This window comes from Yoonia tamlensis (assembly GCF_900115105.1).
Taxonomy (GTDB): domain Bacteria; phylum Pseudomonadota; class Alphaproteobacteria; order Rhodobacterales; family Rhodobacteraceae; genus Yoonia; species Yoonia tamlensis.
The window spans coordinates 806825-863327 of sequence record NZ_FOYP01000001.1; the positions used below are offsets into that span (position 1 = coordinate 806825).

The 56503-nt window shown below is 57.3% G+C and carries 57 protein-coding genes, 2 tRNA genes, 1 pseudogene and 1 riboswitch (2 of these 61 cut by a window edge); of the genes and pseudogenes, 34 read left to right on the top strand and 26 right to left on the bottom strand.

The annotated features are described in order from the left end of the window. Window positions 1-285: the 5' portion of an imidazole glycerol phosphate synthase subunit HisH gene (hisH, locus tag BM320_RS04260; protein WP_090200346.1), read on the bottom strand. The gene continues 354 nt to the left of window position 1, outside the view; the window shows 285 of its 639 coding nt (coding positions 1-285); the start codon lies at window positions 283-285; its stop codon lies off the left edge, out of view. Window positions 286-349: 64 nt separating this feature from the next. After that, on the bottom strand, window positions 350-946 hold the full coding sequence (locus tag BM320_RS04265) for a TetR/AcrR family transcriptional regulator (RefSeq protein WP_090196854.1): 597 nt from the start codon (window positions 944-946) through the stop codon (window positions 350-352). Window positions 947-1025: 79 nt separating this feature from the next. On the opposite strand from BM320_RS04265, the gene BM320_RS04270 reads away from it, so the two are divergent. Next, a complete protein-coding gene (locus BM320_RS04270) occupies window positions 1026-1655 on the top strand; it encodes a DUF2306 domain-containing protein (RefSeq protein ID WP_090196858.1) in 630 nt (209 codons plus the stop codon). On the opposite strand, the gene hisB is transcribed toward BM320_RS04270, so the two are convergent. Beyond that, window positions 1650-2237, bottom strand: coding sequence for an imidazoleglycerol-phosphate dehydratase HisB (gene hisB / locus BM320_RS04275; protein ID WP_090196861.1), 588 nt, complete (start codon window positions 2235-2237; stop codon window positions 1650-1652). The two genes, BM320_RS04270 and hisB, sit on opposite strands and share 6 nt — an antisense overlap. 148 nt (window positions 2238-2385) lie before the next feature. Between hisB and BM320_RS04280 the strand changes: the two genes are divergently transcribed. Then, a complete protein-coding gene (locus BM320_RS04280; RefSeq protein WP_090196862.1) occupies window positions 2386-3042 on the top strand; it encodes a hypothetical protein in 657 nt (218 codons plus the stop codon). Window positions 3043-3093: 51 nt separating this feature from the next. On the opposite strand, the gene BM320_RS04285 is transcribed toward BM320_RS04280, so the two are convergent. The 3 genes from BM320_RS04285 to BM320_RS04295 all read right to left on the bottom strand — a co-directional run bounded on the left by BM320_RS04285 (window position 3094) and on the right by BM320_RS04295 (window position 3940). After that, window positions 3094-3168: transfer RNA gene (locus BM320_RS04285), tRNA-Gly, on the bottom strand. A gap of 138 nt (window positions 3169-3306) precedes the next feature. After that, window positions 3307-3381, bottom strand: a tRNA-Gly gene (locus BM320_RS04290). Window positions 3382-3481: 100 nt separating this feature from the next. Next, complete coding sequence (locus BM320_RS04295) at window positions 3482-3940, bottom strand: Lrp/AsnC family transcriptional regulator (RefSeq protein ID WP_090196865.1); 459 nt, start codon at window positions 3938-3940, stop codon at window positions 3482-3484. Between the two features lie 115 nt (window positions 3941-4055). Between BM320_RS04295 and doeA the strand changes: the two genes are divergently transcribed. The 3 genes from doeA to BM320_RS04310 are packed head-to-tail and all read left to right on the top strand — an operon-like array spanning window position 4056 to window position 7617. Next, window positions 4056-5231: an ectoine hydrolase DoeA gene (doeA, locus tag BM320_RS04300; protein ID WP_090196869.1), complete on the top strand. Its 1176-nt coding sequence runs from the start codon at window positions 4056-4058 to the stop codon at window positions 5229-5231. A gap of 2 nt (window positions 5232-5233) precedes the next feature. Next, entirely contained in the window at window positions 5234-6253 is a 1020-nt protein-coding gene (gene doeB, locus BM320_RS04305) for a N(2)-acetyl-L-2,4-diaminobutanoate deacetylase DoeB (RefSeq protein WP_090196872.1), read from the top strand. After that, a complete protein-coding gene (locus BM320_RS04310; RefSeq protein ID WP_090196874.1) occupies window positions 6247-7617 on the top strand; it encodes an aspartate aminotransferase family protein in 1371 nt (456 codons plus the stop codon). The genes doeB and BM320_RS04310 overlap by 7 nt, the downstream gene beginning before the upstream one ends. Here BM320_RS04310 and BM320_RS04315 read toward each other — a convergent pair. The 6 genes from BM320_RS04315 to BM320_RS04340 all read right to left on the bottom strand — a co-directional run bounded on the left by BM320_RS04315 (window position 7598) and on the right by BM320_RS04340 (window position 14164). Further along, a complete protein-coding gene (locus BM320_RS04315; protein ID WP_090196877.1) occupies window positions 7598-7996 on the bottom strand; it encodes a VOC family protein in 399 nt (132 codons plus the stop codon). The genes BM320_RS04310 and BM320_RS04315 overlap by 20 nt on opposite strands. A gap of 12 nt (window positions 7997-8008) precedes the next feature. Next, window positions 8009-8491 carry a hypothetical protein gene (locus BM320_RS04320; protein ID WP_090196880.1) on the bottom strand — a complete coding sequence of 161 codons (483 nt, stop codon included), beginning with the start codon at window positions 8489-8491 and terminating at the stop codon, window positions 8009-8011. Between the two features lie 10 nt (window positions 8492-8501). Beyond that, a complete protein-coding gene (locus tag BM320_RS04325) occupies window positions 8502-11945 on the bottom strand; it encodes a pyruvate carboxylase (protein ID WP_090196883.1) in 3444 nt (1147 codons plus the stop codon). A 77-nt stretch (window positions 11946-12022) separates the two neighbouring features. Continuing rightward, window positions 12023-13153, bottom strand: coding sequence for an alpha-hydroxy acid oxidase (locus BM320_RS04330; protein ID WP_090196885.1), 1131 nt, complete (start codon window positions 13151-13153; stop codon window positions 12023-12025). A 24-nt stretch (window positions 13154-13177) separates the two neighbouring features. Beyond that, complete coding sequence (locus tag BM320_RS04335) at window positions 13178-13588, bottom strand: ribbon-helix-helix domain-containing protein (protein ID WP_090196888.1); 411 nt, start codon at window positions 13586-13588, stop codon at window positions 13178-13180. A gap of 18 nt (window positions 13589-13606) precedes the next feature. Further along, window positions 13607-14164: a DJ-1/PfpI family protein gene (locus tag BM320_RS04340; protein WP_242650950.1), complete on the bottom strand. Its 558-nt coding sequence runs from the start codon at window positions 14162-14164 to the stop codon at window positions 13607-13609. A gap of 141 nt (window positions 14165-14305) precedes the next feature. Between BM320_RS04340 and BM320_RS04345 the strand changes: the two genes are divergently transcribed. After that, entirely contained in the window at window positions 14306-16708 is a 2403-nt protein-coding gene (locus BM320_RS04345) for an ATP-dependent helicase (protein ID WP_090196891.1), read from the top strand. A 59-nt stretch (window positions 16709-16767) separates the two neighbouring features. On the opposite strand, the gene BM320_RS04350 is transcribed toward BM320_RS04345, so the two are convergent. Next, the gene (locus BM320_RS04350; RefSeq protein WP_090196894.1) at window positions 16768-17367 is read right to left on the bottom strand and encodes a LysE family translocator; all 600 of its coding nucleotides are present in this window, start codon (window positions 17365-17367) and stop codon (window positions 16768-16770) included. A 72-nt stretch (window positions 17368-17439) separates the two neighbouring features. Here BM320_RS04350 and BM320_RS04355 point away from each other — a divergent pair, with 72 nt between their 5' ends. Continuing rightward, window positions 17440-17892 carry an Lrp/AsnC family transcriptional regulator gene (locus tag BM320_RS04355; RefSeq protein ID WP_090196896.1) on the top strand — a complete coding sequence of 151 codons (453 nt, stop codon included), beginning with the start codon at window positions 17440-17442 and terminating at the stop codon, window positions 17890-17892. Here BM320_RS04355 and BM320_RS04360 read toward each other — a convergent pair. Next, window positions 17889-18281 carry a group III truncated hemoglobin gene (locus BM320_RS04360; RefSeq protein WP_090196898.1) on the bottom strand — a complete coding sequence of 131 codons (393 nt, stop codon included), beginning with the start codon at window positions 18279-18281 and terminating at the stop codon, window positions 17889-17891. The genes BM320_RS04355 and BM320_RS04360 overlap by 4 nt on opposite strands. Before the next feature lie 362 nt (window positions 18282-18643). Then, window positions 18644-18859 (bottom strand): DUF1127 domain-containing protein, encoded by a 216-nt coding sequence (locus BM320_RS04370; protein ID WP_090196904.1) that lies wholly within the window; start codon window positions 18857-18859, stop codon window positions 18644-18646. Window positions 18860-19113: 254 nt separating this feature from the next. Between BM320_RS04370 and BM320_RS04375 the strand changes: the two genes are divergently transcribed. The 10 genes from BM320_RS04375 (at window position 19114) to BM320_RS04420 (ending at window position 29877) form a co-directional block, all read left to right on the top strand. After that, complete coding sequence (locus BM320_RS04375) at window positions 19114-20187, top strand: Mrp/NBP35 family ATP-binding protein (RefSeq protein ID WP_090196907.1); 1074 nt, start codon at window positions 19114-19116, stop codon at window positions 20185-20187. Beyond that, the gene (locus BM320_RS04380; protein WP_090196909.1) at window positions 20184-20669 is read left to right on the top strand and encodes a GNAT family N-acetyltransferase; all 486 of its coding nucleotides are present in this window, start codon (window positions 20184-20186) and stop codon (window positions 20667-20669) included. The genes BM320_RS04375 and BM320_RS04380 overlap by 4 nt, the downstream gene beginning before the upstream one ends. A 625-nt stretch (window positions 20670-21294) precedes the next feature. Next, a complete protein-coding gene (locus BM320_RS04385) occupies window positions 21295-21789 on the top strand; it encodes a division/cell wall cluster transcriptional repressor MraZ (protein ID WP_090196911.1) in 495 nt (164 codons plus the stop codon). Window positions 21790-21798: 9 nt separating this feature from the next. After that, window positions 21799-22779, top strand: coding sequence for a 16S rRNA (cytosine(1402)-N(4))-methyltransferase RsmH (rsmH, locus tag BM320_RS04390; protein WP_090200350.1), 981 nt, complete (start codon window positions 21799-21801; stop codon window positions 22777-22779). After that, complete coding sequence (gene ftsL, locus BM320_RS04395) at window positions 22780-23139, top strand: cell division protein FtsL (RefSeq protein WP_090196914.1); 360 nt, start codon at window positions 22780-22782, stop codon at window positions 23137-23139. It begins immediately after the preceding gene. Then, entirely contained in the window at window positions 23136-24920 is a 1785-nt protein-coding gene (locus tag BM320_RS04400; protein ID WP_090196916.1) for a peptidoglycan D,D-transpeptidase FtsI family protein, read from the top strand. The genes ftsL and BM320_RS04400 overlap by 4 nt, the downstream gene beginning before the upstream one ends. 11 nt (window positions 24921-24931) lie before the next feature. Then, window positions 24932-26416, top strand: coding sequence for a UDP-N-acetylmuramoyl-L-alanyl-D-glutamate--2,6-diaminopimelate ligase (locus BM320_RS04405; protein WP_090196919.1), 1485 nt, complete (start codon window positions 24932-24934; stop codon window positions 26414-26416). Then, window positions 26413-27816: a UDP-N-acetylmuramoyl-tripeptide--D-alanyl-D-alanine ligase gene (locus tag BM320_RS04410; protein WP_090196922.1), complete on the top strand. Its 1404-nt coding sequence runs from the start codon at window positions 26413-26415 to the stop codon at window positions 27814-27816. The genes BM320_RS04405 and BM320_RS04410 overlap by 4 nt, the downstream gene beginning before the upstream one ends. Before the next feature lie 9 nt (window positions 27817-27825). Continuing rightward, entirely contained in the window at window positions 27826-28908 is a 1083-nt protein-coding gene (gene mraY / locus BM320_RS04415; protein ID WP_090196925.1) for a phospho-N-acetylmuramoyl-pentapeptide-transferase, read from the top strand. A gap of 279 nt (window positions 28909-29187) precedes the next feature. Continuing rightward, window positions 29188-29877, top strand: a complete 690-nt coding sequence (locus BM320_RS04420; protein ID WP_131802277.1) for a hypothetical protein — start codon at window positions 29188-29190, stop codon at window positions 29875-29877. Window positions 29878-30005: 128 nt separating this feature from the next. Here the strand turns inward: BM320_RS04420 and BM320_RS04425 are convergent, their stop codons facing one another. Next, a complete protein-coding gene (locus tag BM320_RS04425; protein ID WP_375342073.1) occupies window positions 30006-30206 on the bottom strand; it encodes a hypothetical protein in 201 nt (66 codons plus the stop codon). A gap of 20 nt (window positions 30207-30226) precedes the next feature. Next, window positions 30227-31174 (bottom strand): SDR family oxidoreductase, encoded by a 948-nt coding sequence (locus BM320_RS04430; RefSeq protein WP_090200352.1) that lies wholly within the window; start codon window positions 31172-31174, stop codon window positions 30227-30229. A 170-nt stretch (window positions 31175-31344) separates the two neighbouring features. On the opposite strand from BM320_RS04430, the gene BM320_RS04435 reads away from it, so the two are divergent. Next, window positions 31345-32238 (top strand): AraC family transcriptional regulator, encoded by an 894-nt coding sequence (locus BM320_RS04435; protein WP_090196930.1) that lies wholly within the window; start codon window positions 31345-31347, stop codon window positions 32236-32238. Window positions 32239-32301: 63 nt separating this feature from the next. Here the strand turns inward: BM320_RS04435 and BM320_RS04440 are convergent, their stop codons facing one another. The 3 genes from BM320_RS04440 to BM320_RS04450 all read right to left on the bottom strand — a co-directional run bounded on the left by BM320_RS04440 (window position 32302) and on the right by BM320_RS04450 (window position 35438). After that, entirely contained in the window at window positions 32302-34119 is a 1818-nt protein-coding gene (locus BM320_RS04440) for a M3 family oligoendopeptidase (protein WP_090196932.1), read from the bottom strand. Window positions 34120-34191: 72 nt separating this feature from the next. Further along, window positions 34192-35145 carry an alpha/beta hydrolase gene (locus BM320_RS04445; protein WP_090196935.1) on the bottom strand — a complete coding sequence of 318 codons (954 nt, stop codon included), beginning with the start codon at window positions 35143-35145 and terminating at the stop codon, window positions 34192-34194. Window positions 35146-35147: 2 nt separating this feature from the next. Continuing rightward, window positions 35148-35438, bottom strand: coding sequence for an SCP2 sterol-binding domain-containing protein (locus BM320_RS04450; RefSeq protein ID WP_090196938.1), 291 nt, complete (start codon window positions 35436-35438; stop codon window positions 35148-35150). A 159-nt stretch (window positions 35439-35597) separates the two neighbouring features. Here BM320_RS04450 and BM320_RS04455 point away from each other — a divergent pair, with 159 nt between their 5' ends. From BM320_RS04455 to BM320_RS04475, 5 genes are all read left to right on the top strand, one after another. Then, window positions 35598-36071 carry a tetratricopeptide repeat protein gene (locus tag BM320_RS04455; protein WP_242650952.1) on the top strand — a complete coding sequence of 158 codons (474 nt, stop codon included), beginning with the start codon at window positions 35598-35600 and terminating at the stop codon, window positions 36069-36071. Between the two features lie 28 nt (window positions 36072-36099). Beyond that, entirely contained in the window at window positions 36100-38820 is a 2721-nt protein-coding gene (locus BM320_RS04460) for a helicase-related protein (protein ID WP_090196940.1), read from the top strand. Then, entirely contained in the window at window positions 38817-39206 is a 390-nt protein-coding gene (locus BM320_RS04465; protein WP_090196943.1) for an Hsp15 family ribosome-associated heat shock protein, read from the top strand. The genes BM320_RS04460 and BM320_RS04465 overlap by 4 nt, the downstream gene beginning before the upstream one ends. Before the next feature lie 48 nt (window positions 39207-39254). Continuing rightward, window positions 39255-39590 carry a ferredoxin FdxA gene (fdxA, locus tag BM320_RS04470; RefSeq protein WP_090196946.1) on the top strand — a complete coding sequence of 112 codons (336 nt, stop codon included), beginning with the start codon at window positions 39255-39257 and terminating at the stop codon, window positions 39588-39590. Between the two features lie 218 nt (window positions 39591-39808). Beyond that, a complete protein-coding gene (locus tag BM320_RS04475) occupies window positions 39809-40315 on the top strand; it encodes a CarD family transcriptional regulator (protein WP_090196949.1) in 507 nt (168 codons plus the stop codon). A gap of 59 nt (window positions 40316-40374) precedes the next feature. On the opposite strand, the gene BM320_RS04480 is transcribed toward BM320_RS04475, so the two are convergent. Further along, a complete protein-coding gene (locus tag BM320_RS04480) occupies window positions 40375-41220 on the bottom strand; it encodes an EamA family transporter (protein WP_090196952.1) in 846 nt (281 codons plus the stop codon). 80 nt (window positions 41221-41300) lie between these two features. Further along, a complete protein-coding gene (purD, locus tag BM320_RS04485; RefSeq protein WP_090196955.1) occupies window positions 41301-42563 on the bottom strand; it encodes a phosphoribosylamine--glycine ligase in 1263 nt (420 codons plus the stop codon). 133 nt (window positions 42564-42696) lie between these two features. Here purD and BM320_RS04490 point away from each other — a divergent pair, with 133 nt between their 5' ends. Next, a complete protein-coding gene (locus tag BM320_RS04490) occupies window positions 42697-43287 on the top strand; it encodes a hypothetical protein (protein WP_090196959.1) in 591 nt (196 codons plus the stop codon). Next, on the top strand, window positions 43284-44696 hold the full coding sequence (gene xseA, locus BM320_RS04495) for an exodeoxyribonuclease VII large subunit (protein ID WP_090196960.1): 1413 nt from the start codon (window positions 43284-43286) through the stop codon (window positions 44694-44696). The genes BM320_RS04490 and xseA overlap by 4 nt, the downstream gene beginning before the upstream one ends. On the opposite strand, the pseudogene BM320_RS16590 reads toward xseA, so the two are convergent. The 3 genes and pseudogenes from BM320_RS16590 to BM320_RS04515 all read right to left on the bottom strand — a co-directional run bounded on the left by BM320_RS16590 (window position 44649) and on the right by BM320_RS04515 (window position 46939). Further along, window positions 44649-45496: pseudogene (locus BM320_RS16590) on the bottom strand (aminoglycoside phosphotransferase family protein). The gene xseA and the pseudogene BM320_RS16590 overlap by 48 nt on opposite strands. Beyond that, window positions 45493-45879: a hypothetical protein gene (locus tag BM320_RS04510; protein ID WP_090196968.1), complete on the bottom strand. Its 387-nt coding sequence runs from the start codon at window positions 45877-45879 to the stop codon at window positions 45493-45495. The pseudogene BM320_RS16590 and the gene BM320_RS04510 overlap by 4 nt, the downstream one beginning before the upstream one ends. After that, complete coding sequence (locus tag BM320_RS04515; protein WP_311135490.1) at window positions 45872-46939, bottom strand: alkane 1-monooxygenase; 1068 nt, start codon at window positions 46937-46939, stop codon at window positions 45872-45874. Before BM320_RS04515 ends, BM320_RS04510 begins: the two co-directional genes overlap by 8 nt. Before the next feature lie 71 nt (window positions 46940-47010). Between BM320_RS04515 and BM320_RS04520 the strand changes: the two genes are divergently transcribed. From BM320_RS04520 to BM320_RS04540, 5 genes are all read left to right on the top strand, one after another. Then, the gene (locus BM320_RS04520; RefSeq protein WP_090200358.1) at window positions 47011-48696 is read left to right on the top strand and encodes an NAD(P)H-dependent oxidoreductase subunit E; all 1686 of its coding nucleotides are present in this window, start codon (window positions 47011-47013) and stop codon (window positions 48694-48696) included. A 67-nt stretch (window positions 48697-48763) separates the two neighbouring features. Beyond that, a complete protein-coding gene (gene ftsY, locus BM320_RS04525; protein ID WP_090196971.1) occupies window positions 48764-49798 on the top strand; it encodes a signal recognition particle-docking protein FtsY in 1035 nt (344 codons plus the stop codon). Next, the gene (locus BM320_RS04530; RefSeq protein ID WP_090196973.1) at window positions 49795-50628 is read left to right on the top strand and encodes a hypothetical protein; all 834 of its coding nucleotides are present in this window, start codon (window positions 49795-49797) and stop codon (window positions 50626-50628) included. The genes ftsY and BM320_RS04530 overlap by 4 nt, the downstream gene beginning before the upstream one ends. Continuing rightward, complete coding sequence (locus tag BM320_RS04535; RefSeq protein WP_090196974.1) at window positions 50625-51536, top strand: EamA family transporter; 912 nt, start codon at window positions 50625-50627, stop codon at window positions 51534-51536. The genes BM320_RS04530 and BM320_RS04535 overlap by 4 nt, the downstream gene beginning before the upstream one ends. 11 nt (window positions 51537-51547) lie before the next feature. Continuing rightward, window positions 51548-52159, top strand: a complete 612-nt coding sequence (locus BM320_RS04540) for an inner membrane-spanning protein YciB (protein ID WP_090196977.1) — start codon at window positions 51548-51550, stop codon at window positions 52157-52159. On the opposite strand, the gene BM320_RS04545 is transcribed toward BM320_RS04540, so the two are convergent. Further along, window positions 52156-52479, bottom strand: coding sequence for a PilZ domain-containing protein (locus BM320_RS04545; RefSeq protein WP_090196979.1), 324 nt, complete (start codon window positions 52477-52479; stop codon window positions 52156-52158). The two genes, BM320_RS04540 and BM320_RS04545, sit on opposite strands and share 4 nt — an antisense overlap. 104 nt (window positions 52480-52583) lie before the next feature. Beyond that, a riboswitch (SAM riboswitch) is annotated at window positions 52584-52661 on the top strand. Window positions 52662-52720: 59 nt separating this feature from the next. On the opposite strand from BM320_RS04545, the gene BM320_RS04550 reads away from it, so the two are divergent. The 4 genes from BM320_RS04550 to BM320_RS16540 form a co-directional block, all read left to right on the top strand. Beyond that, window positions 52721-53899, top strand: coding sequence for an aminotransferase class V-fold PLP-dependent enzyme (locus tag BM320_RS04550; protein ID WP_090200360.1), 1179 nt, complete (start codon window positions 52721-52723; stop codon window positions 53897-53899). 93 nt (window positions 53900-53992) lie between these two features. Next, the gene (gene folE2 / locus BM320_RS04555) at window positions 53993-55141 is read left to right on the top strand and encodes a GTP cyclohydrolase FolE2 (protein ID WP_207496852.1); all 1149 of its coding nucleotides are present in this window, start codon (window positions 53993-53995) and stop codon (window positions 55139-55141) included. A 285-nt stretch (window positions 55142-55426) separates the two neighbouring features. Then, on the top strand, window positions 55427-55960 hold the full coding sequence (locus BM320_RS04560; RefSeq protein ID WP_131802279.1) for a hypothetical protein: 534 nt from the start codon (window positions 55427-55429) through the stop codon (window positions 55958-55960). Between the two features lie 436 nt (window positions 55961-56396). After that, window positions 56397-56503, top strand: partial view of a Hint domain-containing protein gene (locus BM320_RS16540; RefSeq protein WP_090196984.1) — the 5' end (the start) only. The gene runs 1723 nt beyond the window's last position; 107 of the gene's 1830 nt are visible here — the first part of the coding sequence; the start codon lies at window positions 56397-56399; the stop codon falls past the right edge of the window.

Here is a 56503-nt window from a genome sequence, read left to right on the forward strand (position 1 = left end):
GGTGGCCAGCATTTGCATGCCCACACAAATCCCCATAAACGGGCGCGCCTTGATTGTGACGGCCTCGATCAGGGCTTCGGCAAGGGCGGTGCGCGCGAATAGTTCGGCGCGGCAATGCGGGAATGCGCCGTCGCCGGGCAGCACGATGCGGTCGGCCTTTGCAACGATATCAGGGTCGGATGTGACCACGATTTCACCGCCGCCGACCTCGTTTGCCATGCGTTCAAACGCCTTTTGCGCGGAATGCAGGTTGCCGCTATCGTAGTCTATCAGTGCGGTCAGCATGGGCTGTCCTTTTGTGTCCAAAGCTGCGCTTGTGATTAGGGGGTTTGCGGCGCCTTGCCAAGCCTTAGAGGGATACCATGCGGTCCAACGCTGCCATCACCTGATCAAAGGCCTCTTGTTCGGGCAGCGCATGTACGTCGCGCAGGAAATTGCCGGTCAGATAAAGCGTTGCGTAGCCGTGGATCAGTGACCAGACCTGCGCTTCAAGGATGGGGGCGGGCAGGTCCTTGCGCACAAACGGGGCGCAGGCCGCGCGCAATACATCATAGGCAACGGCATCGTCGATTTCGCGGGCGGCTTTTTCGATTTCATGTGATTCGAAGCCGAACATCAGCCGGAATAGGGCCGGACGCGCGGCCACAAAGTTAAGATAGCCGCGGCAAATGCCTTTGAGCCGCGCCAGATCATCGGTTTCGTCTTTTGATGCGGCAACCATTGCTTCGCGAAACAAGGTAAGCCCGTGATGCGCAATCGCCCCCTTGAGCCCCGCGAGCCCGTCAAAGTGGTGTGCGGGCGCTGCGTGTGACACGCCCGCGCGCGCGGCACATTTGCGCAGGCTTAGCCCGTGAAACCCGTCGGTTTGCAAAATGTCGATCCCGGCCCGGATCAAGGCGGCGCGCAGGTCGCCATGGTGGTGCGGTTTAGGGGGTGTTTGAGACATAATTCTTTTTGCTCTTGTATTTTGACGCTGTCAAGTTATGTCAATATTGACAGTGTCAAGTTTGCGGATAGGAAAACCAATGCCCCCAATTATTCTTAAGGCCAGAACTGGTATATTCTGGTTTCTTTGTCTGATCATCGCGTTGGCCTCGGCCTTGCTGTTGTGGCCGGGCGTGGCAGGCAGCTTGCCGCATATTGCCTACCACTATGAAGCGCGCGCCGTCGCGTTGCTGGGGCATATTGCATTTGCTGCGACCGCGTTGGCGATTATGCCGTTCCAGTTCAACGCGACCCTGCGCGGATCGCGCCCGCGCCTGCACCGCACATTGGGCCGGATCTATGTGATTGCTTGCGTGATTGCCGGGATATGTGGATTTTGGCTGGCGATCTGGACGCAGGCAGGGCTTGTGGCGATGTTCGGATTTGGGCTGCTGGCAGTGATTTGGATCTATGCGACCGTGCAGGCCTATGTGACCGCACGTGTGCGCAATATCGCGCAGCATAAACGCTGGATGATCCGCTCGGGCGCGCTGACATTCGCGGCTGTGACCTTGCGGCTCTATCTTGGGGTCGGGGTGGTGACAGGCAGCGATTTCGAAGCAATCTATCCGCTTGTCGCCTGGGCCTGTTGGGTGCCGAACCTGATTGTCGCCGAATGGTGGCTTCTGGATGATACCGCACGAAACCGCGCGGTATCACCGGCCTTATAATGCGCCTTTGGTTGACGGGATTGCATCCGTCTTGCGCGGGTCGGTTTCAACCGCTTCGCGCAAGGCGCGTGCCACTGCTTTAAATGCGGCTTCGGCGATGTGGTGCGCGTTGAACCCGTGCAGTTTGTCGATGTGCAACGTGATCCCGCCATGTGTAGACAGGGCCTGAAAAAATTCGCGGACCAATTCGGTGTCAAACGTGCCGATCTTGCCAAAGGGCAGGTCCAGATTGCAGATCAGATAGGGGCGCGCCGATAGGTCAAGCGCACAGCGCACCTGCGCGTCATCCATCGCCAAATGGCAGCTGCCATAGCGGTTGATCCCGCGCTTGTCGCCCAAAGCAACCGACAAGGCCTGCCCAAGCGCGATACCCACGTCCTCGACGGTGTGGTGATCATCAATATGCAGATCGCCCGTCGCGCGAATGGTCATATCAATCAACGCGTGACGCGACAATTGATCCAGCATGTGGTCAAAAAAGCCAACGCCGGTCTGGTTGTCATAAACCCCAGAGCCATCAAGGTTCACCGTCACCGAAATATCGGTTTCGGCGGTTTTGCGTGTGATCGTCGCTGTCCGCATGTTGCGCGTCCTTTTGTGGTGGTTCCTGATCTATAGGGGCATCCGCGGCTGTGGCCAAGCCTGTGTCAAAAAACTTGGGGGATTTCAGCAAAATTTAAGAGTTCGATTCGTAGGATGGATGAAAATGTTCATTTGTCAGGAGAATCCGATGAAAGCACTTATCTTGCGTAGCGACCCAGATGCGGCAATTGCGATTGCCCAAACGATGATCGACAACGATTTCCAGATTTCATGCGTCGAAAACTTCCAAATTGCCTGCGCCTTGGTGCGCGCGGACAGTTTTGATGTCCTTATCTCGGACGAGGCGGTTGACGGGCATCTAACCCATGCACTGCTGGCAGCGGCTGCGCGCAAAAATCCGGCACTATCCGCAATTATGGTAACCGACCGGACCGGCGCGCAAGAAGATCCGCGATTGGAGAGCATCGCATGTTTGCATGCGGTCGTCGGCACACAGGTTGCGGCCAAGCTGATCGGCGCTTTGGCGATGACCGCGATCAATTGCAATTCCTTGTCTGCGCCTGCCCGTCAGGCAGCTACGCAAAGCCTGCGCACGTCTGCGTCCAATTGGGACGGGCGCGATACGCCATCGCAATCCGGTGAAACAGTGGATCAGGCCGCGATTGACGCGGATATCACGGCATTGGCGGCTGCATTGGACGCAGTACAGCCTGCGGACGCGCAGACAACAACACGCCCCGTTGCCCCGCTTGAACGGTTCGACCAGCCTGCGGTGCACGCACCGCATATTGCGCAGGTGTCCATTATTGGCGAGGGGCGACACATTCCTGCAGGGCTGCAGTAACCCAAAACGACGAAGGGCCACCCGTCGGGCGACCCTTTGCGTCAATCTAACTGGAGCGGGCGAAGAGATTCGAACTCTCGACCCTAACCTTGGCAAGGTTATGCTCTACCCCTGAGCTACGCCCGCATCCGTTAGTGAGCTGTGATTTACAAACAGATTGCGCGCGGCGCAAGGGTTGAATGCATAAAAAATGTCAGAGAATTTGCCGCGTGAGGGGTGCCAAAAACAAACAAGGCCCCTCGTTGCCGAGAGGCCTTGTTTTGTTGGAGCGGGCGAAGAGATTCGAACTCTCGACCCTAACCTTGGCAAGGTTATGCTCTACCCCTGAGCTACGCCCGCACTCCGTTCGTGGGCGTGATCTATAAAGCAATGGCGCAAGGCGCAAGTGAAAAAGACATCGCAGCGCGAATTTTTGACAAATCACCACGGGGGCACGCGGTCAGGTCAGGGGCAGCTCGAACGACGCCTTGATCCTGTCCATCACCACGGTCGTCTTGAAACCCTTGATATCCATATTGTTGTAAAAGAAATCGCGGGTGAAGTTTTCGTAATCTTCCATATCCTTGGCCGTGACGATCAGCACAAAATCGGTTTCACCGGTGACATAATAGGCGCTTTGCACCGCCGCGCAGTCGCGTATGGATTTTTTGAAACGATCAATAATATCAGAACGTTCTCGCGCAAGTTCGACCGAAACAAGCATGGTCAGCGGGCGGCCGACAGCGGCGGTCGACACAACAGCAATGTCTTTTTCAATAATCTTCTGATCGCGCAGCCGGTGCAATCGGCGCTGCACAGAGGTCGGCGAAAGCCCGACACGTTCCGACAATTCGGCGCTGGTCAGCAAATTATTGCGCTGCACTGCTTGCAGTATTTTCTTGTCGATATCGTCAATCATGGGCCATTTCGCTAATTCTGGCACAATGCCGCGGTTAATCCCTATATATTTCAGAACTTTGCAGAAAAACTGCGCGAATTAAAGCTATTATCGCCGCAGACTACCGGAGAGTTTCATGAAAAACCTGCCTTTTGGCGCGGACGAATATGCCGCGCGTTTGCACAAGGTGCGCGCCGAAATGTCCGTGCGCGGGCTTGATGCGCTTTTTGTCACCGACCCGTCGAATATGGCTTGGCTAACGGGATATGACGGTTGGTCGTTTTACGTGCATCAGGGCGTGCTGTTGACGCAAAGCGGCGACCCGATCTGGTGGGGGCGCGCGATGGATGCGGCGGGTGCGGTGCGCACGACATACCTGCAGGCAGATCATATCATCGGCTATGACGATACCTATGTGCAAAATCCGGCGAAACATCCGATGGCGACTTTGGCTGCATTGTTCCATGATCAAGGGCTGGCAACGGCGCGGATCGGTGTGGAAATGGACAATTACTATTTCAGCGCTGCGGCGTTTCTGGCGTTGCAAGCAGGTCTGGGGCAAGCGACCCTGATCGACGCCACGGCATTGGCGAACTGGCAGCGCGCGGTGAAATCCGCCACTGAAATCAGCTATATGCGCGCGGCTGCACTGATCGTTGAAAAGATGCATGCCACAATCCGCGAAAAGGCCGAACCGGGGATGCGCAAGAACGATTTGATTGCCGATATTTATCATGCCTCTGTTACCGGTGTGGATGATTATTGGGGCGACTACCCCGCGATTGTGCCGATGGCCCCGTCCGGTGCTGATGCAACCGCGCCGCATCTGACTTGGGATAATAGCCCGCTTAAATCAGGTGAAAGCACGTTTTTCGAGATTTCCGGAACCTACCGCCGCTACCATTGCCCGCAGTCGCGCACCTTGTTTTTGGGGAAGGTCCCGCAAAAATATCTGGATGCCCAATCCGCCGTGCAAGAAGCCACCGCAGTAGGGCTCGCGGCCGCGCGACCGGGTGCTTTGTGTGAAGATGTAGCCCATGCGTTCAACAGCCGCCTGCAAAAACTGGGCTATGCCAAAGACAGCCGCTGCGGCTATCCGATCGGCCTGTCCTATCCGCCCGATTGGGGCGAACGCACGATGTCGTTTCGCGCGGGCGACAAGACCGTGCTTGAACCCGGTATGACGTTTCATTTTATGCCAGCGCTTTGGCTGGATGACGGCGGGCTGGAGACGACAGAATCCATTCTGATCACGGAAAATGGTGCGCAATGCCTGTGCAACACGCCCCGCGAACTTGTGGTGAAAGGTTAATAATGCGCGACAATCCAATTTCCCCGACCGTCGATTTTGACGCCGACGGCGTGCAGCACGGGTTCTTGCGGCTGCCCTATAGCCGCAACGAAAGCGCATGGGGTTCGATCCAAATTCCGGTGACCGTGGTTAAGAACGGCACCGGCCCCTGCGCGCTTTTGACTGGTGGAAACCACGGCGACGAATACGAGGGGCCGCTGGCCCTGTTGGGGCTGGCGCAGACCCTGCGCGCTAAGGACGTGACCGGCACCGTGATTATTATCCCCTTCATGAACCACCCTGCGTTTTTGGCTGGCACGCGCCTTTCGCCTGTCGACAATATCAACTTGAACCGCGCCTTTCCGGGTGCGCCGGACGGAACACCCACCGCCAAGATTGCCGATTTTTTCCAACGCACACTGCTGCCAATGGCCGATATTGTGTTGGATTTTCATTCTGGCGGTAAGACGTTGGATTTCTTGCCATTTGCGGCCTCGCATATTTTAGATGATGCCGCACAAATGGCCCGCTGCCGCGCTGCGCGCGATGCGTTTAACGCCCCCTTCAGCGTTGAAATGCGCGAGATTGACGGCTTGGGCATGTATGACGATGCCGCTGAAAGCATGGGCAAAACATTTGTCACTACCGAATTGGGCGGCGGCGGATCGGCCACGCCGCAGACTGTCGCGATTGCCCGCAAGGGTGTGCATAATCTGTTGATTCACGCAGGTATTTTGCAAGGCGAGATGCAGATCGCACCCTCGCGCGTGCTGACGCAGCCTTCTGACGACTGTTTTCACTTTGCCGACACCGGCGGGCTGATCGAATTTAGCGTCACACTTGGCGACACCGTGCAGCAAAACGACGATATCGCGCATATCTGGCCCGCGCATTATTCCGGCCAGCCCCCACGCACGATCAAGGCGCAGATGGACGGTATCGTGACCGCGCGCCATCACCCCGGATTGGTGCTGCCCGGCGATTGTGTCGCGGTGCTGGCCATTGAAATCACGACAGATCTTACAAAGGAAATCCAATGCTAAAGAACGACCCGCTCGAACAATGGGACCGCGAGAATTTCTTTCACCCCTCGACCCATCTGGCCATGCATGCGCGCGGCGAAAGCCCGACGCGCATCATCAGCGGTGCAAAAGGCGTGCATATTACGGACCGCGACGGCAACCGGTTTCTGGATGCGTTTGCAGGGCTTTACTGCGTCAATGTCGGCTATGGCCGCACAGAAATCGCCGATGCGATTGCGGCGCAAGCACAGGAATTGGCCTATTATCATTCCTATGTCGGGCATGGAACCGAAGCGTCGATTACCCTGTCCAAGATGATTTTGGACCGCGCGCCAAATCATATGTCAAAGGTCTATTTTGGTCTGTCCGGGTCGGACGCGAACGAGACAAACATAAAATTAATATGGTATTACAACAACATCCTCGGGCGGCCTGAAAAGAAAAAGATTATCTCGCGCTGGCGGGGCTACCACGGGTCGGGTCTGATGACCGGTTCGCTCACGGGGTTAGAACTGTTTCACAAGAAATTCGATCTGCCGCTTGCACAGGTGATCCACACCGACGCGCCCTATTATTTCCGTCGCGAAGACCAGAGCATGACCGAAGAACAGTTTTCGGCCCATTGTGCGGAACGCCTAGAGGCGCAGATCCTGCGCGAAGGCGCCGATACAATTGCCGCGTTTATCGGCGAACCTGTTTTGGGCACGGGCGGCATCGTGCCGCCACCTGCGGGATACTGGGCCGCGATTCAGGCGGTTCTGGACAAATATGACATTCTGCTGGTCGCGGATGAGGTTGTTACCGGCTTTGGCCGCTTGGGGACGATGTTCGGGTCCGAACATTACGGCATGAAGCCCGATCTGATCACCATCGCCAAGGGGCTGACTTCGGCCTATGCGCCACTGTCCGGATCAATCGTGTCAGACAAAATGTGGAAAGTGCTGGAACAGGGAACCGATGAAAACGGCCCCATCGGCCATGGTTGGACCTATTCGGCGCACCCGATTTGTGCGGCTGCGGGCGTTGCGAACCTGAAACTGATTGATGATCTGGATTTGGTGACAAATGCGGGGCGGATGGGTGCCTATCTGAATGGCGCGATGCAAGACGCGCTGTCAGGACATGCCCATCTAGGCGAGGTGCGCGGCGAAGGTCTGCTTTGTGCGGTCGAACTGGTCAAAGACCAAGACAGCAAGCAAGGCTTTGATGCGGCTGACAAAATCTGTCCGCAGATCGCTGCCGCGATGCTGGATCAAGGCGTGATTGCCCGCGCCATGCCGCAAGGCGATATCATCGGCTTTGCCCCGCCATTTTGCATCACCGAGGCCGAGGTTGATCAAGTGGTCGCGGTCATGAAAAACGCGATTAGCCAAGTTTTGGGCTAAACTGGATTAAATCCCAGCGATTGCCGAACGGGTCACAAAACACAGCCACGCGGCCATAGGGTTCGTCGCGTGGTTGTTCTTCGAATTGCACGCCATTGGCTAACATCACGGCATGGTCGCGATTGAAATCGTCAGTTTGCAAGAATAACCAAACGCGTCCGCCACCTTGGTTACCGATTGCCGCGATCTGTTCTTCACCAACCGCACGGGCAAGAAGAAACGCGGTTTGCGCCCCCTTTGGCGCGACCCGAACCCAACGCTTGGCATCGCCCATATCGGTGTTTTCGAGCAGGTCAAACCCCATCTTGCCGACATAAAACGCAATGCCCGCGTCATAATCGGGCACAAGCAAAGACAATAGCGCAAGGTGTTGGGACATATGAAATTACCTTTACTGCCAGTCGGTTGGCAGTGTTTGATCGCTAAGAATGCCATCCAAAAAGAACAGGGAACTGCCGGATAATCGCGCGCCTAAATTGCCAAAATGTGCCCCGCCATCCGATTTGATAAGATCCCAATCGATGATCATGGAAGGGGCAATAGTCACGCGGCGATTAAAGAACACGGGATAATCACGGTTGGTAGGGACGATTTGCGCGGTTACATTTCCGTCCTCGGATTTTGCAAAGCTGTTAACCAGATAGGGCGCAAGACATGGCTCGGCACCGTCGCGTTTCACAGCGACAAGCAGGAATGCGCTCAGGTTTTGGTGCGCGTTGCCATCGGTGTCAAAGGCATTGCGCAAGACGACCTGCCAGCTTTCGGCCACCGCTTCGGTCTGTTCCGTGATGCCTGGCCTGCCTTCACACAGCAGCGGTTGTGCATTGGCGCTTGGGGCGGCAACGAGTGCCGCGCCAAGCAATGTCATGCGCATGATCGTACGCCTATTCAAACTCGACCAGCAAATCCTTGGCGTCGATCTGGCTGCCGGGTTGGACGTTGACCGCTTTGATCACCGCGTCACGTTCGGCGTGGATCCCTGTTTCCATCTTCATGGCTTCGATGGTCAACAAAAGGTCGCCTTCTTTGACGGCCTTGCCGGCAATCGCTGCCACGGTCGCCACAACGCCGGGCATTGGTGCTCCGATGTGGTTGGGATTGCCCAGTTCCGCCTTGGGGCGCGATACCTTGTCAGCCGCAGCGAGACGGTTCAGCACACGGATCGCGCGGGGTTGGCCGTTGAGTTCAAAGAACACTTTGACTTCGCCGTCTTCGTTCATCTCGGATACAGCCTGCATCCGGATTTCAAGCGTCTTGCCGGGGTCGATTTCGGCTGCGATTTCTTCGCCCGGTTCCATGCCGTAAAAGAAAGTCCGTGTCGGCAATGTGCGCACGGGGCCATAAAGCTGATGACGTGTGGTGTAATCGGTGAACACCTTTGGATACATCAGGTAACCGTTCAGGTCTTCGTCGTCGATGATAACATCTTCGAATTGCTCTTGCAGCGCGGCTTTGGTCGCGGCCAGATCAACGGCTGGCAGCGATTTTCCAGGACGTTCCGTGATCGGCTTTTCACCTTTCAGCACTTTCTTCTGGATCGCTTTCGGCCAGCCGCCGGGCGGTTGCCCAAGGCTACCGCGCATCATGTCCACAACACTGTCGGGGAAAACCACATCGGTTTTGGGGTCTTCAACTTGTGCGCGGGTCAGGTTTTGGGAAACCATCATCAGGGCCATGTCGCCCACAACTTTGGACGATGGCGTCACTTTGACGATATCGCCAAACATCTGGTTCACATCCGCATAGGTCTGCGCAACCTCGTGCCAGCGCTCTTCTAGCCCCAATGAACGTGCCTGTGCCTTGAGGTTGGTGAACTGGCCACCGGGCATTTCGTGCAGGTAAACTTCGGAGGCAGGGGCCTGAAGACCGGATTCAAACGCCGCGTAATGTTCGCGCACCTGTTCGAAGTAATTGCTGATTTCGCGGATTGCCTTGATATCAAGGCCTGTGTCGCGCGCGTCACCGCGCAGGGCTTCGACGATTGACCCCAAGGTCGGTTGCGATGTGTTCCCAGAGAACGAATCCATCGCAGCATCGACACAGTCCACACCCGCCGCAGAGGCCGCCAGAACGGTCGCGATTGATGCGCCGGAGGTGTCATGCGTGTGGAAATGAATCGGCAGGCCGACTTCTTCCTTGAGTGCGGTAATCAGGGTCTTGGCGGCGGCGGGTTTCATCAGCCCTGCCATGTCTTTAAGACCCAGCACATGTGCACCGGCAGCTTCCAGCTCGCGCGCCATGCCGATGTAATATTTCAGGTCGTATTTCGCACGTTCAGGGTCAAGCACATCACCTGTGTAACAGATCGTGCCTTCGATGACTTTGCCCGCCTTGCCAACGGCATCCATCGCAACGCGCATGTTTTCAACCCAGTTCAGGCTGTCAAACACGCGGAATACATCAACGCCGGATGTTGCGGCCTGCGCAACAAAGCTTTGCACCACATTGTCAGGATAGTTGGTGTAACCCACGCCGTTGGACGCGCGTAAAAGCATCTGCGTCATGATGTTTGGCATGGCCGCACGGATATCACGCAGGCGCTGCCAAGGGCATTCTTGCAAGAACCGGTAGGCCACATCAAACGTCGCGCCACCCCAGCATTCCACACTGAACAGCTGGTTCATTTTGGTGGCATAGGCAGGGGCTGCGTTGATCATGTCAATCGACCGCATCCGTGTGGCCAGCAATGACTGGTGACCGTCGCGCATGGTTGTGTCGGTGATCAGCAGTTGTTTCTGGTCGCGCATCCAGTCGGCAACGGCTTCGGGGCCGTAATCGTCAAGAATGTTGCGCGTGCCGGGGGTGACATCTGATGTGGGCTTGACCGGTGGTTTTGGCGGTTTCACATCCGCGGCAGGGCGCGCACGTCCGACGGTTTCTGGGTGCCCGTTCACGGTGATATCGGCGATATAGGTCAACAGCTTTGTCGCGCGGTCGCGGCGTTTGCTGAAGTTGAACAGATCCGGCGTCTGGTCAATGAATTTCGTGTGATATTCATTGTTCAGGAATGTCGGGTGTTTCAGCAGGTTTTCGACAAAGGCGATATTGGTCGATACTCCGCGAATGCGGAATTCGCGCAACGCACGGTCCATCCGCGCAATCGCCATTTCTGGCGTGGGGGCGCGGGCAGTGACCTTGGTCAGCAGACTGTCGTAATAGCGGGTGATTACAGCGCCCGAATAGGCGGTGCCACCATCAAGCCGGATACCCGGACCCGTGGCCGAACGGTACATCTGGATGCGGCCGTAATCAGGGATAAAGTTGTTTTGCGGATCTTCGGTTGTGACGCGGCATTGCAGCGCGTGCCCATCCAGTTTGACGTCATATTGTGACGCGCAGCCTGTGGCCTCGACCAAAGATTTGCCTTCGGCGATCAGGATTTGCGCACGTACGATGTCGATCCCTGTGACTTCTTCTGTCACGGTGTGTTCGACCTGAACACGCGGGTTGACTTCGATGAAGTAGAATTCACCGTTGTCCATATCCATCAGGAATTCGACGGTGCCTGCGCATTCGTAATCCACATGTTGGCAGATTTTCTTGCCCAGATTGCACAGCTGTTCGCGTTGCGTACCCGAAAGATAGGGGGCAGGGGCGCGTTCAACGACCTTTTGGTTGCGGCGCTGCACCGAACAGTCGCGTTCCCAAAGGTGGTAAATCTGGCCGTGGCTATCGCCCAAGATTTGCACTTCAACGTGGCGGGCCTTGATGATCATCTTTTCAAGATAACCTTCGCCGTTGCCAAAGGCGGCTTCGGCTTCTCGGCGGCCTTCGCGGACTTTTTCTTCCAGTTCGGATTCGTTCATGATCGGGCGCATACCGCGGCCACCGCCACCCCAAGACGCCTTGAGCATCAAAGGATAGCCCACTTCGGCGGCTTGTTTCTTGACCTTTTCCATATCATCGCCCAGCACTTCGGTGGCGGGGATAACCGGAACACCGGCCGCAATTGCAACGTCACGCGCGCTGGCCTTATCGCCAAGCTGGCGCATCGTCGCGGCTTTGGGACCGATAAATGTGATGCCGTTTTTGGTGCAAGCATCCACAAAATCAGGGTTTTCCGACAAAAGCCCGTAACCGGGGTGGATCGCGTCAGCGCCTGACATTTTGGCAACGCGGATGATCTCGTCGATGGAAAGATAAGCGGCGACAGGGCCCATGCCCTCGCCGATGCGGTAGGCTTCGTCGGCTTTAAAGCGGTGTAGGCCAAGTTTGTCTTCTTCGGCATAGACGGCGACCGTCTTTTTGCCCATTTCATTTGCAGCCCGCATGATCCGGATCGCGATTTCACCGCGGTTTGCGATTAGAATTTTTTTAAACTCAGCCATTGCTCATCCCTTTGCAGTTGCAGCATTGTTGAATGCTGACGCAGAATTGTCCAGCCCACCCGACACGGACGCACGGGCTATAGCGCGGCTTGCCGTAGATCGGCAAGGTGGTGTGCGCCCAATTGTCCCATGTTGCTGATCATGTCTTGACGCAAGATGTCCACGACATGCGCAGCGCCCGCTTCGCCAAGTGCGGCCAACCCATAGTGAAATGCGCGCCCCAGCATCACAAAGTCAGCGCCCAAAGAAATCGCGCGCAAGATATCAAGCCCGCCCTCAACGCCGCTATCAAAGATCAGCGGCAGCGTGGTCGCCGCACGAATAGCGGGCAACACGTCAATCGACGCGGCACAGCCGTCAAACTGGCGGCCCGCGTGATTGCTGACCCAGATCGCATCAACACCTTCGTCGCCAAGACGGGCGGCATCATCGGGGTTGGTCACGCCTTTGACAATCAGCGGCCCGTCCCAATGGTCGCGCAGCCACGTCAGATAATCCCAATCGGGCGAGGTCCGCAAAAGATAGCCGATATGCTGGGTCGAGGGCAGGGCGGTTTTGATGTTCGAATAGCTTTCCATCAGGCGCAGCCGTGGCATACCCGTTTTGCGAATACCGTTCAGCCATGCGGGACATTGCGCCGCCTGCAGTGCAAGCCGCGGCGTCAGTTTGGGTGGATTGGTCATGCCGCCGCGTGTCTGGCGTTCGCGCCGCGAAGCAACAGGCACATCAACGGTCAGCACAAGTGTATGAAATCCGGACGCTTTTGCGCGTTTCAGGATGTCTTTGCGAATGTCGGGGTCACGCGGCGGGTATAGCTGGAACCAGCCTTGGTCCCCCGCATGGGGGCCGACATCTTCGGGCAATTGGCTGGCAACGGTGGACAACGTATAGGGGATTTGCGCCGCCGCCGCTGTGCGCGCCAGCATCTGTTCCGCCCCTGGCCAGATCAGCCCCGACATGCCTACGGGGGCAATGCCGATGGGCAGCGGATAGGATTTTCCCAAAAATTCCGTACCCAGATCAGGGTCAAATTCCCCGTGTAAAATCGACGGTTTCAACAACACCTGATCCAGCGATGTGCGGTTGCGCCTTTGCGTCGCCTCATTCCCTGTCGCACTATCCAGATATTCCCAGACAAAATGCGGAATGCGGGCGCGCGCACGGGCCTTAAGGTCGGAAATCGCGGGGTATTTGCTATGTAAATTCATCCGCGCAAAATAGCGCAGGATTATCTAACTTGAAAGCCGCGAAGTCCGAAGCTGATCGACGGGTTGAATGTGCTGCTGCGCACGTGCGTGATCGCGCGCGGTCTCGCGGCTCAGGATATCGCCCGCCGCCAGATCCCCCAGCGCCGTGTCACTGCCCCGCGCAAATTCCGCATCCGCAATCAGCGACAGATACCGCCCGCAACAGACCCGCAAGAATGACGTGAAATTGCCGATATCATGGCCCGCGTCCAGCGATTCAAAATAGAGGCGGGTTATTAATTGGTTGACGGTCATGGCGTCCCGATGCGCGATTTCATCCAAAATCGACCAGAAAAATTCCTCGATCCGGATGGAGGTCGCAACCCCGTCAATCCGTAGCGATTTCGTCCGGCTGATCCATTTTGCGCTATCCGCGCCGATAAAAAGTTCACACATCGGGGGCCTCGTCGGTTTTTACAGCAGCGCCATAAACTGTTGCAGCCATGCAGGGTGCGCGGGCCATGCGGGCGCTGTCACCAGATTGCCATCGGTATGGGCTTCTGTCACCTCGATATCGGCAAATGTGCCGCCGGCTTGGCGTACTTCGGGGGCGCAGGCGGGGTAGGCCGAACAGGTGCGCCCGTTCAAAACGCCCGCCGCCGTCAGGATTTGCGCGCCGTGGCAAACCGCTGCCACAGGTTTATCCGCGTCAAAGAAATGGCGCACATGGGCCAGCACATCATCATTCAGCCGCAGATATTCCGGCGCGCGCCCGCCCGGGATGATCAACGCGTCATAGCTCGTCACATCAATATCAGCGAATGTCGCATTCAGCGCAAAATTATGTCCGCGTTTTTCGGTATAGGTCTGGTCGCCCTCAAAATCATGGATCGAGGTCGGCACCGTATCGCCCGCAACCTTATCAGGGCAGACCGCATCAACGCTATGGCCGCAGGCCAGCAGGGTTTGAAACGGGACCATTGTTTCATAGTCTTCGGTGAAATCACCGGTGATCATCAGAACTTTTGCCATCATATCCTCCATTAGTTGGCTGGTGGTGACGATAGCGCGCAGGACCTATGCGCGGGTGGTAAGCGGATACTACAAATAATTGACGGGAACATAATAAGAACAAGGCTTTTCCTGCGCGGCAATTACCGCTATGAAATTCCCATGAATGATTTTTCCGAAGAAGACGCCTTTGAAGCCGCCGTCCCGCTTAGCCAACGGGCAATGGCACGGCCCGCGATGCCTGATTTTGATCTATCAGGATTGAACGCAGCACAGCGCGAGGCGGTTGAGACAGTGAATGGTCCGGTTTTGATGCTGGCGGGCGCAGGCACCGGAAAAACCAAGGCGCTGACAACGCGGATTGCTTACCTATTGGCAAAGGGACACGCGCAGCCACATGAAATTCTTGCGGTGACCTTTACGAACAAAGCCGCGCGCGAGATGAAAAACCGGATCGGCGGTTTGATTGGTGATGCCCAAGAGGGCATGCGCTGGCTTGGCACATTTCATTCAGTTTGTGTCAAACAACTGCGCCGCCATGCGGAACTGGTTGGGTTAAAATCCGGCTTTACGATTCTGGATACCGACGACCAAATCCGCCTGATGAAACAACTGATCGACGCCGCAGGGATTGACGCAAAACGCTGGCCGCCGCGCATGTTGTCGGGGATCATTGATGCGTGGAAAAACAAGGCATGGACACCTGACAAGGTGCCTGCAAGCGATAGTGCGGCCTTTGATAGCCAAGCCGTGCCGCTCTACATTGCCTATCAGCGCCGTTTGCTGGAACTGAATGCCGTCGATTTTGGCGATATTTTGTTGCATATGGTCACGATTTTTCAGACCCATCCGGATATTTTGCAGCAGTATCAACGCTGGTTCCGCTATATTCTGGTGGACGAATACCAAGATACCAACGTCGCGCAGTACCTCTGGCTGCGCTTGCTCGCGCAGGGGCATAAAAACATCTGCTGCGTGGGCGATGATGACCAGTCGATCTATGGCTGGCGCGGCGCTGAGGTCGGCAATATCTTGCGGTTTGAATCTGATTTTCCGGGCGCGCATGTCGTGCGGCTCGAGGAAAACTACCGCTCGACCCCGCATATTCTGGCGGCGGCATCGGGTGTGATCGCGGGGAATAGGGACCGTCTGGGTAAGACGCTGTTTACCGCGCGCGAGGATGGCGAAAAGGTCCGCCTGACCGGCTATTGGGACGGCGACGAAGAGGCGCGATCCATTGGCGATGATATCGAATCCATGCAGCGCGGCACGCGTGGGATGGACCCGATTGGTCTTGATAGCATGGCGATTCTCGTCCGCGCGTCCCACCAAATGCGCGCGTTCGAGGATCGGTTTTTATCAATCGGCCTGCCTTACCGTGTGATCGGCGGCCCGCGATTTTATGAGCGGATGGAGATCCGCGACGCGATGGCCTATTTCCGCCTTGCGGTCAGCCATGATGATGATCTGGCGTTTGAACGGGTGGTCAATACGCCCAAACGCGGGCTTGGTGAAAAGGCCGTGCAGATGATCCAGCGCACCGCGCGCGACAATAATCTGTCCTTGGTCGAAGGCGCGCGGATTGTCTGCCAGAACCGGCTTCTGGGCGGTAAGGGGCTGAAAGAGCTGACGAAATTTGTCGCCGACCTAGATCGTTGGCATGACGCAGTCTACCCTGACTCTACGCCGATGATCGACGATGATGCCGTTCTGGACGATGGGTTCGCGACCCCAGTCACGACATATGACCACATCGCGCTGGCCGAGATGATTTTGGATGAAAGCGGCTATACCGGCTATTGGCAAAACGACAAAACGCCCGAAGCCCCCGGTCGGCTGGAGAACCTCAAAGAACTGGTGAAGGCGCTAGAGAATTTTGAAAACCTGCAAGGGTTTTTGGAACACGTCAGCCTGATCATGGAAAATGAGACCGAGGAGCAGGGCGAGAAGGTCAGCATCATGACGCTGCACGCCGCCAAAGGGCTGGAATTTCCTGTGGTTTTCTTGCCCGGTTGGGAAGAAGGGTTGTTTCCGTCGCAGCGCTCGATGGATGAAAGCGGGCTTAAGGGGCTCGAGGAAGAACGCCGCCTTGCCTATGTGGGCATCACGCGCGCGGAAGAAATCTGCGCTATTTCTTTTGCGTCGAACCGGCGGGTTTACGGCCAATGGCAGTCGCAATTGCCTTCGCGCTTTGTTGATGAATTGCCGCCCGCGCATGTGGATGTGCTGACGCCGTCGGGGCTAAGCAGCGGCGCGGGCATGGTGGCATCTGAATTGCACGACAGGGCGCATTCGGCAGATGTCTATAATTCGCCCGGCTGGAAACGGCTGCAATCGCGGGGCCAGACGCCCAATGCGCCGCGCGCACAAAGCATCACGATCAATGCGACAGCAGAATGCGCGTTTGTTGCAGGCGACCGCGTGTTTCACCAAAAATTCGGCTATGGCAATGTTGACGGGATTGAGGGCGATAAGCTGTTGATTAGTTTTGACAAAGCAGGGATCAAACATGTTGTCGCGCGGTTTGTTGTCAGCGCGGATGCCGCTGATGATGTGCCGTTCTAGGTGCAGGGTTTTTCGCGAAAAACTGCCGCCAGATCCGTTTTCGCGAAAACGGATCGCTGTCAATGTCGCAAAATCGGGTAGAGCGATGCGATCAACAGCAATGCCATTGTCACGTTGAACACCCGCAAGCGGCGCGCGCTGCCTAGCCAGCGCCTGACCTGTACGCCGGACCATGCCCAAATCGAAACGGACGGCAGGTTTACCGCCGCAAACACAATTGCCACAATCAGCGCGCCGACAAACACCCCCCGGTCTTGCGGGGCGTAGGCGCTGATCGCGGTCACCGCCATCGACCAGGCTTTGGGGTTGACCCATTGAAATGCTGCCGCCTGCAAAAAGGTAAACGGCGACCCGCTCGCCTTGCTTTGGCCGGGCGGTGCTGCATTGGCGATTTTCCAAGCCAGCCAGAGCATATATCCAAGGCTTAACACCTTCAGGACAGTGTTGAGCACGGGAAACTGTTCAAATAGCTGCAACAGCACCAAGCCCATCACAACCACCATAAACGCATGCCCCAGCGATATCCCCAGCATATGGGGCAGCGTGCGCCGAAAACCATAGTTTGCGCCCGATGCCATGAGCATCAGGTTGTTGGGCCCCGGTGTGACCGAGGTCACAAAGGCAAAGGCGACCAGCGCCGTGAGTATTTCATATTCCATAGTGCAATAATGCGTGTAAAATGGCGCAATGAAACGCCTTAATTGGCGTCTATTCTGGGATTGTTGCAACATATGTCGGAAATTGACGAAATTGACCGCAAGATATTGCGTGTCATATCGCAAGACGGGCGGATCAGTAATTTACATCTGGCGGATCAGGTTGGGCTGTCGCCTTCGGCCTGTTTGCGCCGTGTGCAAGAGTTGGAGCGAAGCAAGGTGATCCGCGGCTATCGCGCGCGGCTTGATCCGGCGCAAACGGGGCGGGCCTATGTGGTTTACGTGGCCGTTGGGCTTTCGGAACATACAAAATCCGCGCAAGAAGGGTTTGAACGTGCAATGGCCCGTGCCCCGCAGGTCGCCGAATGCCACAATGTTGCGGGCGCGTTCGAATATATGCTGCGAGTCGAGGTCGCGGATCTGCCCGCCTACAAGGCATTTCACACTGATATTTTGGGAACTGTGCCGCATGTACGCGCGATTACAAGCTATATGGTGATGGGCACGTCAAAGGATTTGCGCGCCTAGGAAAGGTTTGGCGGCCCTTCAATCGGGGCCAAGCCATAGCTTAACCCGCGCCCGATTCGGTGGGCCAAAGCCGACCAAGATTGCGCTGTTACGGGTGACAGTTTTTGCGCCAGCACCCGATCAAAATGCCCAAGCCAAATGTCAAAATGCGCGGGTGCGACGTTGCCCGCCTGCATATGCGCGGCCATCGGATTGCCGTCATAGCTGCGTTCAAACAGGATAGCATTGCGCCAGAATCGCGCAATTTTTTCTTCGTGGGCAGGCCAGTCTGCCACATGTTTTGCGAAAACGGGGCCAAGCACGGGGTCAGCGCGCACCACCGCATAAAACGCGGCAACAACCTGCGCGATTTCATCGGCGGAAACGGGAAAACGGGGAGGTATGCTCATGGGGTATATCTATCGCCGCGCCTGATTGTTCTGCAATTGAGAAAAATGTCGCGCCCACAAAAAAACGGTCATGCCCGGGAGGAGGTGGGCATGACCGTCTCTATGATCAGCGTCTGCTTACTCTGGGAGGAGAAGAGCCAGACGCTTCCTCGCTGGCGTTGCTCGGGAGGAGGTGAGCGCGGCCTGCGGTATGATCGGTTCCGCCGGGAGGAGGTGGCGGTTCCGAAGCTGGTGTAAAGCGGCGACATTCGGGAGGAGGTGAATGTCGCCACCTTAAGTGTGACCCAAACTCAGGGAGGAGGCGAGATTGGGTCTTTCAGATCTGCCTTTTCAGGGAGGAAGCGGCAGATCCGATCCGTAAATTACTTACCGTATGCAGCTTCCAGAGCGATACGTTTGATGTCTGAACGACCCAAGCCAAGATCAGCAAGGTCGCGGTTTGTCAGCGATTGCAGCTCGTTGTAGGTTGTTGAGTAAACCTTGTTTGCTGCGATTTTGTTTGCGACTTCAGCGCGGAATGCTGCGAAACGTGCGGCGAATGAAACGCCTGCGAATTGTGTTTGTGCTTGGTAGGCCATTGTGTTTTCTCGTTCATCTTTAGTGCGTCGTTGCGACCCATGTCGCTTTGTTGTCCTCTTTATGAACGACAATGCTGCAGTTGCACAACGGACGATTGGGCAATGCTGCTATGCAGAAAATGCATAAGCAGTGCTGACCTAGCGTCATGTTTCTGTCACAATTTCAATAGTCTGGCAGCTTGGACTTGCGGTTTGCACAAGATGTGCCAGAACTTGACTGTAAATTAGACTGTTTGGAAAAATCGGAGCCGCAGATGTCAGTAACGCATGATGAAATTTTAGGCGAACTCGCGCGATTGGTTTTGCCGGACGGCGAGTCAATCGTATCACGTGACATGGTGCGTGCACTGAATATTGATTCAGGAGCGGTGCGATTCGTGATCGAGGCGAAAGACCCGCAAGAGGCCGCCAAGATGGAGCCGATCCGCAAAGCCGCCGAAGATCTTGTGGGAAAAATGGCTGGCGTCAGTTCTGTCTCGGTCATCTTGACCGCGCATGGGCCGGCGCCCAAGGCGCCTGAAGCGCCGTCATTAAAGATTGGTCGGCATCCGACCCCGCAGGCAGGTCCCGCATCCGTTCCTGGCGTGAACCGCATTCTGGCAATCGGGTCCGGCAAAGGCGGCGTTGGCAAATCGACAGTATCATCCAACCTTGCGGTGGCTTTGGCCCGCGAAGGGCGTCGCGTGGGGTTGCTTGACGCTGATATCTATGGCCCGAGCCAGCCACGCATGATGGGCGTCAGTAAACGCCCCGCCAGCCCTGACGGGAAAACGATCATTCCGCTGCAAGCACATGGCGTCACAGTGATGTCGATCGGGCTGATGGTTGACCCCGACAAGGCCGTGGTCTGGCGCGGCCCGATGCTCATGGGGGCGTTGCAGCAGATGCTGGGTCAGGTGGCATGGGGTGAATTGGACGTCTTGATCATTGATCTGCCGCCTGGCACCGGTGATGTGCAGCTGACGCTTTGCCAAAAGACAAACCTGACTGGCGCGGTTGTGGTTTCAACCCCGCAGGATGTGGCGTTGATTGATGCGCGCAAGGCGATTGATATGTTCAACACCCTTAAAACCCCTGTGCTGGGGTTGATCGAGAACATGTCGACATTCCATTGCCCCAACTGCGGCCACGAATCGCATATTTTCGGGCATGGTGGCGTTGCCGCCGAGGCCGACAAAATGGGTGTGCCTTTGTTGGGTGCTTTGCCGATTGATCTTGATACGCGTCTGGCAGGCGATGCAGGCACGCCCATTGCGGCGGGCGATAGCCCGATGGCTGATGCCTATCGCACGCTTGCCCGCCGCTTTATCGACGGTGGCATGGCGTGATTACGCTTCGCGCAGCAAGGGCCGATGATTGGGATGCAATCTGGCCATTGCTGCGTGATGTGTTTCGCGCGGGCACGACTTATGCGGTTGATCCGCAAATCACCAAGGCTGATGCCCGTGTCTATTGGATGGGGGCGGCGGCCTGCTATGTCGCTGAATCCCCCGACGGGATTGTCGGCACCTACTATATAAAGACCAATCAGGCGGGCGGCGGCGCGCATATCTGCAACTGCGGCTATATTGTTGGAAGCGCCGCGCGCGGGCAGGGGCTTGCGCGCAAGATGTGCGCCCATAGTCAGGATGCGGCGCGCGCGATGGGTTATCTTGCGATTCAGTTCAACTTTGTGCTGGCCAGCAATCATGTCGCCGTCAGGCTGTGGCGTGACATGGGGTTTGCGGTCCTTGGTACGATCCCCGATGCGTTCGTCCACCCGAGCGAAGGCATGGTTGCGGCGCATATCATGCATAAACCGCTGGTATAGCCGCCAAACCACCGCACTTGTGGCGTGTGCGCCACAGAAAATACGCAAGACACGGCAAATCGTGGGAATGTCTGGAATCTAGCTGCGATTCGACCCAAAAGGGATAGGTGGCGGCAATTCCAGAGGTCATGACCCTGCCTGCGCGCACAAATTCCAGAAAATTTTCAAAAATATTTGCCGCGCGGCATGATCCGTGTGCCTACTATATGTAGTTATAGAATTTTATCGTTCCGCTAGAAATGCCCCGCATGGCCGCAAATTTCGTAAGGCGAGTGGCAGAAGGGTCGGCGGATTTCCCCATAAGGTTCCATGAAATCCCAGAAAACTGTTGATCGGGGCGCCGTGACCTGTCAAAACAGATGCACGGAAACGGCGAACACATCTTCAATCGGGGCAAAAGAACCCCAACCGGCAAAGCCAGGTTTCATACAGGCTTCGTCATTTCCGAAAACAGATCCGGCGCGTGAGCGAGCAGACATCCCCCAGGTGGCACGCGCAGCCGGACGTTTCCCCCAACGAGGGGCAAGGCGGCGGATTGTGCAGTGGCAGTTGCGCAACCCGCCGTTTCTACATTCAGCACCGCATGACGCGGTGCGCGGTATTGGGTTAAAGGGACCAAGGGACAGTGGGTCTAAGTTTCACAGGCGAACACACCCAAAAGGTGGACAGCAAGGGACGCATGTCGATCCCCGCTGATTTTCGTCGTGTGCTTGAATCCGGCGATCCTGAATGGACCACAGGGCTTTGCCCGCGCATGTATCTTTTGTACGGCGATCACCTGAAAAATGAATTGCACGGCTATACGGTTGACGAATTCACCACGCTTGTAGACCAGATCAACGCGTTGCCGCGCGGATCGGCCAGCAAGAAAAAGCTGTCACGCCTGATCATTGGGCAATCTATCAAGCTTGATGTTGATAAAGACGGGCGCACCGTGATGCCGATCAAACAGCGCCAGAAACTGGGGCTGACCGACGGTGAATTGAAATTCAGCGGCCTTGGCGACCATTTCGAAATCTGGAAAGCCGAAACATTCGCAGAAGAAATCGCCGATGATATGTCCGATTGGCTGGCCGCGCAGGGCGATGATTTTGATCCATTGAGCCTGCTTGATGAATAGGGGCGCATGATGTCTGATCCTGACAACGGCAAACCGCATATTCCTGTCCTTATCCGGCCGCTCATCGCAGCGGTTTCGCCCGTTTCGGGCGTCTGGATTGATGGCACATTTGGCGCGGGCGGATATACCCGTGAACTGCTGGCAGCGGGCGCCGATCGGGTGATTGGCGTGGACCGTGACCCGCTGGCGTTCGAGATGGCCGAAAGCTGGGCCTCCGCATATGGCGACCGGATCAAGATGCAGCTTGGCACGTTTTCAAAGCTTGACGAATATGCGTCTGATCTTGACGGTGTTGTGCTGGATCTGGGCGTCAGTTCGATGCAGCTTGATCTGGCCGAACGCGGGTTTTCGTTCATGCGTGACGGGCCGCTGGATATGCGCATGTCCCAAGACGGCCCTTCGGCCGCCGACTTGTGCAACACCGCGGACGAAGAAGAACTGGCCGATATTATCTACCTTTACGGCGAAGAACGCGCCTCGCGCCGGATTGCGCGCGCGATTGTGGCGGCGCGCCCGCTCACCACGACCTTGCAACTAGCCAAAATCGTCGAAGGCTGCCTGCCGCGCGCCAAACCCAACCAGTCGCACCCCGCAACCCGCACGTTTCAGGCGCTGCGCATCGCGGTGAACAATGAATACGGTGAACTGGCCGCAGGGCTGATGGCGGCGGAACGCGCGCTTAAACCTGGCGGGCAACTGGCCGTTGTGACCTTTCATTCCGTCGAGGACCGGATGGTAAAGCGGTTCTTGCAGGCCCGTTCCGGCAATACGGCAAACGCCAATCGCTATGCGCCTGAGGTCGCACAAATCACGCCCGCGTTCCGCATCGAAAAACGCAAGGCAATAGGCCCCGATGCGCAGGAACTGGATGAAAACCCGCGGTCGCGTTCGGCCAAGTTGCGCGTCGCGATCCGTACCGATGCGCGGGCGCAGGATATTGATCCGGCAGATTTGGGCATGCCGATGAAAAAGCAGAAAAGGGGGCGGTAGATGCGTGGATTCCTGTTTGTAGTGGCTGCTTTGGCGGTGATGGGGCTGGCGTTCTGGGCCTATCAGGAAAATTACAAAACGCAGGCAACCATGCGCGAAACCCGCGATCTGCATGCGCAAATTGGTGCCGCCCATGAACGGTTGGGGATGTTGCGCGCGGAATGGGCCTATTTGAACCGCCCCGACCGGCTGGCGGATCTGGCCGAGTTGAACTTTGACAGGCTTGAACTGCTGCCGATCATGCCAGAGGCATTTGGCCGCGTGGACCAGATCATTTACCCGTTGCCGCCAATTGCCCCGATCACAAATTCGGTGACCCTTTCAAGCGGAACCATCCTGCCCGCGGATGACGCGCTATGACCCGTACCCCGCTGCGTCCGCTTGCCCGTATTCTGAAGGCCCGCGCATCGGGCGAAAACCCTGACGCGATCGAGGCCGAGAACCTAGCCAAACGCCATGCGGAAATGCATGATAAGGCCCGTCAACGTGCCGAAGGGCGGCTGTTGGTGCTGGGGCTTGCGTTTTTTTGTGCATTCCTGACCATTGGCGCGCGCATGGGCACGCTGGCGTCTTCCGTCCCGATGGAACCACGCGCCGCCACTGTCGGTAATCCGATAATCGGCCAACGCTCTGATATTGTTGACCGCAACGGGCGGATGCTGGCCACGAATCTGGCAACCCATTCGCTTTATGCGCATCCGCGCGACATGATCGACCCCGCCAATGCCGCACGCGGGCTTGCAGCGATTTTTCCCGAGCTGGACGCAGACGCGCTTTATAAGGATTTTACAGGTGACCGCCGGTTCTTGTGGATCAGACGCCAGATCAGCCCCGAACAAATGCAAGCTGTGCACGATATCGGCAGCCCGGGCTTGCTGTTCGGACCGCGCGAAATGCGGCTTTATCCCAACGGGCCGATTGCGGCGCATATTCTAGGCGGTGCCAGTTATGGCCGTGAAGGTGTCGCCAGCGCCGAAGTTATTGGCGTGGCTGGTGTCGAACGCCAGTTTGACGGGTTCCTGCGCGATCCTGCCAACGAAGGCGCGCCGCTGGAATTGTCGATTGATCTGACAGTGCAAGCCGCATCCGAAGAGGTGCTTGCCGGCGGCATGTCGATCATGAGCGCAAAGGGCGCCACGTCGATCCTGATGGATGTGCACACCGGCGAGATTATTTCAATGGTGTCGCTGCCCGACTTTGACCCGAATAACCGCCCGCAGGTTCTGACATCAGGTGACCAGTCTGACAGCCCGCTGTTTAACCGTGCCGTGCAGGGCGTTTACGAATTGGGATCAACGTTCAAAATCTTTGCGGTGGCGCAGGCGCTCGAATTGGGGCTGGTGAATGCCGAAACGATGATCGACACCCAAGGGCCGCTGTCTTGGGGGCGTTTCAGGATCCGCGACTTTCATGACTACGGGCCACAACTGTCAACGACTGATGTGATTGTTGAATCGTCAAACGTCGGCACTGCGCGCATTGCGATGCAGATCGGGGCGGAACGCCAGCGCGAATTCCTTGGCGCGCTCGGGTTCCTACAGCCGACACAGGTTGAAATGGTCGAAGCCCCGACCGGCAAGCCCCTGTTGCCCGCTAACTGGTCCGAACTTTCCGCGATGACAATTTCCTACGGGCACGGGCTATCTTCTTCGCCGCTGCATCTGGCCACTGCCTATGCGTCGATCGCCAATGGCGGGCTGCGGGTCGAACCGACATTGCTGCGCGTTGAAAACCCCGTACCCGGCCCGCGCATCCTGTCAAATGCGGTCAGCCAGTCGGCTGTCAACATGCTGCGGCAGGTTGTTGTGCGCGGCACAGCATCCTTTGGCGAGGTCGCAGGATACGAGGTTGCCGGCAAGACAGGCACTGCTGATAAGGCGCGCGAAAACGGTCGCGGCTATTATGATGACAGGGTCATTGCGACATTTGCATCCGTGTTTCCGGCAAGCGATCCGCAATATGTGTTGATCGTAACACTTGACGAGCCATCCATCTATACATTGGGCGAAGACCGCCGCACCGCAGGTTGGACCGCCGTGCCTGTGGCCGCCGAAATGATACGCCGTATTGCGCCGCTTTTGGGGTTGCGCCCGCATGTGGAATTGGGCGAACCCGTTGGTGTAACACTCACCTCAAACTAGTCGAGGCCGAAATGAAAACTCTGGCGGAACTGGGGCTGACAGCGCAAAACGGGCGCGAGGCCCGGATCGAGGGGCTGACTGTCGACAGCCGCAATGTCACATCCGGTGATCTGTTCGCAGCACTGCCCGGTGCCACTGTGCACGGTGGTAATTTCATCGCCAAGGCCGTTGAACTGGGGGCCGCCGCCATCCTGACCGACACACAAGGCGCGCAGATCGCGCGCGACGTGCTGGCGGCATCGGATGTGGCCGTTATCGTCGCTCAGGATCCGCGCCAGACGCTTGCGCAGACCGCATCGCTTTGGTTTGGTGCGCATCCGCGGACCGTTGTGGCAGTGACCGGCACCAATGGCAAAACATCCGTTTCCACATTCTGTCGCCAGATCTGGGAGGAAATGGACCTGCGCGGCGTCAATATCGGCACCACCGGCGTAGAAGGCGCGTGGACGCATCCGCTAAAACACACAACACCCGAACCGATCACCTTGCACCGCGTCATGGCGCAGGCTGCGCAAAACGGCGTGACCCATGCCGCAATGGAAGCATCAAGCCACGGGCTGGATCAGCGCCGGCTTGATGGTGTGTTTCTGGCTGCGGCGGGTTTTACCAATTTCACCCAGGACCATCTGGATTATCACGCAACCTTTGACGCCTATTTTGACGCGAAGATGGGGCTGTTTACGCGGGTCTTGCCTGATGACGGTGTGGCCGTGATCAACCTTGATGACCCCAAAGGTCCGCTTGTTGCGCAGATATGTGCAGAGCGCGGCCAAGAGGTCATTGGTGTCGGGCGCGACGATCACGCGCGCCTGCGGCTGATGGGCCAGCGTTTTGATGCAACGGGTCAGGATGTGCTGTTTGAATGGCAGGGCAAATCCCACCACGTGCGGCTTGCGCTGATCGGCGGGTTTCAGGCGGATAACGTGCTGTTGGCCGCCGGGCTTGTGATTGCGGCGGGGGCTGATCCGGCAGATGTCTTTGACACGCTGCCGCATCTGGGCACAGTGCATGGCCGGATGGAACTGGCCGCAACGCGCGCAAACGGCGCAGCCGTGTTTGTTGATTATGCGCATACGCCTGACGCGGTGAAAACCGCGCTGACCGCCATGCGCCCGCATGTGATGGGCCGGATTATTGCAATCGTTGGGGCAGGCGGCGACCGCGATACCACCAAGCGCCCGTTGATGGGGGCGGCAGCGGCGCAGAATGCAGATGTGGTGATTGTTTCCGATGACAACCCGCGCTCCGAAGACCCTGCCGCCATCCGCGCCGCCGTTATGGCAGGTGCCGTGACGCAAGGTGGTGCCGCACTGCACGAGGTCGGCGACCGCGCCGAGGCAATCTTGCGCGCCGTTGACATGTTGCGCCCGGGCGACGCGCTCTTGATTGCGGGCAAGGGCCACGAGACGGGCCAGACCATCGGCGATACGGTGCTGCCATTTGATGACGTCGAACAGGCCAGCATGGCCGTTGCTGTTCTGGACGGTATCATATGACAGCGCTTTGGGCCGGCGATGATGTCATTGGCGCAACCGGCGGGCAAGGGCCGGATGGCTGGCAGGCAACGGGTATCAGCATCAATGCGGATGATACGCAGCCGGGTGATTTGTTTATTGCTGTGCAAGGGGACGCAAGGACCGCCTTTGCAAACGGGGCTGTTGCCGCGCTTGTGGTTGAAGCGCTTGATGATCTGGCGCAGCCGCAGATTATTGTCGCTGACACGCTCGCGGCATTGGATGATCTGGCACGCGCCGCGCGTTTCCGCAGTGCGGCAAAGATCGTTGCGGTCACAGGGTCAGTCGGCAAGGCTTCGACCATCGCAATGGTGCAGGTGATCCTTGGCGGGCAGGGCATTTGCCACGCGCGACCTGCGCGCTATCAAAACCGTCTTGACGTGGCTTTATGGCTGGCCACCTTGCCGCCTTTGGCAGATTATGCGGTGGTCAAGATCGGGGCGGACCAGCCCGGTGACATCGCGCGGCTGACACGCCTGACCCAACCGCATGCCGCGCTTGTAACCCGTATCGCCCCTGAACATCTGGCCGCCTTTGGCAGCCTGTCCGCCATTGCCGATGAAAAAGCCGCAATCTTTCAAGGCCTTGCGCCAGGTGGTTGCGGGGTATTCCATGGCGATGACCAACATGCAAAGCAAATGCGCAAATCCGTCGGTCGCGCAAGGCACCTGCGGTTTGGCGGTGCTGGCAACGACTGGAGCCTGCAACGGGTCAAGCTGGGCGAGGCCGTCACCGTGGTGATGGCAAACGGCTGCGGGCAGGACTATTTGTTCAAGCTGGGCGTGCCGGGGCGGCATTTCGCGATGAATGCGCTTGGCGCTTTGGCGGCTGCCACAGCCGTTGGCGCAGACCCTGTGACCGCGACGCTGGATCTTGCACAGTGGACACCGCCTGTCGGGCGCGGCACCCGCGAAACCATCGTGCTTGATCCCGCTAATGATGGCGAAACGCTTTGCCTGATTGACGATGCGCTGAACGCCAATCCAACGTCTGTGGCCACCTCATTCGAGGTAATCGCATCCGCGACGCCGCGCAACAACGTCGGGCGCATCGTCAAGGGCCGCCGGATCGCAATCATCGGGGATATGGCCGATCTGGGCCCGCAATCCGCGCGCATGCACGGCGAACTTGCGCAATGCGACCATATTCAGGCGATCGACCAAATTCACTGTATCGGCCCGCAAATCTATCACCTTTGGCGGGCATTGCCGCTGCACCAACGCGGCCAATGGGCGCAATCGGCGGCCGATTTTGCGCCACATGTTTCAAAGCTGGTCGATGCGGGCGATGTGGTCTTGGTAAAAGGTGCGGCGGGTAGTAAGACCTTTCTGGTCGTTGACGCCATCCGCAAATTGGGGCATCGCCGACCGTTAGAAGAATAGGATTAATTCATGCTTTATTGGCTAACGTCATTGTCTGATGGCGGAGATTTTTTCAACTTGTTCCGCTATATCACCTTCCGTGCGGGTGGTGCATTTATGACGGCGCTGTTGTTCGGCTTTATCTTTGGGCCTCCGTTGATCAATGTGCTGCGCCGCAAACAAGGCAAAGGCCAACCCATCCGCGACGACGGTCCCGAAGGGCATTTCGTCAAAGCAGGCACGCCGACCATGGGCGGGCTGCTGATCGTAGGGGCATTGACCACGTCAACGCTGCTTTGGGCGCGGCTGGATAACCCGTTTGTCTGGATGGTTCTGTTCGTCACCCTATCGTTTGCGGCAATTGGATTTGCCGACGATTACGCCAAAGTATCCAAACAAAACACGGCTGGCGTTTCTGGTAAGGTACGGATTCTGCTGGGAATTCTGATCGCGGCAATCGCGGGATACTGGGCGGCGGCCTATCACCCCGACGATTTGACCAATCAGCTTGCCTTGCCGGTTTTCAAGGACACGCTGATCAATCTGGGCATTCTTTTTGTGCCGTTTTGCGTTGTTGTGATCGTCGGGGCCGCCAATGCGGTGAACCTGACCGACGGGCTTGACGGGTTGGCGATCATGCCTGTGATGATTGCGGCCGCGACATTCGGGATCATCGCCTATGCGGTGGGGCGGACCGACTTTACCGAATATCTTGACGTTCACTATGTGCCGCAAACCGGTGAAATCCTGATCTTTTGCGCTGGTTTGATCGGCGGCGGGCTCGGGTTTTTGTGGTATAATGCGCCGCCTGCGGCCGTGTTTATGGGCGATACAGGGTCACTGGCCTTGGGCGGTGCATTGGGCGCAATTGCGGTCGCCACCAAGCATGAAATCGTTCTGGCCATCGTTGGTGGGCTGTTCGTCGCCGAAGCGCTTAGCGTGATTATTCAGGTGCTTTATTACAAACGCACAGGAAAACGCGTGTTCCTGATGGCCCCGATCCACCACCACTACGAAAAAAAGGGTTGGGCCGAGCCACAAATCGTGATCCGTTTCTGGATCATCTCCCTGATCCTCGCGATGATCGGGCTTGCGACGCTGAAGGTGCGGTAGACGAAACGGGGATGAAGGTCAGATAGTTTTGACCTTCATCTTCGTCGCCCCCGCTGAACCCGAAGGCGGGAAGAACAGACTTTCGTGTAAACCGCAGCGAAAGTCTGCAAAGAGCCCACTTTACCAAATTTCTGCGTTGCAGCTAGTGTCCGCTTTACCGATTTCATCCGAACAATTTGATGATCGAGACCATTGTTTTTGCGGCGCGATCAATGCAGTTTTGCACCGACGATTACTAAGGCACTTATTCATTGAACCGACAAAAGGAACATTGCTGTAATGTCATCACGGATTTTGGGGATTCTGGCCGCATTGTTTGGTGCAAGCCCGGCAATGGCGATGACGTTGGCACATCCAGACCTTCCGATTTTTAAAGCTTGTGCTGTAGATATGAACGTCAGTGGTGAGGTTGTAGCAGATCGAATTCTGGCGGTAGGGTGGGCGGAAACAAGCCCGACACCCGAGCTAAAAAAGCTTGGCCAAGATCACAGTGTCATGAATAATTTTGGGAACTCGGTTGCCTTTGGTGAAGATACAAAAGGTGACTGGGACGCGCGTATCGACGAGTTGTCCGAAATATTGCACCTTGATCCATATGAGCATGCGACAGCCAAAGTTCGTGCATTTCAGGACCCAGATAGGTCCGGCTTTGTGGTGTTGACGTCTGAGCCTGATGGGTTTTGGTCGTGCGAAATTCTTTTGACTGCAGTACCCTTTGACGGATCGCGATTTATGGCTGTTCCACCAAGCAATGGCGATCAATATGCCACCGACGGTATCACCTATATGTCGGATCAGGGTAGCAGGAGTGAACTTGTTGAGTTTCTCGGCCTGTTGCCGTTTATGCCAACACCTAAACGCTATTACTCGAGCTATGTGTTGATAGAGCCCGAAACAATCGAGACGCGATATAGGCACAGTGTAAGCTTGGTTTTCGCAGCGGAGTTTAGCACAATCTTCCCGTATTGATCAGAAGCGGTCGTTGGCCACGCGGACGTCAAGGTCGGCTAAGTCCGCATAGCTGAAATTGCCTCTCACTAACAGGAGTGTCCACTTTTGGTCAGCGGGCGGCACCGTTTCCTGCGCCGCCCTCTAACTTAGTCTTCCATTGCTTCGCGTTCATCAATGAAGCCTTCGATCATCGACAGGCCCTTGTCCCAGAATTTCTCGTCTGACGCGTCAAGCCCGAAGGGGGCCAGCAGGTCTTTATGGTGTTTGGACCCGCCAGCGCGCAGCATGTCAAAATATTTGGTTTGGAAGTCCGGATCGTTCCGGCCCTCACCGTGCTTGCCACGCATGCCGCGGCACCGTTGTCCGGTCAAAACTGCCAAGTAAATCCTGTCGCCTTTTCCGACACGTCCCACAGGCGTGATGTGACGGTCTTGTCATAGGCATGCGGGTGTAGCGTGCCCTTGCCCACAGGGCCGACAAATTCCATGCGTCCGGTCGGGCCGTAAAGGGCGCGTTGTTCCAAGTCTTGTTCGGTTGCGCACAGCAGTTCCGGATATGCGCCTTTTTCTGCGGTTTGTACCATTGGTGATTTTGTCATCAGCCACCATGCCACCCGCGTCATCAGGCCGCCGCTTGTGCTGATCAGCGATGTCGCAGAAGAACCGGGATGGCACACATAGACGCCCACGTTTTTGCCGGTGGTTTTGATGCGGTCCTGCAACTCATAGGCAAACATCATCTGGGCCAGCTTGGACTGGCTGTAGACGGGGTTGGCGCTATAGTTCTTGTCCCAGTTCATATCTTCGAACTGGATCGTTTTGATTCCCATATTATACCCGAGACTGGACACAACCACGATCCGCCCTTGGGTCTGGGCGATACGGTCAAAAAGCATGCCGCACAGAACAAAATGCCCATAGTGGTTGGTGCCAAGCTGGCTTTCGAAACCGTCGACCGTCAGCTCTTGCACCGGTACCTGTGCAATCGCCGCGTTGCAAATCACGGCGTCGATACGCGCAACCTTGGCGTTCACCTCTGCCGCTGCGTTGCGGACGCTGGCAAGATCGGACAGGTCCATGCGAATAAAACTTACGGCGGCATCTGAACCAAATGTATCTTGCAGGTCCTTGATCGCGGCTTTGGATTTCTCGGCACTGCGGTTCAGCATGACCACGGTCGCACCCTTTGACAGCAGAATGCGTGACGCCTGAAAACCGACACCCGCGTTGCCCCCTGTGATGATATAGGTTTTCCCCTCAAGTGATCCGATCCGCGCAGGGGTCCAGCCGTCTGGTCCAAAAGTTGTATCCGCCATTTTCATTCTCCGCTTGGGCGCAGGGCATCTGTGCCTTGGGCCGCTGTTTGATTTGTTGATATGTAGATAACTCTCGAAAGCTGTCAAAAATAGACCGGATTGTCGCAATTACCTGCCTGATTGTATCGGGATGGTTGCCAAGGCATAGAATGTCGTCGTAGGTTCCCCGCATGAGTAAAGAACAGATCATGCAGCTTATTGCGGCCCGTACGTATAAAGACGGGTTAACCGAAACAGGTGTGGACGGCGTGCGCCTGTTTCGCGCAACGCAATCCATTCCCTGTGTGCCAGCAGTCTATGAACCTTGCGTTGTCGCCATTGTCAGTGGCGCCAAAGAGGCCATTCTGGATGGTCAACGCTATGCATATGACAGCAGCCGCTACCTTTGCTGTCCGATGTCGATGCCGGTCAAGGCGGGCACGCCAGCTGCATCTGCAGACGCGCCGCTTTACGGGGTATTTATCGCGCTCGATTCGCAAATGATGACCGCCTTGAGCATGGAAATGGACGCGGCAGGGGATGTTATTCGAACGGGTAGTGGCGGCCAGCGCGCACAGGGAATCCGGCTGGCCCGCTGGGACGATGGTTTTACAGAGGCGCTGCACAGGATGTTGCGCCTTGGGGATAGCCCGACGGATACGGCGGTGCTGGGCAATGCGCGCCTGCGCGAGCTGTATTATGCCATTCTCAAAGGCGAAGCGGGGGCGTTTGCGCGGCAGGCATTTGGCGCAGGAAATGCCATCGCTCGGGCGATTGCCCATGTCAGCGCGAAACTGGATTCGCCGGTTTCAATTGATGAAATGGCAACCCGCGCAGGCATGAGCCGCGCGGTTTTCCATCGCAAATTCAAGCAGGCAACCACAATGGCGCCGATCCAGTTTGTGAAATCAATGCGTCTGAACAATGCCGCGATGAAAATTGCGGGCGGCATGAAGGTCAATGCAGCGGCGCTGGAAGCGGGCTATGTCAGCCCTTCGCAATTCAGTAGGGAATTCAAGCGCATGTACGGGCAATCGCCGCGACAATGGAGCGACGCCCAACTGCTTCCGGCGGGCGTGGCATAAGGCACCGCAATCCCGCCCCCAAGCGCATCGCGGGCGACGCAAACCTTGCGCCGCCCCTTGCAATCAGTCTTCCATTGCTTCGAGTTCATCAATGAAGCCTTCGATCATGGACAGGCCTTTGTCCCAGAATTTCGGGTCTGACGCATCAAGCCCGAAGGGGGCCAGCAGGTCTTTATGGTGTTTGGACCCGCCTGCGCGCAGCATGTCGAAATATTTGGTTTGGAAATCCGGATCGCCCTCGGCGTAGACCGCGTATAGCGCGTTCACCAGCCCGTCGCCGAACGCATAGGCGTAGACGTAGAAGGGCGAATGCACGAAATGCGGGATATAGGCCCAGAAGGTTTCATAGCCGGGTGCAAAGTCGAATACCTCGCCAAGCGATTGCGCCTGCACCGACATCCACAGCGCGTTGATATCATCGGGGGTAAGCTCGCCTTCGGCGCGTGCCGCGTGCAGTTTGCATTCAAAATCATAGAACGCGATCTGGCGCACGACCGTGTTGATCATGTCCTCGACCTTACCTGCGAGCAGGACTTTGCGCTCTTCTTTGGTTTTGGCCCCATCCAGCAGTTTTTGGAACGTCAGCATCTCACCAAAGACAGAGGCGGTTTCAGCCAATGTCAGCGGAGTGGATGACAGCAGTTCACCTTGTTCAGCTGCGAGTACCTGATGCACGCCGTGGCCCAACTCATGCGCCAAGGTCATCACATCGCGTGGTTTTCCTAGATAGTTCAGCATCACATAGGGGTGCACTGGCGTGACGGTCGGGTGCGCGAACGCGCCCGGCGCCTTGCCCGGTTTGACCGCGGCATCAATCCAGCCTTTGTCAAAGAACGGCTGCGCGATTTCTGCCATCTTGGGATCAAAATCAGCATAGGCGGTCATCACGGTTTCGCGGGCCTCGTCCCAATTGACAGTACGTGTCGTTTCCATTGGCAGGGGCGCATTACGGTCCCATGTTTGCATCCGTTCCAGCCCAAGCCATTTCGCCTTGAGCGCATAATAGCGGTGCGACAGGCGCGGGTAGGCGGCAACAACGGCGTTGCGCAGGGCCTCGACCACTTCGGGCTCAACGTGGTTGGACAGATGCCGCCCGGCTTGCGGGCTGGGCATTTTGCGCCAGCGGTCTTCGATCTCTTTTTCTTTGGCCAGCGTGTTATGGACGCGGGCAAAGATTTTGATGTTGTCTTGGAACACTGCAGCCAACGCATGGGTCGCGGCCTCGCGCTTGGCGCGGTCTTGTTCGGTCAGCAGGTTGAGCGTCGCCTCAAGGTTCAGGGTTTCGCCGTCCACCTCAAATTCCAGCCCCGCCATTGTTTCGTCAAACAACCGGTTCCATGCAGCGGCCCCGACGGTGGATTGATCATGCAGGAATTTTTCCAATTCATCCGACAACTGGTGCGGTTTCATCGCGCGCATCCGGTCAAACACGGGTTTATAGCGCGCTAGATCCGCGTTTTCGGCCAGAAGCCCCGCAAGATGGTCATCGTCCAGGCGGTTGAATTCCAGCCCGTAAAACACCAGCGGTGTGGTCGCATTGGTGATCTTGTCCTGACAATCGGCCATGAATTTGGCGCGGTTGCTGTCGGTGGTGATCTGGTAATACCGCAGCCCCGCATAGGACATGATGCGCCCCGCGATCACGTCGATCTGTTCATAGCGCTGCACCGCCTGCAACAGACCCGCCGCATCCAGCGTTGCCAGTTTGCCCGCGTAATCGGCAGCAAATGCGGCGCATTCAGTATCAAGCCAAGCCAGATCGCGGGTCAGTTCGGTTGCGTCGGGGCTGGTGTAAAGATCGGTCAGATCCCATTCGGGAAGATCGCCGAAACTCTTGCCGCCAGCGGCGTTTGCGTCAAATACGGGGGTGGGGGTGTTCATGTCAGACCTCATTGTTTGGGCATAACATAGGGGCGGCACGGGGTAGTTGAAAGCCCTATGGCCGTGATCTGTCTAGGCGGTCACCCGTGCGTTCACGGCAGAATTGAAATGTGCGGCGGTGGCGTCCAGAATTTCGTTTTGCACGGCGCTGTCCATCAGCATTTCATGCTGGCCGCCTTGGATGACCCGCAACTGCCCGTCCGGCCAGCGCGCCATCCGGTCGTGGATGCGGGTCGGGTCGACGATCGCCTCGTTGCTGCCAAGGAACGTCAGGCAAGGGATATTTTGTGGCGATGGTATTTGGTTCAGCCTGTGCATTTCGCGCAAGGATGTATTGAGCCAACGCAGCGATGGCCCGCCAAGTGCCAGATCCGGATAGCTGCGCAGCTGATCGCCTAGGGTTTCATACATCGCACGGTCATTGGTCAGCGTATTGCCTTCAAAGGCCGCGCGCAGCACATAAGGTTGCGCAACCTGACCCGGTGCAAGTACCTGATCAAATCCAAGCTGGCGGCTGACCGCAGAAAGCCCCCACGCCAGCGGGCGCAGGGCGACCGCCATCTGAATGCCCCACATCGGCGCCGAAAACATTGCAGCCTTAACATCAAGCCCTTCGTGAAGTGCGCGCAGGCCGATGCAGCCGCCCATCGAATGGCCGATCAGGAAATAGGGTTCGGGCAGGTCTTGCGCCTTGGCATAGGCAATAACGGCAGCAACATCGTGCTGGAAATCGCGAAAGCGGCCGACATGCCCAATGGCGCGGTTCGGGGTCATCCGGTCTGCGATTCCTTGGCCACGCCAGTCAACCACTACGCTGGCAAAGCCGCGCTGGTGCAGCGCCTTGGCCGTGGCCCCGTATTTTTCGATAAATTCGGTGCGGCCGGGAAAGATCAACACGGTCCCAGTTGCACTAGATTTTGGCCAATGGGCCGCGCGGATGCGCAGCCCGTCGGAGGTCTGTAACCAATGGGCGGCACCACCTGCTGGCCCGTTTGCGATATCGTCAAAAAGGGGTGCCGGTTCCATGCCTAGCCCAATACGCTTGCCAGTTTCATCGCTTGGCCCATGTCGCCGTCGACCGTGAGTTTGCCTGTCATAAATGCGGTTGTCGGGTTCAATTCCCCGTCAAGGATCGCTTTGAACGTTTCAGTGTCAGCGGTCAGTGAAACATCCGCGTCTTCATCGCTTGCGCGGACGCCATTGCCGTCAATGATGATCGCACCTTCGCCTTCGATCACGAATTTTGCAGCACCGTCAAAGCCGGCCCCACCCAGTTTCGCGGTCAGTGCGGCTACGGCCTCTGTTACAACATCGCTCATTTATTTCGTCCTTCTTTGTTGATGTGGCGGCCCGCCTCTGGTGCTGGCCGCATTCTGCGCTACATTACCAATATGGTTACGCAGACACATCGCATCAAACATATCGTTACGGCACTTTTTCTTGCAGTGGGGATTTCCTTACCCGCGCAGGCCCAAGACATGACGTTAGAAGGACTTTATCAAGACCTGCTTAACGCCGATGAGGGCGCCTATGCAGCGATCGAAGAGGAAATTTTTGCGAGTTGGGACAAAAGCCGGTCGCCTGCGATGGATTTATTGTTGCAGCGCGGGGCTGATGCGCTTTTGGATGGAAACCCGCAAGCCGCCGTTGAACATTACACTGCGCTGATCGACCATGCGCCGCAATTTGCAGGCGGTTATTTCGGGCGGGCCTCGGCCTATTATACGCTGGGACTGACCGGACCTGCGCTGGATGATATTGCGCAGGTTTTGCGCCTTGATCCGCGCCATTTTGGTGCCATTGAAGGGCTGGCCGTGATCATGGAAGACCTTGCACGGGTGCAAGATGCGCTTGAACTTTATGAAATGATTCTTGCGATTAACCCGCAGTCGGTTCCGACCAAAGACGCCATCGCGCGTTTGCAATTGCAACTTGAAGGTCAGGCGCTGTAAAGCGCTGCCAGTGACCTCGGGGACCCTTATGACAAGCGCGCGTATCACGGCTGTTCTAGGGCCGACCAACACCGGCAAGACCCATTACGCGATCCAGCGGATGCTGTCTTATCGCACGGGGGTCATCGGGTTGCCGCTGCGGCTACTTGCGCGCGAGGTTTACGACCGGATTGTCGCGCAGCGCGGGCCGGGCGTTGTGGCGCTGATCACCGGCGAAGAACGAATCGTCCCGCCGCGCGCCGCCTATTGGGTCTGCACCGTCGAGGCGATGCCAGAGGGAATGGGCGCGGATTTTCTCGCAATCGACGAAATCCAGCTTTGCGCTGATCCCGAACGCGGCCATGTATTTACCGACCGTCTGCTGCATGCGCGCGGGCTGCATGAAACATTGTTTCTTGGCGCGGAAACGATGCGCGGCGCGATTGCGGCTTTGGTGCCTGACGCGCAATTCATGTACCGCGACCGCATGTCCCAATTGACCTATACAGGGTCCAAAAAGATTAGCCGCATGCCCGCGCGGGCCGCTATCGTTGGTTTTTCGGTCGAAAATGTCTATGCGATTGCCGAACTTTTGCGCCGCACCAAAGGCGGGGCGGCAGTCGTTATGGGCGCGCTAAGCCCGCGCACGCGCAACGCGCAGGTCGAAATGTATCAAAACGGGGATGTCGATTATCTGGTGGCGACAGATGCCATCGGGATGGGGCTGAACCTTGATATTTCGCATGTCGCGTTTTCGTCGCTGATCAAGTTTGACGGGCACCGGATGCGGCATTTGCAGCCGCAGGAACTGGCGCAGATTGCAGGACGGGCAGGGCGGCATGTCGACAACGGCACCTTTGGTGTAACGGGCGAGGCACCACCATTGGACGAGGCTGTGGCCGAGGCGATTACCGAACATCAATTTGCACCGGTGAATAAATTGTTCTGGCGTAACAGCCGGTTACAATTCGGGTCGGTCAAACGCCTGATTTCCACGCTTGAAGAACGCACCGATGACCGCTGGCTGACGCGGGTGCGCGAAAGCGATGATCTCAAGGCGCTCAAGGCGCTGGCAGGTGACGCCGAAGTCGCCGCGCGCGCCAGCGACGGCCCGTCGATCAAACTGCTGTGGGAGGTCTGCCGCGTGCCCGATTTTCGCGGCATTTCCGCAGGCGAACATGCGGGTCTTTTGACGCAAATTTATAATGACCTGCACCAGCTTGGGCATGTGTCTGCCAATTGGTTCGGATTGCAGGTGCGCCGCATTGACCGCACGGATGGCGACATTGATACATTGTCGAAACGGCTGGCGTATATACGGACTTGGACCTATGTTGCGCAGCGCAACGGTTGGTTGCGTGACGAAAACCATTGGCGCGAAGAGACACGCGCTGTAGAAGACCGACTATCTGACGCGCTTCATGGCGCGCTAACCCAAAGATTTGTGGACCGGCGGACAAGCATTTTGCTTCGGCGGCTCAAACAGAAGGAGAGCCTTTTGGCTGACGTAAACGACAAAGGTGAAGTAACCGTAGAGGGCGAATTCGTCGGACGGTTGGAAGGTTTCCAGTTCCGCATGGACAAAGCAGGAAGCCCTGATGAGGCCAAGACATTGCGTCAGGCATCTGTGCAGGCGCTTGTGCCGCAGTTCCATCTGCTGGCTGACCGTTTCTACAACGCGCCCGATCCCGAAATTGACTTCACCGAACAAGGTGGGTTGATGTGGGGCGATCATGCGGTCGGCAAACTTGTCGCCGGATCCGACCCCTATAAACCGGGTGTCACCGCCTTTGTTGATGACGAGGCCGGCGAAGAGGTCGCCGCCAAAGTCCAGCGCCGCTTGCAGCATTTTATCGACCGCAAGGTCGTATCGGGTTTCGAAGGCCTGCTTGCGCTCAAGAACGACGAGACGCTGACAGGTGCCGCCAAAGGGTTTGCGTTCCGCATGGCCGAAGGGTTCGGGATCATCCCGCGCGGCGAAGTTGCTGACGAAGTAAAGGCACTTGATCAGGACGCGCGCGGCGCCTTGCGCAAACACGGTGTACGTTTCGGGCAATTCACGATCTTTCAGCCGCTGTTGCTGAAACCCGCCGCCACACGGCTGCGGCTTGTGCTGTGGTCGCTTTCCAAGGGCCTGCAAGAATTCCCCGAAAGCCCGCCACCGGGGCTTGTCACCGTGCCCGCCGCCAAAGACGCAACGCCGGGTTATTACGCGATGTCGGGCTACCGCGCTGCGGGTGAACGCGCGATTCGTATTGATATGCTGGAACGGCTTGCCGATATGCTGCGCGACAAGGACAGCCGCGGCGGTTTTGAAGCCAACCCCGATATGCTGTCGATCACGGGCATGACGTTGGAACAATTTGCCGATCTGATGGGCGGGTTGGGCTATAAGGCCGAAAAAGGCGAACGCGCCAAAATCAAAGCGCCAGCTGTTGTCTCCGACGATGCGCCAAAAGCAGACGCCGCACCGGCACAGACAGAAGCCCCCGAGGCTGAACCGGAAGCCCAAGGCGAACCGGCCCCTGCCGAAGATACAGCACCTGAGTTGGAAGTGTTCTATAGCTTCACTTGGGGTGGCCGCGCCGCACGTCCTGCACGCCCGCAAGGCGGTGACCGTCCGCGCAGCAAGGGCAAGCCAAAGGGCAAAGGCAAACCACAAGGTGGCGCGAATAAGCCGCAAAGCTTTGCCGCCAAGCCCAAGCGCGAAAAAGCAATTGATCCTGACAACCCGTTTGCAGCCGCACTGGCAGGGTTCAAAAAGGATTGACCGCAGAACCCCGGCAAACGATCCGGCTTGATAAATGGCTGTGGCAGGCGCGGTTTTTCAAATCGCGCTCGCTCGCGGCCGGGGTTGTAACGGCGGGTAAGGTGCGCATTGACGGCACCCCCGTTAGCAAACCCGCCCGCGCGGTCGGGGCGGGGGATGTGCTGACCTTTGTGCAGGCGGATGCGACCAAAGTGGTGCGAATCCTAGCGCTTGGCACCCGCCGCGGACCCGCGCCAGAGGCGCAAGCGCTCTATGAAGATATGTCACCCCCCGTAGAACGGCGTCCCTATAATCCGGGCGGAGACAGAAAAGGCCGCCCGACAAAGAAGGATCGCAGGGATATGATGACGCATCGCGGCATTGACGGGCCTTTGGACCTTGAATGAATGCGCAGTCTCATCTAGCTAGGCTGCGTTAGAGAAACGGATGCCCCTATGACCTATATCGTCAACGACAATTGTATCGCCTGCAAATACACCGACTGTGTCGAAGTCTGCCCCGTAGATTGTTTCTACGAGGGTGAGAATATGCTGGTGATTCACCCTGACGAATGCATTGATTGTGGCGTGTGCGAACCCGAATGCCCCGCCGATGCGATCCGCCCCGACACAGAGCCGGATATGGAAAAATGGGTCGAGCTGAACCGCAAATATGCCGAAATGTGGCCCGTGATCATCACCAAAAAAGACCCGCTGCCCAATGCGGAAGAGATGGACGGCAAAGAAGGCAAGCTTGACCTGCTCTCCGAGGCCCCTGGCGAAGGCGGCTGATTCGGGGGGGGCATCTTGCCCCTTTCCGCCAGTGCAGCAAGAATTTTTCACCCGCTGCACTGCGGCACTTTTAGAGCGACCATTTTTGTGGTATACTCACGTCAATGCTAAGAACACGCTAGTCCAATGTGAAACAGTTTTTGCCCGACGGGGACCCTTTGTCGCCGCCGGATTTTTTGTCGACTGTACCGCATCCGGATGGCTTTGAAAGGATACCCATGAGTAAGAAGAAAAGCGAATTCAGCCCCGAACAATTTGTTGTTTATCCGGCGCATGGCGTTGGCAAAATTGTATCCGTGGAAACACAGGAAGTCGCAGGTTTCGAGCTTGAGCTTTTTGTGATCGCCTTTGAAAAAGACAAGATGACGCTGCGGGTGCCAACCCATAAGGCAACCGAAGTCGGCATGCGTGCGCTTGCCACCCCTGATGTGGTTGCCCAAGCGGTCAAGACGCTGAAAGGTAAGGCCAAGGTCAAAAAAGCGATGTGGTCGCGCCGTGCGCAAGAATACGAGCAAAAGATCAATTCAGGCGATCTGATCGCCATTGCCGAAGTTGTCCGCGACCTGCACCGTCAGGACGACCAGCGCGAGCAAAGCTATTCAGAACGCCAACTATATGAAGCAGCGCTAGAGCGCCTGACACGCGAATTTGCCGTTGTTGCAGGCAGTGCCGAATCCGTTGCCGGCGATGAAATTACATCCGTATTGGTCGGCCGCGCCGCGTAAGCTATCCGTTCTATGAGCCTCAAAAGCCGCGCCTTTAATCAGGTGCGGCTTTTGTCGTTCTACTTGGCAAAACGCAGTAAGATCGCGCCAAGCAACGTCGTCAGCGTGGAAAACACCTTGATCAAGTCAAGACGTTCTTTCAGGAAAAAGACCCCGATCAGTAAGGCAAAGACAATACTTGTTTCGCGCAAGGCTGTGACCAATGCGATTGGCGCTTGGGTAAAGGCCCATGTGACAATCGCGTAGGCAATAAATGATGCCCCGCCGCCCCAAATGAATATACCGCGCCCTTTTGTCGCGATCGCGGTCAGCGTTGTTGGTGATTTTAACCGCAGATAGGCAGCCATGCAGATGGCGTTGGCGATACCAAGATAGCTGTAGAAACCCAGTGACGTTCCAGCGACGCGCGCGCCCATGCCATCCACCAGTGAATAGCTTGCGATAAACACACCCGTGATCAGCGCCATCAGCGCCGCATGCCCGTTGCGTTGCCCGTCTGCGCGGCGGACCAGCACAAGGCTGATGATGCCACAGCCGATCGTTAGAACTGCAAGAAGCTGCAACGGCGTCAGGTGCACCCCTAAGACGGTCACAGAAAAAAGTGCGACAATCAACGGCGCAGACCCGCGTGCGATTGGATAGACTTGCGTCAAATCTCCTGCTTCGTAGGATTTCAGCAAAAAAACTTGATAGCCAAAATGCAGCACCACACCGCCAGCCATATAGGGCAGGCTTGCGGGAGCGGGCGTGGGTGCAAACCAAAGGGAAATCACGGCAAGCGGCACATGCCCGATAATCACGGCCCCCATGCTCAGGGTTTTATCTGCGCCGCCCTTGACCAGCGCATTCCATGTCGCGTGCAAAAGGGCGGCACCGATAACGGCGATAAAGACGGGTATGGTCATGCGCGGGCCCTGTGATTGCGTCGGTAAACCCTAGCCCTATTGGCCGGTGACGCAACGGGTGATCCGCGCAATTTGGGGCGTTACAGCGCGCGCCAGCCGATATCGGACCGGTAGAACCCTTGTTCCCAATCAACGGCCTGCGCCATGGCATAGGCGTTTTTATGCGCCTCGGCTAATGTCGCACCGCGCGCGGTAATATTCAGAACCCGCCCGCCGATGGCAACTATCTGCCCGTGTTTTTCCGCGGTGCCAGCATGGAAGACCATGTTGAAACTATTCTCGGGAAGCGCGTCCAACCCTTTAATCACCGTGCCTTTTTCATAGGCACCAGGATAGCCTTTGGCGGCCATGACAACCGAAAGCGCATGATCATCGGCCCAGTTTACGGCCACGTCTGACAGGCGTCCGCGCGCGCAGGCTTCGAGCAGATCAAGGATCTGCCCGCCCAGCCGCATCATCAGGCACTGGCATTCGGGATCACCAAAGCGCACGTTGTATTCCACCAGACGCGGTTGCCCGTCTTTGATCATCAGACCAACAAAAAGCACGCCTTGAAACGGGGTGCCGCGTTTGGTCATTTCATCCATTGTCGGGCGGATAATTTCGTCCAGTGCTTTTTGCGTGACCGCATCGGTCATCACAGGTGCGGGGGAATAGGCCCCCATGCCGCCGGTGTTCGGGCCGGTGTCGCCGTCATAGGCACGTTTATGATCTTGGGCCGTACCGACAGGCAGGATGGTTTTGCCGTCACACAGCACAAAGAATGACGCTTCTTCGCCTTCCATGAATTCTTCGATCACGACCTCTGCGCCCGCGTCGCCAAAGCTGCCGTCGAACATATCGTCGATCGCGGCCAGAGCTTCGGCTTCGGTCATGGCAACAATCACGCCTTTGCCAGCGGCCAATCCGTCGGCCTTAACCACAATCGGGGCACCTTGGGCGCGGATATAGGTGCGCGCAGCATCGCCATCGGTGAAATGCGCATAGGCGGCAGTGGGGGCGCCCGCCGCATCACAAATAGCTTTGGTGAATGATTTGGACGCTTCAAGCTGTGCGGCGGCTTGGCTGGGGCCAAAAACGAGCAGGCCAGCGGCGCGCAACCGGTCGGCGACACCTGCCGCTAGCGGGGCTTCGGGCCCGATGATCACAAAGCTGATCGCGTTTTCTTCGGCGAATGTCGCAACCGCGTCGCCGTCCAGAATGTTGATATCGGCGCATTCGGCAATATCCGCGATACCGGCATTGCCGGGGGCGACAATCAGGCGGTCACATTTGGGGTTTTGTTTCACAGCCCAAGCCAAGCTGTGTTCGCGTCCGCCGCTACCCAAGATCAGAATATTCATGTGATGCCCCATCTGCCATATTTGCGAGCGTTTTAGGGGGGCAGGGCGCTGATCACAAGTGCGCAGCGATTTCGGCTTGGCCTTTTTGGCTGATCCGCGTTATTTTTAGGCGCAGGCGCGCAAAGGATAGCAGATGAACTACGAAAAGCGCGATCGCAAGCTGTGGCATCGGCTGGAAGGCTATAGTTTCCACGAACGCCCGCTATCGCGATCTTTGGTTAATCAATTGGGGGACGCCACCGGATATACGGTTGATGTCTGCTATACGCTTGTCGAAGAATACCGCCGGTTTATGTATCTGATCGGGTCCACCGGCGAGGATCTGACCCCGTCGCCCATTGTCGATCAGGTTTGGCAACTGCATATTGCGGATCATCAGGCCTATTTCCATGATTTCTGCCCGCGCATCATTGGCCGCACGATCCACCGCCCCGAAGATCTGCCACCTTTGGCGGATGATCCGGCCTACGAGCTGACGCTTGACTACTATGCGCAGGAATTTGGCCGCGCGCAGGTGCAATACTGGCCGGACCCTGACGACGGGCTCATGCGGTTTTCGCGGTTCCTGATATGGGTGGTCGGTTTTGCGGCCTTTGCCCTTGCGGTGATTTTTTCGTCTTACCTGTTTGCTATTTTCGGCGGGCTGGTTATTTCGATTTCTGTATTCTTGCAGTGGAAATATTCGTCGATGCCGGTAAAATATCAGCCCCCAAAGGATAAATGATGGATCTATTTGATGATGGTCCGGCGGATAACACGCCGGAATTTTCCGTGTCCGAGATTTCAGGCGCTGTCAAAAAGGCGATTGAGGGCGGGTTCAGCCATGTGCGGGTGCGCGGCGAATTGGGTCGTGTTTCGCGGCCCGGATCGGGGCATATTTACCTTGATCTCAAGGACGACCGCGCAGTGCTTTCGGGTGTGATCTGGAAAGGCCGCGCACAGGGGCTCGCGCATCGCCCCGAAGAAGGCATGGAGGTTGTTGCCACCGGCAAGCTGACCACATTTCCCGGCCAATCCAAATACCAGATGATCATCGAAGACATCGCCCCCGCAGGCGCAGGCGCCTTGATGGCGATGCTCGAAAAGCGCAAGGCCGCCTTGGCTGCCGAAGGGCTGTTTGCCCCGGAACGCAAAAAGCCATTGCCCTATCTGCCGGTGATCATCGGGGTGATTACTTCGCCTTCTGGCGCGGTGATCCGTGATATTTTGCACCGTCTGCGCGACCGGTTCCCGCGCAAGGTTCTGGTCTGGCCCGTGGCCGTGCAGGGGCAGCGGTGCGCGCCCGATGTGGCGGCGGCGATTGCAGGCTTTAACCAGTTGACACCCGGCGGTGCATTGCCGCGCCCTGATCTGCTGATTGTGGCGCGCGGTGGTGGCTCGCTCGAAGATCTTTGGGGCTTTAACGAAGAAATCGTTGCCCGTGCGGCGGCAGCATCGGATATCCCGCTGATTTCTGCCGTGGGGCATGAAACCGATACAACCTTGATTGATTTTGTCGCCGATATGCGCGCGCCGACGCCGACAGCGGCCGCTGAACTGGCGGTGCCAGTGCGGATGGAATTGCTGGCATGGGTGGATCAACAGGGCGTGCGGTTGAACCGTGCGCTGACCACAGGTGTGGGGCAGCGCAAGCAACGGCTGCGCGATCTTGCGCGCGCCTTGCCTGCCAAAGACAGCCTGTTGCAAGTGCCCGCGCAGCGGCTGGACCATCTGGCCGAACGCTTGCCTGCCGCGCTTAGATCCGCTGCCGCCAAGAAACGCCTGCAACTGTCCGAGGCCGCGCTGCGCCCCGCGATCCTGTCGCGGCGCATCGCCGAGGATCGGCGGCGGCTTGCCACGCTTGCGGCACGGCTTGCACCCGATTTGCTGACCCAGCGCACCACCCGCCAAGCTGAGCGTCTGTCGGCCGCATTGGTTCGCCTGTCCGACCACGCAACACGCCAGCAATCCGAACGCGCCGCGCGGCTGGCAACATTGGGGCGGATGCACGAAACCTTGGGCTATAAGGCAACACTTGATCGCGGCTATGCCGTTGTGCGTGACGGGCAAGGCGTTGTGACCCGCGCGGCGCAGGCCAAAGGCGCGCTAGAGATTGAATTCAGCGATGCAAAGGTTTCTGTCACCACAAACTGAGCGCGCGTGCATCAGCAGATCAAGCATGGTCACATCGGGCAGCGCGGCATCTTTCCACGCCAGCGTCAGCGCGCAATGGGCAATCGCCCAATCCAGCAGGCGTGCGGCGGGCATTTGTGTCACCGCGGCGAATATCGCCGCCATTTGCTGCACCCGCGACAGATCGGCCACAATGTCAGGCGCATCCATCGGGTTCAAAAACGCGTTCGCCAGATCATAGGCGGGATCGCCGATCAACCCTTTTGCGTCAAACGCCAGATAGCCACGCGCGGACATGCGGATATTGTCGTGGTGAAGATCGCCATGTAAGGGTTTGATATCGCTTTGATTATCAGTAAGCAGTTTGGCTAGGTTTTGGGCGGTGCGGATGCTGTTTCGGGTGGGTTCGGGCCAGCTTGCCTTCGGCGCGTAGGTGAATAGCGCCTGCATACGGGCCTGCAAGCTGGGCAAATCGCGGGCGGCGCTGCCTTGTGCAATTGCAGCGCTGTGGCGCCCAGTTGAGCGCTGGCACTGGCATCACCACCCTGACGCGCCAGATCGCCCAAAGACGGCCCGCCAAGCCATTCCATCACCAATGCGCCTTCCGCGTAATCAAAAATTTGCACGGCACCTGTGCCTGCGCAGCTTTGGATATAGCGCACGCCGGGCCATTCGTCTTGGGTATTGCCACCGTGATAGATCTTGAGCGCGGCAGGCTGCTTGCCGCGCATGACCTTCCAGACCGTGGCGATCTTGCCGTGATCCACCAGTGCCGCGTCACGCAGCCCGAACCGCGCCATTATGGCAGCGGCGGGGGTCATGAATTCAGATCATGGCAGATCAGCGGATCGGTACGGTCGCGCATTTCATAGATTTCGGTGTAGGGCGGGTTGTTGGTAAAGATGCTGCGCATCCCGTCGGGTTCAAGATAGACGCGCCAGCATTTGGGGATCGGGTCGTGATCATAGCGAAAACATATATCGCCCTTGCTTGCGTACCAGACACCGTAAAGACAGATGCCTTCTTGCGAAGACCACATCACCCGACGGTTTGTCAGATAGCTTTCGGTCCCTGTGCTGCCGCCCGGATAGAGAAAGGTTATCGTGCGTCCCTCCACATAAGTTTCGAACTGGGTGGCGTTCATCGGCTCTTGGGCCAGTGCGGGGCTTGCGAAAACCATAAGGCATAACAGGATTTTAAGCATTGGTGATCTCTTTGACTAACGGGTCCATGATATGCCGCCAAAGCGGCGGGATCAGCGCAATTGCCCCCATGACCGGCAGCGGCTTGGGCAGCATCGGCGCGCCGCTTGGCACATCAAGCGCGGGAAAATAGCGTAACGGGTGCGCATGGTGGTCGGAATGATGTGTCGCGTTCAGCATCAAGGCAGAGCTGAACCAGCGCGGGCTGTTCCAGCTATGCTGCGGCCCGACGGGGGCGGGTTTGCCATCTGCGCCAATGGCACGCATCAACCCGTAATGCTGCACATAATCCGACATCAGCAGTTGCATCTGCGCATAGGCCGCAAGCCCGACATAGACCAGTAACGCGCGCGGGCTGATCATCAGTGCCAGCAGCATCAGCCCCAAAGCGCCAAGCACATAGATGACATAGGGGTTGCGCCATTTCGCGCGCGGGCGGGCGGCCTCGGCCCGAAACCCCGCCATGAACGACCCGCCCCACGCCCGCAGCGCAAAGCGGTAGAACCCTTCGCCCATGCGCGATGTGTTCGGATCAGCGCGCGTGGCAACATGCCGGTGATGGATCAGCACATGCGCCGAAGTGTGATGCCCGAACAGCATTGATATATAGACCCACATCCCAAGCCGGTGCAGCCCGCGCTGCCCGCGGTGGATCAGCTCGTGGGCGTTGGCATTGCTGATCTGGCCCAAAAACAGGCCCGTCGCAAAAAACAATCCGATGTTTTCGGCCGTACCATGCGCCGCGCGCGCAAGAGTGATCACGGTGCCCCCCAGCAATGCAAAATGCATGATCGCAAGACAGACCGACAGGGTCGTGCCGCTTGGTTCGGTGATCGCCACGCGCTTGGTTTTCACGGCCCGATCCATAAACCGCATAAAGCCGGTCAGATAGATCACCGCGGCCAGAACCCATAGCCCCCCCAGCCATAGCCCCAGCACGATAAGCCCCGCAGGAAGCAGTGAAATTATGGTGAACTGGCGCATCTGTGGGCTCATGCCCAATCGGTAGCATGCAAGGCCAATTGCGTCACGCCGAAATCCGGATGCTTGCAAATTGTGCATGATTGGTCGCTTTTGCGTGGTCGTACGCGCCGCCGCCGCCTATGCTTGGGGCATTGGTAGGGGGCGGTGATATGGCGCAAGAAAGCAAAAGCGGCGTTTGGAAATCCGGAAAAGGCAAGGGGCGGCACGTGCCCAAGGGCCGGCAGCTGGATGATATGGCTTGGGCGCAGGTCAAGGACCTGCTGGGTGACCGCCCGCGGCGGCGCGATTTGCTGATCGAATTCCTGCATCTGATCCAGGACGCCTTTGGCCATCTGTCCGCTGCACATTTGCGCGCCTTGGCCGAAGAAATGCGGCTGTCGCAGGCCGAAGTTTACGAAGTCGCCAGTTTCTATGCGCATTTTGATCCGGTCAAAGAAGGCGAAACTCCCCCGCCCGCGCTGACCATCCGCGTTTGCGACAGCCTGTCATGCGAACTGGCGGGCGCGCAGCAGTTGCAAAAGGCGCTGACCGATGGGCTGGATCCGGCGCAGGTGCGGGTGGTTCGGGCGCCGTGTATGGGCCGCTGCGATACCGCGCCGGTTTTGGAAATCGGGCATCACCACATTGACCATGCGACCCATGAAAAGGTTCATGCAGCGATCTTGGCGGGCGATACCCATGCGCATATCCCGCAGTACCAGACCTATGCCGACTATGTGGCCGAAGGTGGCTATGCCCAGCTTGCGCAATTGCGCGAAAGCGGTGACTGGGAAACGGTGCAAGAAACGGTGCTTGCGGCTGGCCTGCGCGGGCTTGGCGGGGCCGGGTTTCCATCCGGCAAGAAATGGGGGTTCGTGCGCGCCAATGCCGGACCGCGCTATCTGGCTGTGAACGGGGACGAGGGCGAGCCGGGCACTTTCAAGGACCGCTACTATCTCGAACGCACGCCGCATCTGATGCTCGAGGGGATGCTGATCGCCGCTTGGGCTGTCGAGGCCGCGACATGCTATATCTATATGCGCGATGAATATCCGGCGGTGCTGGAAACCCTGCGCCGCGAAATCAAGACGCTCGAAGCTGCGGGCGTGGTTGCACCCGGCTATATTGAACTGCGCCGTGGTGCGGGAGCCTATATTTGCGGCGAGGAAAGCGCGATGATCGAAAGCATCGAAGGCAAACGCGGCATCCCGCGCCACCGCCCGCCCTTTGTGGCGCAGGTAGGGCTGTTTGGGCAGCCAACGCTGGTGCATAACGTCGAAACCCTGCATTGGATCGCGCGGATCTGCCGCGAGGGGACACACATCCTGAACGCCACGTCAAAAAACGGGCGTGTGGGTCTGCGGTCTTATTCGGTGTCAGGTCGTGTGGCCGCACCGGGCGTGTATCTTTTGCCCGCAGGATCAACTATCACTGATATTATCGCAGCAGCGGGCGGTATGGCTGATGGCCACGCGTTCAAAGCCTATCAACCGGGCGGTCCGTCATCGGGGCTATTGCCTGCAAGCATGGCAGATATTCCGCTGGATTTCGACACGTTGCAACCGCATGGCACATTTATCGGATCGGCGGCGGTTGTGGTGCTGTCGGACCAAGACAGCGCGCGCGATGCGGCATTGAACATGCTGCGGTTTTTTGAGGATGAAAGCTGCGGCCAATGCACCCCGTGCCGTGCGGGCTGCGCAAAAGCGGTGAAACTTATGCAGGCGGATCATTGGGATCAGGATTTGCTGACTGAACTATGCACCACAATGGCGGATGCATCAATCTGCGGACTGGGGCAGGCGGCACCGAACCCGATCAAACTGGTGATGCGGCATTTTCCCAGCGAAATCTGACCGGGCCTTTTCAATCAGCCGCCAAGCGATTAGGTCATAAGCGATAGATTACCAAAGGCGCGGGCGCATGTCGTTTTTTAAAAAGCTCAAGAACAGGCTCACCGGATCATCGTCAAAAATTGACGAAGGGCTGGATGCGATTGTCAGCGAAGGCGGTGAAGCGGCTGCACCATCAGCACCCACCGCGCCGGAACCGACCCCAGAGGTGGAAACCGCCAAACCGCAAGGCATCCTCGGGCGTATGTTCGGGGCCGAAGACGCGGTCGTGCGACGCACGCTTGACGACGATATGCTTGAACAACTCGAAGAGCTGCTGATCAGCGCCGATATGGGCGTGGATACGGCGCTGCGGGTCACGGCAAACATGGCCGAAGGGCGGCTTGGCAAGAAACTGTCCGTGCCCGAGATCAAACAATTGATGGCCGATGAAATCACGCGGATCATGGAGCCAGTCGCGCGCCCCATGCCGCTTTATGCGAAAAAACCGCAAGTCGTGCTGGTGGTTGGTGTGAATGGTGCAGGCAAGACCACAACCATCGGCAAACTGGCCAGCCAGTTTCAGGCGACGGGCAAAAAGGTGGTGATCGCTGCGGGCGACACGTTCCGCGCCGCCGCAGTGGAACAATTGCAGGTCTGGGGCGACCGGGCAGGCGTGCCGGTGCTGACCGCGCCCGAAGGGTCGGACCCTGCCAGCCTTGCCTTTGACGCGATGACCAAAGCCGAAGCCGATGGCGCGGACCTGTTGATGATCGACACGGCAGGGCGGTTGCAAAACCGCGCCGACCTGATGGAAGAACTGGCGAAAATTGTGCGTGTGATCCGCAAGAAAGACCCCGATGCGCCGCATAACACGCTCTTGGTACTGGACGCGACGACAGGGCAGAATGCGATCCAGCAGGTCAAAGTGTTTCAGCAACTCGCTGATGTTTCCGGGCTGGTGATGACCAAATTGGACGGCACTGCAAAGGGGGGCGTTTTGGTGGCATTGGCCGATCAATTTGGCCTGCCGATCCATGCGATTGGGGTGGGCGAACAGATTGATGATCTGGCCCCCTTTGACCCACAAGAATTTGCCGCCGCATTGGTGGGGGCCGAGCTGTGAAACAACTGATTGCAGCGGTGATGCTCGCAGCCTCGCCTGCGCTGGGCTATGATGGAATGTCGCAACAGGCCTGTCAGGATGCTTGGGACAGGTTTGCGCAAACCATGGGGTCATTCGAGATCAATGGCAGTGGACCGCCGCCTTCGGTTGTCACAATCGGCTCAGATGGCTGGTGCGCAATCGATACCAATCAACCGCATTGGAACAGCAGCGATATGGCACAGGTGGGTTTTCGGATCGAGAACGCCGACGCCTATATTCACGGCACCGGTCTGCCCGCAGCAATTGCGCTGCGCATTGTCGATCTGAAAATTGGCGAGCGCCGCTACAGCGCGCAGGCACACTTGCGCCATTTGCCCGCATCGGGGATGCTTGTTGTTGAAAACGCAAGCCTGCGCCACAGTGACGGTAGCGGAATTGCAGCGGGCTACGTGTTGCAGGGCGCGTATTTTAGCAATGTTGCGGGGTTGCAAACCAGCCTTGCAGGGCTGCGAATGACAGAACTTCACGCGCAAATCAGCGTGAACCAGCGCTTGCTTGATGATCTTGATGTTGACCTGTCCGAAATCAATCGCGTCAGTCTTGGCGAAGCGCTGCGCGATGTTTCGCGGTTTCAGGTGGATACGGCATCACGGCAGGCGTTCTTGCGCATGGTGACGGACCGCGAAGGCAAGCTGCGGGTCGATATCACATCCGAACGGGGATTTGGCTGGATACAGGCGGTTGTGCCTTTCATGGATACTTCCGGCGATCAGGATCTGGCGCATGCGCTGGGCATTGCGATGTCGGGCGTGACCATCGCGCTTGCATGGGAACAAGGTGACATTTGAGCACGCTTTCTGAATGGTTGGTCGCAATTGCCGGCACCCCCGAGGGCGCGCGGCTGGCGACAATCCTTGCGCTGATCTCTGCGCTGGCCCATGCGGTTTTTGGCGCGTTGCAAAAAGGCCGGTTTGACCCGTGGCTGACACGCGGCGCGATAGACGGCTGGCTTGCATTGATTTCGGCGCCGATCGCGTTCTTTTTGGTGCCGCTGCCGAATATGAAAACCGCGATTATCCTTGTGGGCGCAGTGATTGTACATTTCGCCTATAAAGTGACAATGGCCAAAGCCTATCAAAAGGCGGCCTATACGGTTGTCTATCCGGTTGTGCGCGGCACCGGCCCGTTGGTCACGGTTTTTGCGGCTTCGTTGTTTTTTGGCGAACATTTTACGGCCACACAATGGGTCGGGGTGGCCTGCCTTTCAGGCGCGATTTTGCTGCTTGCGCTGCGCAACCTGTCTGAAGAAACCATTGATCCGGGCGCGCTCAAGGCGGGGCTGGCATGGGCTGTTTTATGCGGCATTCTGGTTGCGGTCTATACGACCTATGACGCTTACGGCATCCGCCAATCGCCTGATCCGTTTACGTTTTTGGCGTGGTTCTTTTTGGTGACTTCGCTTGATATGCCAGTGCTGGCCTATTTGCGCCAACGCGCCAATCCTGTGCCAATTGCCATGAAGCCATTGATGTGGCGCGGATTTGCCGGGGCGATAATTGCCTGGATCAGCTTTGGTGGCGTGATGATGGCCACGCGGCTGGATAAGGTCGGCGAGGCCGCCGTGCTGCGCGAAACATCCACTGTCTTTGCAGCCCTGATCGGCTGGTTTATCTTGGGCGAAAAAGTCGGGCCGCGGCGGTTAATCCTGATGGCATTGGTTGCACTGGGCGCCGTGATCGTAGAAGTGGGAGCCTAAAGGGGAAACCAATGGCCGAAAAACAGATCAATCCAATCTTGAAGCAGGTTCTTGAACTGGGGCCGACGCTTGCGTTTTTCCTGATCTATGTTCGGATCAAGGATGAGACCTATCTATATGGTGGTACCGAATATTCCGGCTTTATCGTTGCCGCGCTGGTGTTCATTCCAATCCTTTTGGTCGCGATGGCCATTCTTTGGCAGCAAACCGGTAAACTGAGCCGGATGCAGGTATTTACCGCCTTTATGGTGATCTTTTTTGGCGGGCTGACCGCCTATTTCAACGATGAGCGGTTCTTTAAGATGAAAACCACCATTGTTTACGGGTTCATGGCGGGGATTTTGGGTATCGGGCTACTGCGCGGCCAAAGCTATCTGCAATATGTCATGGAAGAATTCCTGCCGATGGAACCCGAAGGCTGGATGATTTTCACCAAACGCGTGACGATGATGTTCGTCGTTCTGGCCGTGGCCAACGAATTGATCTGGCGCACGCAATCGACCGATCTTTGGGTAAAGCTGGAAACATTTGCCTTTCCAATCGCTTTGTTCGTGTTCTTATGGGCGCAGATCGTTGGCCTGCAAAAATATCTGATCCTGCCGCCCGAAGAGTCGCAGGACTAGCGCATTTCGACAAAGCCGACCGTGCTATGCCGATTGCGCGTGCGCGCGTCACGCCGGTAGCGCATCCGGTCCACGATATCGTCGTGCAGGCGGGGCCGGAATATGACCCCGATCTGGTCGGATGTCGCCCAGACAACAACGGCATTCACGGGGCAGCCCAGCACGCTGAATGAAATCTTGCTTCCGCGATGCATCGGGCGCACCCGTTCAATGCGCGCGCCGTCGTTGTTCACATCTGCGATCTTTCCGTGCACCACACCCACGGGCGTGCGCAGTTCAACGGGAAATTCGGTGCGGTAGCGATGGGCGCGATGTTGCATGTTTTAACCTCGAGTCGATGGCAAAAACCTAACAAACCAAGTTTAAGAAATGGTTTGCGCAAGCGTGGGGCGCGATGTCTTGACCTGCATGGATTCGCGGCCTATGCACGTGGCGTGGCGATTTGTTACCGGATTGCGGGCCACGTTAAACATGCTGCTAAAATGGGATTGCGGTTTTTGCGACCTCGATACCTTGCCGGTGTCGGGGTTTTTTAATGCGCGAACGCGCGAGGATACGATGATGACGACTTGGAGCAAACGGACCAAAGCGGTACACACAGGCACACGGCGCAGCCAATATGGCGAGGTCAGCGAAGCGATCTTTTTGACCCAAGGCTTTGTCTATGAAACCGCCGAAGACGCCGAAGCACGGTTTGTGGAACTTGGCGATGATGAATTCATCTATGCGCGCTATGGCAACCCCACGGTGCGGATGTTCGAAGACCGGATTGCGGCGATGGTCGGCTATGAAGACTGCTTTGCCTGTACGTCAGGCATGGCCGCGGTCACGGGCGCGCTGACGGCCTTGTTGCAGGCGGGTGATCACGTCGTTTCATCACGCGCGCTGTTCGGGTCATGTCTTTACGTTCTCGAAGATATCCTTGGCCGTTTTGGGGTTGAAATCACCTTGGTTGACGGCACGGATAATGCGGCATGGGATGCGGCGATCCGGCCCGATACAAAGCTGGTGTTCTTTGAAAGCATTTCCAACCCGACGTTGGAAGTTGTCGATGTGGCCCATGTGGTCAAGGCGGCCCACGCTGTCGGCGCGCTGGTCGTTGTCGATGACGCGATGGCGACGCCGGTGTTTTCCTATGCAAGCGCGCTTGGCGCCGATCTGGCGGTGATTTCCACCACAAAACACGTGGACGGGCAGGGCCGGATGTTGGGCGGGGCGATCTGCGGATCGCGCGAACTGATCCGCGGCCCGATTGAAACCTATATGAAACACACCGGCGGCGCGATGAACCCGTTTACCGCGTGGTCACACCTGAAGGCGCTGGAAACAATCGACCTGCGCGTGCGGGCGCAATGTGACACGGCGATGAAGGTTGCGCAGGCGCTTAATGGCCATGCAAAGCTGACCCATGTGCGCTATCCAACACATGCAGCACATCCGCAATCGGCGCTGGCCAGCGCGCAGGCCGAAAGTGGCGGCACGGTTCTGGCGTTTGAAGTTGCAGGTGGTCGTGACGCGTGTTTCAAATTTATCAACGCGCTTGAGATTTTTACGATCTCGAACAATTTTGCGGATGCAAAATCCATCGTGACGCACCCTGCAACCACAACCCACCAGCGGTTGCCACAAGACCAAAAAGACACATTGGGCATCTCGATGGGGCTAATCCGGCTGTCGATCGGGCTTGAAGACCCTGATGATCTGATTGCGGATTTGCTGGCAGCACTGGATCAGGTCTAGGCATCCGCGCCTGCAATTGATGCTGCGCGCGCCTTGTGCCCGTGCAGCAGGATCGCCATGTTGGGGCAGACCCATATGACAAAGGCGCGCAAGATGACCGATGTAACCAAAGATGTCGTGCTTCGCTATCAAGCGGCGATTGACGCCGGACAGGCGGGCGATGCCGATGCGCCCACCCGCGCGCAGGCAGAGGCGGCGCTGGCCGTTTTGCGCGCTTGGGCCGGTGATGTCAGCGCCGAGGAAGTCGCAACACTGGATCCGCTGGTGGCGCGGCTTATTCCGGGGCAAGAAGTGTCGAATTACCCCGCACTTGCGCGCGCATACCCTGATGCGTTTGAGGTGGATGAAACTTACCGCGCGACAATGCCGGACCTGCAAAACGGCCCGTCAAGCCTGATCAAGGGCGCCATGCGGCAAATCCAGCACGTGGGGATATCGAATTTTCGCCTGCCGATCCGGTTTCACACCCGTGACGGCGATGATCTGACGCTTGAAACCTCTGTCACCGGAACCGTGTCGCTTGATGCCGAAAAGAAGGGCATCAACATGTCCCGCATCATGCGCACGTTTTACAAACACGCGCAGGAAACCTTTAGCTTTGAAGTGATTGAACGCGCGATTGATGCCTATAAGGCCGATCTGGACAGTTTTGATGCACGTATCCAAATGCGGTTTTCCTTTCCAATGCAGGTGGAAAGCCTGCGGTCGGGGCTGTCGGGCTATCAATATTACGACATCGCGCTGGAACTGGTCGAAACCGGCGGCGTGCGCAAAAAAATCATGCATCTGGATTACGTGTATTCGTCTACATGCCCCTGTTCATTGGAATTATCCGAACACGCACGCCAGTTTCGCGGTCAATTGGCCACGCCGCATTCGCAGCGCTCTGTGGCGCGGATTTCGGTGCTGCTTGCCCCGCACAGCAATTGCCTGTGGTTCGAAGACCTGATCGAGGCCGCCCGCGCCGCCGTTCCGACAGAAACTCAAGTCATGGTCAAACGCGAGGACGAACAGGCGTTCGCCGAACTGAACGCCGCCAACCCGATCTTTGTCGAAGATGCGGTGCGCCTTTTTACCGAAAACCTGCAAGCCGAGGCACGGATCACAGATTTTCGGGTAATCGCCAGCCACCAAGAAAGCCTCCATAGCCACGACGCGGTTTCCGTGCTGACCGAAGGCGAAACGTTTGCCAGCGAAAGCCTGGACCCGAAACTGTTCGGGACGCTGTTTCATGTGGGGTAGATTGGCGGGCTGCCGCGCAGCTATGCGGTGACCGACACCCGAACCCTATTCAAAGCTATTCAAGAACGCACTTACGTCCGCGAGCTCCTTTGACGCAATTTCTTGGGGTGTGAAGGTCCACCATTTCGACAATAACAATTTTTCGATTGTCTGTTCATCAAAGCGGTAACGCAAAATGCGTACCGGCGTTCCCGCATTGGATCGGTAAGGTGGTTTCGGGATTGCCGCACTTGGAAAGCGCCAAGGTTATGATAGGTTGCCTGCATGGTTGTCGGGGCATCCACTATGCAAACTGTTGAATTCAAAAGATCTGACGGTCTAGTTCTTGCGGGTTTAGGGGTGGTGTTCATTGCCGCGGCATGCGTTGGCGTGGTCATGCTTGCCTTTATGGCCCGCATTTATGATGCAAAGACAATTATCTTGACCGCTTTGGGTTTTTTAGGGGCCTGTGCCTTGGGGGTAGGGTTCATCAATGCGTGGCGGACGCCGATGCTGACAATCAGTGCCAGCGCAATTGTGAAGCCGACATTTTTCGGACGCAAAGAAATAGCGATCCGGAAAAACCATCCTCTCGGGGAATATCTTGCGTCGTCTGTGCATGGGAGCCGCCGGACGGGCACGATTGAAGGCAACAAGTTCGTGCATTTCTATACGCTCGATGCAGGTGTTCTGACCGAACTGGTGTCAATGCACCGTGACGCACCCGTGCTTGTGGATATTCGCCGCGCGTTTCGCGATGTTGCTGGGCTAACGATCGAGACGCTCAAGGTAGATGCGAACAAGCCATCGCGGCCCGATGTCGCGCATTGGATGCATTGAAACTGTAAGGTCAATTTGTCTTTACGGGTTTGCACCTAAGCGCATGCAGTGACACTGGTCTGTTCCGCCCTGCAAGAACACACTGTCCTGTCAGCGGGCGCGTGCCGACCGCGGGCGCAAGTGTCGTGAAGCCGGAAATGCTCAGGGTGTTGTTTCATTAGGGCTGCGTAAAACTTGGCTATTTACGCACGGTAATCTGCCCAAAATAGTTATATGAAGGCGGTTTTGACTCGTGTATAAAGGGACTTGCGCAAGCCGCGAACCGAATCAGCCTTGGCGGGGCAAAGAAGGGGTTGCAAACAAGCGCGGTCATCCCCTTCATGTGTTTTACGGACTTAAGATCATGGTTTTGCGTTGCGTGTGTTTGTGCGTATCCGGCGGTATGGCCGACCATACGGCCCCGAATGTAACCCCATCGTGCATTTGGCTTCGATAAATGGCTACGACATTTACGTGGCTTTACCTTGGGACATCCTCGACCCAGCTTGACCCGACCGAAGGCAATAACGTTGTCGAGAACGCAAATTCGACGGCGTTTATCGG

Coding starts and splice junctions, on each gene's coding strand:
- BM320_RS04265 (WP_090196854.1), bottom strand. CDS start 946: ATGTCTCAAACACCCCCTAAACCGCACCACCATGGCGACCTGCGCGCC.
- BM320_RS04270 (WP_090196858.1), top strand. CDS start 1,026: ATGCCCCCAATTATTCTTAAGGCCAGAACTGGTATATTCTGGTTTCTT.
- hisB (WP_090196861.1), bottom strand. CDS start 2,237: ATGCGGACAGCGACGATCACACGCAAAACCGCCGAAACCGATATTTCG.
- BM320_RS04280 (WP_090196862.1), top strand. CDS start 2,386: ATGAAAGCACTTATCTTGCGTAGCGACCCAGATGCGGCAATTGCGATT.
- BM320_RS04295 (WP_090196865.1), bottom strand. CDS start 3,940: ATGATTGACGATATCGACAAGAAAATACTGCAAGCAGTGCAGCGCAAT.
- doeA (WP_090196869.1), top strand. CDS start 4,056: ATGAAAAACCTGCCTTTTGGCGCGGACGAATATGCCGCGCGTTTGCAC.
- doeB (WP_090196872.1), top strand. CDS start 5,234: ATGCGCGACAATCCAATTTCCCCGACCGTCGATTTTGACGCCGACGGC.
- BM320_RS04310 (WP_090196874.1), top strand. CDS start 6,247: ATGCTAAAGAACGACCCGCTCGAACAATGGGACCGCGAGAATTTCTTT.
- BM320_RS04315 (WP_090196877.1), bottom strand. CDS start 7,996: ATGTCCCAACACCTTGCGCTATTGTCTTTGCTTGTGCCCGATTATGAC.
- BM320_RS04320 (WP_090196880.1), bottom strand. CDS start 8,491: ATGCGCATGACATTGCTTGGCGCGGCACTCGTTGCCGCCCCAAGCGCC.
- BM320_RS04325 (WP_090196883.1), bottom strand. CDS start 11,945: ATGGCTGAGTTTAAAAAAATTCTAATCGCAAACCGCGGTGAAATCGCG.
- BM320_RS04330 (WP_090196885.1), bottom strand. CDS start 13,153: ATGAATTTACATAGCAAATACCCCGCGATTTCCGACCTTAAGGCCCGT.
- BM320_RS04335 (WP_090196888.1), bottom strand. CDS start 13,588: ATGTGTGAACTTTTTATCGGCGCGGATAGCGCAAAATGGATCAGCCGG.
- BM320_RS04340 (WP_242650950.1), bottom strand. CDS start 14,164: ATGGCAAAAGTTCTGATGATCACCGGTGATTTCACCGAAGACTATGAA.
- BM320_RS04345 (WP_090196891.1), top strand. CDS start 14,306: ATGAATGATTTTTCCGAAGAAGACGCCTTTGAAGCCGCCGTCCCGCTT.
- BM320_RS04350 (WP_090196894.1), bottom strand. CDS start 17,367: ATGGAATATGAAATACTCACGGCGCTGGTCGCCTTTGCCTTTGTGACC.
- BM320_RS04355 (WP_090196896.1), top strand. CDS start 17,440: ATGTCGGAAATTGACGAAATTGACCGCAAGATATTGCGTGTCATATCG.
- BM320_RS04360 (WP_090196898.1), bottom strand. CDS start 18,281: ATGAGCATACCTCCCCGTTTTCCCGTTTCCGCCGATGAAATCGCGCAG.
- BM320_RS04370 (WP_090196904.1), bottom strand. CDS start 18,859: ATGGCCTACCAAGCACAAACACAATTCGCAGGCGTTTCATTCGCCGCA.
- BM320_RS04375 (WP_090196907.1), top strand. CDS start 19,114: ATGTCAGTAACGCATGATGAAATTTTAGGCGAACTCGCGCGATTGGTT.
- rsmH (WP_090200350.1), top strand. CDS start 21,799: ATGTCTGATCCTGACAACGGCAAACCGCATATTCCTGTCCTTATCCGG.
- ftsL (WP_090196914.1), top strand. CDS start 22,780: ATGCGTGGATTCCTGTTTGTAGTGGCTGCTTTGGCGGTGATGGGGCTG.
- BM320_RS04400 (WP_090196916.1), top strand. CDS start 23,136: ATGACCCGTACCCCGCTGCGTCCGCTTGCCCGTATTCTGAAGGCCCGC.
- BM320_RS04405 (WP_090196919.1), top strand. CDS start 24,932: ATGAAAACTCTGGCGGAACTGGGGCTGACAGCGCAAAACGGGCGCGAG.
- BM320_RS04410 (WP_090196922.1), top strand. CDS start 26,413: ATGACAGCGCTTTGGGCCGGCGATGATGTCATTGGCGCAACCGGCGGG.
- mraY (WP_090196925.1), top strand. CDS start 27,826: ATGCTTTATTGGCTAACGTCATTGTCTGATGGCGGAGATTTTTTCAAC.
- BM320_RS04420 (WP_131802277.1), top strand. CDS start 29,188: ATGTCATCACGGATTTTGGGGATTCTGGCCGCATTGTTTGGTGCAAGC.
- BM320_RS04425 (WP_375342073.1), bottom strand. CDS start 30,206: ATGCGTGGCAAGCACGGTGAGGGCCGGAACGATCCGGACTTCCAAACC.
- BM320_RS04430 (WP_090200352.1), bottom strand. CDS start 31,174: ATGGCGGATACAACTTTTGGACCAGACGGCTGGACCCCTGCGCGGATC.
- BM320_RS04435 (WP_090196930.1), top strand. CDS start 31,345: ATGAGTAAAGAACAGATCATGCAGCTTATTGCGGCCCGTACGTATAAA.
- BM320_RS04440 (WP_090196932.1), bottom strand. CDS start 34,119: ATGAACACCCCCACCCCCGTATTTGACGCAAACGCCGCTGGCGGCAAG.
- BM320_RS04445 (WP_090196935.1), bottom strand. CDS start 35,145: ATGGAACCGGCACCCCTTTTTGACGATATCGCAAACGGGCCAGCAGGT.
- BM320_RS04450 (WP_090196938.1), bottom strand. CDS start 35,438: ATGAGCGATGTTGTAACAGAGGCCGTAGCCGCACTGACCGCGAAACTG.
- BM320_RS04455 (WP_242650952.1), top strand. CDS start 35,598: ATGACGTTAGAAGGACTTTATCAAGACCTGCTTAACGCCGATGAGGGC.
- BM320_RS04460 (WP_090196940.1), top strand. CDS start 36,100: ATGACAAGCGCGCGTATCACGGCTGTTCTAGGGCCGACCAACACCGGC.
- fdxA (WP_090196946.1), top strand. CDS start 39,255: ATGACCTATATCGTCAACGACAATTGTATCGCCTGCAAATACACCGAC.
- BM320_RS04475 (WP_090196949.1), top strand. CDS start 39,809: ATGAGTAAGAAGAAAAGCGAATTCAGCCCCGAACAATTTGTTGTTTAT.
- BM320_RS04480 (WP_090196952.1), bottom strand. CDS start 41,220: ATGACCATACCCGTCTTTATCGCCGTTATCGGTGCCGCCCTTTTGCAC.
- purD (WP_090196955.1), bottom strand. CDS start 42,563: ATGAATATTCTGATCTTGGGTAGCGGCGGACGCGAACACAGCTTGGCT.
- BM320_RS04490 (WP_090196959.1), top strand. CDS start 42,697: ATGAACTACGAAAAGCGCGATCGCAAGCTGTGGCATCGGCTGGAAGGC.
- xseA (WP_090196960.1), top strand. CDS start 43,284: ATGATGGATCTATTTGATGATGGTCCGGCGGATAACACGCCGGAATTT.
- BM320_RS04510 (WP_090196968.1), bottom strand. CDS start 45,879: ATGCTTAAAATCCTGTTATGCCTTATGGTTTTCGCAAGCCCCGCACTG.
- BM320_RS04515 (WP_311135490.1), bottom strand. CDS start 46,939: ATGCACAATTTGCAAGCATCCGGATTTCGGCGTGACGCAATTGGCCTT.
- BM320_RS04520 (WP_090200358.1), top strand. CDS start 47,011: ATGGCGCAAGAAAGCAAAAGCGGCGTTTGGAAATCCGGAAAAGGCAAG.
- ftsY (WP_090196971.1), top strand. CDS start 48,764: ATGTCGTTTTTTAAAAAGCTCAAGAACAGGCTCACCGGATCATCGTCA.
- BM320_RS04540 (WP_090196977.1), top strand. CDS start 51,548: ATGGCCGAAAAACAGATCAATCCAATCTTGAAGCAGGTTCTTGAACTG.
- BM320_RS04545 (WP_090196979.1), bottom strand. CDS start 52,479: ATGCAACATCGCGCCCATCGCTACCGCACCGAATTTCCCGTTGAACTG.
- BM320_RS04550 (WP_090200360.1), top strand. CDS start 52,721: ATGACGACTTGGAGCAAACGGACCAAAGCGGTACACACAGGCACACGG.
- folE2 (WP_207496852.1), top strand. CDS start 53,993: ATGACCGATGTAACCAAAGATGTCGTGCTTCGCTATCAAGCGGCGATT.
- BM320_RS04560 (WP_131802279.1), top strand. CDS start 55,427: ATGCAAACTGTTGAATTCAAAAGATCTGACGGTCTAGTTCTTGCGGGT.